General features: G+C 37.5%; 62 protein-coding genes, 3 tRNA genes and 2 pseudogenes. 33 read left to right on the top strand and 34 right to left on the bottom strand.

Annotated elements, in window-relative coordinates:
- The first annotated feature begins 18 nt into the window (after window positions 1–18).
- The 14 genes from nifX (at window position 19) to FJR08_RS01965 (ending at window position 5,679) form a co-directional block, all read left to right on the top strand.
- Complete coding sequence (nifX, locus tag FJR08_RS02030; protein WP_148762487.1) at window positions 19–438, top strand: nitrogen fixation protein NifX; 420 nt, start codon at window positions 19–21, stop codon at window positions 436–438.
- Entirely contained in the window at window positions 435–911 is a 477-nt protein-coding gene (locus FJR08_RS02025; protein ID WP_174782955.1) for a NifX-associated nitrogen fixation protein, read from the top strand. Before nifX ends, FJR08_RS02025 begins: the two co-directional genes overlap by 4 nt.
- A gap of 198 nt (window positions 912–1,109) precedes the next feature.
- The gene (locus FJR08_RS02020) at window positions 1,110–1,310 is read left to right on the top strand and encodes a CCE_0567 family metalloprotein (RefSeq protein ID WP_015081332.1); all 201 of its coding nucleotides are present in this window, start codon (window positions 1,110–1,112) and stop codon (window positions 1,308–1,310) included.
- Window positions 1,307–1,624 carry a nitrogenase-stabilizing/protective protein NifW gene (gene nifW, locus FJR08_RS02015; protein ID WP_015081333.1) on the top strand — a complete coding sequence of 106 codons (318 nt, stop codon included), beginning with the start codon at window positions 1,307–1,309 and terminating at the stop codon, window positions 1,622–1,624. The genes FJR08_RS02020 and nifW overlap by 4 nt, the downstream gene beginning before the upstream one ends.
- Before the next feature lie 10 nt (window positions 1,625–1,634).
- The gene (locus tag FJR08_RS02010) at window positions 1,635–2,417 is read left to right on the top strand and encodes a ThiF family adenylyltransferase (RefSeq protein ID WP_168631979.1); all 783 of its coding nucleotides are present in this window, start codon (window positions 1,635–1,637) and stop codon (window positions 2,415–2,417) included.
- A 62-nt stretch (window positions 2,418–2,479) separates the two neighbouring features.
- The gene (locus FJR08_RS02005; RefSeq protein ID WP_015081335.1) at window positions 2,480–2,848 is read left to right on the top strand and encodes an iron-sulfur cluster assembly accessory protein; all 369 of its coding nucleotides are present in this window, start codon (window positions 2,480–2,482) and stop codon (window positions 2,846–2,848) included.
- 105 nt (window positions 2,849–2,953) lie between these two features.
- Entirely contained in the window at window positions 2,954–3,253 is a 300-nt protein-coding gene (locus FJR08_RS02000; RefSeq protein ID WP_015081336.1) for a 2Fe-2S iron-sulfur cluster-binding protein, read from the top strand.
- Window positions 3,254–3,363: 110 nt separating this feature from the next.
- The gene (locus FJR08_RS01995; protein WP_168631978.1) at window positions 3,364–3,615 is read left to right on the top strand and encodes a FeoA family protein; all 252 of its coding nucleotides are present in this window, start codon (window positions 3,364–3,366) and stop codon (window positions 3,613–3,615) included.
- 347 nt (window positions 3,616–3,962) lie between these two features.
- A complete protein-coding gene (locus FJR08_RS01990; protein ID WP_148762479.1) occupies window positions 3,963–4,211 on the top strand; it encodes a DUF433 domain-containing protein in 249 nt (82 codons plus the stop codon).
- On the top strand, window positions 4,212–4,565 hold the full coding sequence (locus FJR08_RS01985) for a DUF5615 family PIN-like protein (protein ID WP_168631977.1): 354 nt from the start codon (window positions 4,212–4,214) through the stop codon (window positions 4,563–4,565).
- 110 nt (window positions 4,566–4,675) lie between these two features.
- Window positions 4,676–4,930: a DUF433 domain-containing protein gene (locus tag FJR08_RS01980; RefSeq protein WP_168631976.1), complete on the top strand. Its 255-nt coding sequence runs from the start codon at window positions 4,676–4,678 to the stop codon at window positions 4,928–4,930.
- Window positions 4,927–5,235, top strand: a complete 309-nt coding sequence (locus FJR08_RS01975) for a DUF5615 family PIN-like protein (protein WP_254435663.1) — start codon at window positions 4,927–4,929, stop codon at window positions 5,233–5,235. The genes FJR08_RS01980 and FJR08_RS01975 overlap by 4 nt, the downstream gene beginning before the upstream one ends.
- A 40-nt stretch (window positions 5,236–5,275) precedes the next feature.
- On the top strand, window positions 5,276–5,491 hold the full coding sequence (locus FJR08_RS01970; protein ID WP_168631974.1) for a 2-oxoisovalerate dehydrogenase: 216 nt from the start codon (window positions 5,276–5,278) through the stop codon (window positions 5,489–5,491).
- Window positions 5,488–5,679, top strand: coding sequence for a type II toxin-antitoxin system HicA family toxin (locus tag FJR08_RS01965; RefSeq protein WP_168631973.1), 192 nt, complete (start codon window positions 5,488–5,490; stop codon window positions 5,677–5,679). Before FJR08_RS01970 ends, FJR08_RS01965 begins: the two co-directional genes overlap by 4 nt.
- A gap of 253 nt (window positions 5,680–5,932) precedes the next feature.
- Here FJR08_RS01965 and FJR08_RS01960 read toward each other — a convergent pair whose 3' ends face one another.
- The 5 genes from FJR08_RS01960 to FJR08_RS01940 all read right to left on the bottom strand — a co-directional run bounded on the left by FJR08_RS01960 (window position 5,933) and on the right by FJR08_RS01940 (window position 8,051).
- Window positions 5,933–6,268, bottom strand: coding sequence for a DUF5615 family PIN-like protein (locus FJR08_RS01960; protein ID WP_148762470.1), 336 nt, complete (start codon window positions 6,266–6,268; stop codon window positions 5,933–5,935).
- Window positions 6,252–6,575, bottom strand: a complete 324-nt coding sequence (locus FJR08_RS01955; RefSeq protein ID WP_148766892.1) for a DUF433 domain-containing protein — start codon at window positions 6,573–6,575, stop codon at window positions 6,252–6,254. The genes FJR08_RS01960 and FJR08_RS01955 overlap by 17 nt, the downstream gene beginning before the upstream one ends.
- 58 nt (window positions 6,576–6,633) lie before the next feature.
- On the bottom strand, window positions 6,634–6,858 hold the full coding sequence (locus tag FJR08_RS01950) for a hypothetical protein (protein WP_168631972.1): 225 nt from the start codon (window positions 6,856–6,858) through the stop codon (window positions 6,634–6,636).
- Window positions 6,859–7,040: 182 nt separating this feature from the next.
- Complete coding sequence (locus FJR08_RS01945; protein WP_217357467.1) at window positions 7,041–7,400, bottom strand: hypothetical protein; 360 nt, start codon at window positions 7,398–7,400, stop codon at window positions 7,041–7,043.
- A 117-nt stretch (window positions 7,401–7,517) separates the two neighbouring features.
- Entirely contained in the window at window positions 7,518–8,051 is a 534-nt protein-coding gene (locus FJR08_RS01940) for a hypothetical protein (protein ID WP_168631970.1), read from the bottom strand.
- Between the two features lie 10 nt (window positions 8,052–8,061).
- Between FJR08_RS01940 and FJR08_RS01935 the strand changes: the two genes are divergently transcribed.
- The 3 genes from FJR08_RS01935 to FJR08_RS01925 all read left to right on the top strand — a co-directional run bounded on the left by FJR08_RS01935 (window position 8,062) and on the right by FJR08_RS01925 (window position 11,724).
- Window positions 8,062–8,727, top strand: a complete 666-nt coding sequence (locus FJR08_RS01935; RefSeq protein ID WP_254435662.1) for a hypothetical protein — start codon at window positions 8,062–8,064, stop codon at window positions 8,725–8,727.
- A gap of 217 nt (window positions 8,728–8,944) precedes the next feature.
- Entirely contained in the window at window positions 8,945–11,134 is a 2,190-nt protein-coding gene (locus FJR08_RS01930) for a transglycosylase SLT domain-containing protein (protein ID WP_168631969.1), read from the top strand.
- Window positions 11,135–11,139: 5 nt separating this feature from the next.
- A complete protein-coding gene (locus tag FJR08_RS01925; RefSeq protein WP_168631968.1) occupies window positions 11,140–11,724 on the top strand; it encodes a Uma2 family endonuclease in 585 nt (194 codons plus the stop codon).
- Window positions 11,725–11,896: 172 nt separating this feature from the next.
- On the opposite strand, the gene FJR08_RS01920 is transcribed toward FJR08_RS01925, so the two are convergent.
- The 4 genes from FJR08_RS01920 to FJR08_RS01905 all read right to left on the bottom strand — a co-directional run bounded on the left by FJR08_RS01920 (window position 11,897) and on the right by FJR08_RS01905 (window position 16,038).
- On the bottom strand, window positions 11,897–12,676 hold the full coding sequence (locus tag FJR08_RS01920) for an ion transporter (protein WP_168631967.1): 780 nt from the start codon (window positions 12,674–12,676) through the stop codon (window positions 11,897–11,899).
- A 67-nt stretch (window positions 12,677–12,743) separates the two neighbouring features.
- Entirely contained in the window at window positions 12,744–13,238 is a 495-nt protein-coding gene (locus FJR08_RS01915; protein WP_168631966.1) for a hypothetical protein, read from the bottom strand.
- A gap of 301 nt (window positions 13,239–13,539) precedes the next feature.
- Window positions 13,540–15,645, bottom strand: a complete 2,106-nt coding sequence (locus tag FJR08_RS01910) for a pentapeptide repeat-containing protein (RefSeq protein ID WP_168631965.1) — start codon at window positions 15,643–15,645, stop codon at window positions 13,540–13,542.
- 60 nt (window positions 15,646–15,705) lie between these two features.
- Window positions 15,706–16,038, bottom strand: a complete 333-nt coding sequence (locus FJR08_RS01905; RefSeq protein ID WP_148762454.1) for a hypothetical protein — start codon at window positions 16,036–16,038, stop codon at window positions 15,706–15,708.
- 678 nt (window positions 16,039–16,716) lie between these two features.
- Here FJR08_RS01905 and FJR08_RS01900 point away from each other — a divergent pair.
- Window positions 16,717–18,264 (top strand): protein kinase, encoded by a 1,548-nt coding sequence (locus FJR08_RS01900; RefSeq protein ID WP_168631964.1) that lies wholly within the window; start codon window positions 16,717–16,719, stop codon window positions 18,262–18,264.
- 16 nt (window positions 18,265–18,280) lie between these two features.
- Here the strand turns inward: FJR08_RS01900 and FJR08_RS01895 are convergent.
- The 4 genes from FJR08_RS01895 to yidD all read right to left on the bottom strand — a co-directional run bounded on the left by FJR08_RS01895 (window position 18,281) and on the right by yidD (window position 20,383).
- Window positions 18,281–18,365: transfer RNA gene (locus FJR08_RS01895), tRNA-Ser, on the bottom strand.
- A gap of 272 nt (window positions 18,366–18,637) precedes the next feature.
- Complete coding sequence (locus FJR08_RS01890; protein WP_168631963.1) at window positions 18,638–19,333, bottom strand: M15 family metallopeptidase; 696 nt, start codon at window positions 19,331–19,333, stop codon at window positions 18,638–18,640.
- A 26-nt stretch (window positions 19,334–19,359) separates the two neighbouring features.
- The gene (locus tag FJR08_RS01885; protein ID WP_015081352.1) at window positions 19,360–19,890 is read right to left on the bottom strand and encodes a TIGR02281 family clan AA aspartic protease; all 531 of its coding nucleotides are present in this window, start codon (window positions 19,888–19,890) and stop codon (window positions 19,360–19,362) included.
- 247 nt (window positions 19,891–20,137) lie between these two features.
- On the bottom strand, window positions 20,138–20,383 hold the full coding sequence (gene yidD / locus FJR08_RS01880) for a membrane protein insertion efficiency factor YidD (protein ID WP_168631962.1): 246 nt from the start codon (window positions 20,381–20,383) through the stop codon (window positions 20,138–20,140).
- Between the two features lie 51 nt (window positions 20,384–20,434).
- Between yidD and FJR08_RS01875 the strand changes: the two genes are divergently transcribed.
- From FJR08_RS01875 to FJR08_RS01855, 5 genes are all read left to right on the top strand, one after another.
- Window positions 20,435–21,142 carry a diacylglycerol/polyprenol kinase family protein gene (locus FJR08_RS01875; RefSeq protein WP_168631961.1) on the top strand — a complete coding sequence of 236 codons (708 nt, stop codon included), beginning with the start codon at window positions 20,435–20,437 and terminating at the stop codon, window positions 21,140–21,142.
- A 334-nt stretch (window positions 21,143–21,476) separates the two neighbouring features.
- Window positions 21,477–21,848, top strand: a complete 372-nt coding sequence (locus FJR08_RS01870; RefSeq protein WP_168631960.1) for a CTB family bacteriocin — start codon at window positions 21,477–21,479, stop codon at window positions 21,846–21,848.
- Between the two features lie 516 nt (window positions 21,849–22,364).
- Window positions 22,365–23,873: an HlyD family efflux transporter periplasmic adaptor subunit gene (locus FJR08_RS01865; RefSeq protein WP_168631959.1), complete on the top strand. Its 1,509-nt coding sequence runs from the start codon at window positions 22,365–22,367 to the stop codon at window positions 23,871–23,873.
- Window positions 23,874–23,996: 123 nt separating this feature from the next.
- Window positions 23,997–26,165: a peptidase domain-containing ABC transporter gene (locus tag FJR08_RS01860; RefSeq protein WP_148762445.1), complete on the top strand. Its 2,169-nt coding sequence runs from the start codon at window positions 23,997–23,999 to the stop codon at window positions 26,163–26,165.
- Window positions 26,166–26,411: 246 nt separating this feature from the next.
- Window positions 26,412–26,699, top strand: coding sequence for a hypothetical protein (locus tag FJR08_RS01855; RefSeq protein ID WP_015081358.1), 288 nt, complete (start codon window positions 26,412–26,414; stop codon window positions 26,697–26,699).
- Window positions 26,700–27,111: 412 nt separating this feature from the next.
- Here the strand turns inward: FJR08_RS01855 and FJR08_RS01850 are convergent, their stop codons facing one another.
- Window positions 27,112–27,279 (bottom strand): hypothetical protein, encoded by a 168-nt coding sequence (locus FJR08_RS01850; protein WP_158310552.1) that lies wholly within the window; start codon window positions 27,277–27,279, stop codon window positions 27,112–27,114.
- 386 nt (window positions 27,280–27,665) lie between these two features.
- Here FJR08_RS01850 and FJR08_RS01845 point away from each other — a divergent pair, with 386 nt between their 5' ends.
- The 5 genes from FJR08_RS01845 to FJR08_RS01825 all read left to right on the top strand — a co-directional run bounded on the left by FJR08_RS01845 (window position 27,666) and on the right by FJR08_RS01825 (window position 29,987).
- On the top strand, window positions 27,666–27,929 hold the full coding sequence (locus FJR08_RS01845; protein ID WP_015081359.1) for a hypothetical protein: 264 nt from the start codon (window positions 27,666–27,668) through the stop codon (window positions 27,927–27,929).
- A 337-nt stretch (window positions 27,930–28,266) separates the two neighbouring features.
- Window positions 28,267–28,446, top strand: coding sequence for a hypothetical protein (locus FJR08_RS01840; RefSeq protein WP_168631958.1), 180 nt, complete (start codon window positions 28,267–28,269; stop codon window positions 28,444–28,446).
- 411 nt (window positions 28,447–28,857) lie between these two features.
- Window positions 28,858–29,067: a hypothetical protein gene (locus FJR08_RS01835; protein ID WP_168631957.1), complete on the top strand. Its 210-nt coding sequence runs from the start codon at window positions 28,858–28,860 to the stop codon at window positions 29,065–29,067.
- Between the two features lie 361 nt (window positions 29,068–29,428).
- Window positions 29,429–29,587, top strand: a complete 159-nt coding sequence (locus FJR08_RS01830; protein ID WP_168631956.1) for a hypothetical protein — start codon at window positions 29,429–29,431, stop codon at window positions 29,585–29,587.
- Between the two features lie 226 nt (window positions 29,588–29,813).
- Window positions 29,814–29,987 carry a hypothetical protein gene (locus tag FJR08_RS01825; protein ID WP_168631955.1) on the top strand — a complete coding sequence of 58 codons (174 nt, stop codon included), beginning with the start codon at window positions 29,814–29,816 and terminating at the stop codon, window positions 29,985–29,987.
- Between the two features lie 141 nt (window positions 29,988–30,128).
- Here the strand turns inward: FJR08_RS01825 and FJR08_RS01820 are convergent, their stop codons facing one another.
- Window positions 30,129–31,025, bottom strand: a complete 897-nt coding sequence (locus tag FJR08_RS01820; RefSeq protein ID WP_168631954.1) for an alpha/beta fold hydrolase — start codon at window positions 31,023–31,025, stop codon at window positions 30,129–30,131.
- A gap of 20 nt (window positions 31,026–31,045) precedes the next feature.
- Between FJR08_RS01820 and FJR08_RS01815 the strand changes: the two genes are divergently transcribed.
- The 3 genes from FJR08_RS01815 to frr all read left to right on the top strand — a co-directional run bounded on the left by FJR08_RS01815 (window position 31,046) and on the right by frr (window position 32,787).
- Window positions 31,046–31,300, top strand: coding sequence for a redoxin domain-containing protein (locus FJR08_RS01815; RefSeq protein ID WP_041458129.1), 255 nt, complete (start codon window positions 31,046–31,048; stop codon window positions 31,298–31,300).
- A gap of 223 nt (window positions 31,301–31,523) precedes the next feature.
- Window positions 31,524–32,252: a UMP kinase gene (pyrH, locus tag FJR08_RS01810; RefSeq protein ID WP_015081365.1), complete on the top strand. Its 729-nt coding sequence runs from the start codon at window positions 31,524–31,526 to the stop codon at window positions 32,250–32,252.
- On the top strand, window positions 32,239–32,787 hold the full coding sequence (gene frr, locus FJR08_RS01805; protein WP_015081366.1) for a ribosome recycling factor: 549 nt from the start codon (window positions 32,239–32,241) through the stop codon (window positions 32,785–32,787). Before pyrH ends, frr begins: the two co-directional genes overlap by 14 nt.
- A gap of 260 nt (window positions 32,788–33,047) precedes the next feature.
- Here frr and FJR08_RS01800 read toward each other — a convergent pair whose 3' ends face one another.
- The 19 genes and pseudogenes from FJR08_RS01800 to FJR08_RS01715 all read right to left on the bottom strand — a co-directional run bounded on the left by FJR08_RS01800 (window position 33,048) and on the right by FJR08_RS01715 (window position 48,325).
- A complete protein-coding gene (locus FJR08_RS01800) occupies window positions 33,048–33,278 on the bottom strand; it encodes a type II toxin-antitoxin system HicB family antitoxin (protein ID WP_015081367.1) in 231 nt (76 codons plus the stop codon).
- 188 nt (window positions 33,279–33,466) lie between these two features.
- Entirely contained in the window at window positions 33,467–33,685 is a 219-nt protein-coding gene (locus FJR08_RS01795) for a hypothetical protein (protein ID WP_015081369.1), read from the bottom strand.
- A 6-nt stretch (window positions 33,686–33,691) separates the two neighbouring features.
- Window positions 33,692–34,144: a type II toxin-antitoxin system VapC family toxin gene (locus tag FJR08_RS01790; protein ID WP_015081370.1), complete on the bottom strand. Its 453-nt coding sequence runs from the start codon at window positions 34,142–34,144 to the stop codon at window positions 33,692–33,694.
- Window positions 34,144–34,416, bottom strand: coding sequence for a hypothetical protein (locus FJR08_RS01785; protein WP_015081371.1), 273 nt, complete (start codon window positions 34,414–34,416; stop codon window positions 34,144–34,146). Before FJR08_RS01785 ends, FJR08_RS01790 begins: the two co-directional genes overlap by 1 nt.
- Before the next feature lie 282 nt (window positions 34,417–34,698).
- Window positions 34,699–34,833 (bottom strand): hypothetical protein, encoded by a 135-nt coding sequence (locus FJR08_RS23925; protein WP_015081372.1) that lies wholly within the window; start codon window positions 34,831–34,833, stop codon window positions 34,699–34,701.
- A 142-nt stretch (window positions 34,834–34,975) separates the two neighbouring features.
- Window positions 34,976–35,737, bottom strand: coding sequence for a Bpu10I family restriction endonuclease (locus FJR08_RS01780; RefSeq protein ID WP_168631953.1), 762 nt, complete (start codon window positions 35,735–35,737; stop codon window positions 34,976–34,978).
- A 182-nt stretch (window positions 35,738–35,919) separates the two neighbouring features.
- A complete protein-coding gene (locus FJR08_RS01775; protein WP_015081374.1) occupies window positions 35,920–37,188 on the bottom strand; it encodes a DNA methyltransferase in 1,269 nt (422 codons plus the stop codon).
- A 166-nt stretch (window positions 37,189–37,354) separates the two neighbouring features.
- Window positions 37,355–37,705, bottom strand: a complete 351-nt coding sequence (locus FJR08_RS01770) for a DUF1257 domain-containing protein (protein ID WP_015081375.1) — start codon at window positions 37,703–37,705, stop codon at window positions 37,355–37,357.
- 142 nt (window positions 37,706–37,847) lie between these two features.
- Window positions 37,848–39,359 (bottom strand): AAA family ATPase, encoded by a 1,512-nt coding sequence (locus FJR08_RS01765; RefSeq protein WP_015081376.1) that lies wholly within the window; start codon window positions 39,357–39,359, stop codon window positions 37,848–37,850.
- A 90-nt stretch (window positions 39,360–39,449) separates the two neighbouring features.
- Window positions 39,450–39,797, bottom strand: coding sequence for a hypothetical protein (locus FJR08_RS01760; protein WP_015081377.1), 348 nt, complete (start codon window positions 39,795–39,797; stop codon window positions 39,450–39,452).
- Window positions 39,798–40,093: 296 nt separating this feature from the next.
- Window positions 40,094–40,745 (bottom strand): annotated as a pseudogene (locus FJR08_RS01755) (transposase family protein).
- A gap of 1,101 nt (window positions 40,746–41,846) precedes the next feature.
- Window positions 41,847–41,918: transfer RNA gene (locus FJR08_RS01750), tRNA-Thr, on the bottom strand.
- A gap of 83 nt (window positions 41,919–42,001) precedes the next feature.
- Window positions 42,002–42,084: transfer RNA gene (locus FJR08_RS01745), tRNA-Tyr, on the bottom strand.
- 165 nt (window positions 42,085–42,249) lie between these two features.
- Window positions 42,250–43,026 (bottom strand): DUF6816 family protein, encoded by a 777-nt coding sequence (locus tag FJR08_RS01740; RefSeq protein ID WP_015081378.1) that lies wholly within the window; start codon window positions 43,024–43,026, stop codon window positions 42,250–42,252.
- Window positions 43,027–43,102: 76 nt separating this feature from the next.
- Window positions 43,103–43,510 (bottom strand): ChuX/HutX family heme-like substrate-binding protein, encoded by a 408-nt coding sequence (locus FJR08_RS01735; RefSeq protein WP_168632054.1) that lies wholly within the window; start codon window positions 43,508–43,510, stop codon window positions 43,103–43,105.
- 219 nt (window positions 43,511–43,729) lie between these two features.
- Window positions 43,730–44,683 carry a PhoH family protein gene (locus FJR08_RS01730; RefSeq protein WP_168631952.1) on the bottom strand — a complete coding sequence of 318 codons (954 nt, stop codon included), beginning with the start codon at window positions 44,681–44,683 and terminating at the stop codon, window positions 43,730–43,732.
- Window positions 44,684–45,038: 355 nt separating this feature from the next.
- Window positions 45,039–45,425, bottom strand: a complete 387-nt coding sequence (locus tag FJR08_RS01725; RefSeq protein ID WP_015081383.1) for a KH domain-containing protein — start codon at window positions 45,423–45,425, stop codon at window positions 45,039–45,041.
- A gap of 7 nt (window positions 45,426–45,432) precedes the next feature.
- Window positions 45,433–45,693, bottom strand: coding sequence for a 30S ribosomal protein S16 (gene rpsP / locus FJR08_RS01720; protein WP_015081384.1), 261 nt, complete (start codon window positions 45,691–45,693; stop codon window positions 45,433–45,435).
- A gap of 517 nt (window positions 45,694–46,210) precedes the next feature.
- The gene (locus FJR08_RS01715; protein ID WP_168631951.1) at window positions 46,211–48,325 is read right to left on the bottom strand and encodes a PatA/PatG family cyanobactin maturation protease; all 2,115 of its coding nucleotides are present in this window, start codon (window positions 48,323–48,325) and stop codon (window positions 46,211–46,213) included.
- A 68-nt stretch (window positions 48,326–48,393) separates the two neighbouring features.
- On the opposite strand from FJR08_RS01715, the pseudogene FJR08_RS01710 reads away from it, so the two are divergent.
- Window positions 48,394–48,793, top strand: a pseudogene (locus tag FJR08_RS01710) (XisH family protein).
- On the top strand, window positions 48,781–48,949 hold a 169-nt coding region (locus tag FJR08_RS01705), incomplete at its 3' end, for an element excision factor XisI family protein (protein WP_174782953.1). The pseudogene FJR08_RS01710 and the gene FJR08_RS01705, both read left to right, overlap by 13 nt.

The raw sequence follows: 48,949 nt of genomic DNA, 5'->3' as shown, positions 1-48,949 counted from the left end.
ACAACCAACAAAGGACAAATGAAAGTGAAAATTGCTTTTACGACAACTGACCGAATTCATGTTAATGCTCACTTTGGTTGGGCTAAGGAAATTGATGTTTATGAAATTTCCGATAACGGATATGAATTCGTTGAAACTCTCAAGTTTGAAGGTGATTTGAAGGAAGATGGTAATGAAGATAAAATTACCCCCAAACTACAAGCACTGAATGATTGCACAATTGTTTATGTTGTCGCTATTGGTGGTAGTGCAGCCGCTCGTTTAATTAAAAAGAGTGTAACCCCAGTTAAGGCTAAATCTGAAGAGGAAAAAATTGAAGATATTCTCAACAAATTAGTCAAAACTCTCAAGGGTAATCCTCCACCTTGGTTACGGAAAGCTTTAGGACAGAAAAAACTTAGTTTTGCTGAAGAACTTGAAAACGAAGCAACATTATGAGCATAAATGATGTGAATGGAACTGGTAACAATTCAGAGGTAGTTTTAACTCCTTTCCATAAATCATTAGTTCAACAAATCCGGGCGCAAGATAGTTATGGTTTTTACCGGAGTTGGACTGATGAATTAATCCTCAAACCCTATATTGTTACTAAACAAAAGAAACGGGAAATTTCCGTAGAAGGTGAAATTGATCCCGCAACTCTTTCCCGAATAAATGCTTTTTTTCGAGCGATAGCATCCAGTATTGAAAAGGAAACCGGACTCATTTCTAATGTGGTTGTGGAATTAGGACATGAGGGTTTTGGCTGGGCTTTAATATTTTCTGGACGCTTATTATTAACTGTAAAAACCTTACGTGATGCCCATCGTTTTGGTTTTGATTCCTTCGATAAATTAGACGAAGAAGGCACAAAGTTTGTGGAAAAAGGCATTGATTTAGCCAAGCGTTTCCCCGAAGTTGGCAATCTTTAATTAGTCAGTTGTCAGTAGGGGCGAAGCATTTGGAAGATAAATTATCGGTCATTGCCAAAAATATTTCTCCAAATGCTTCGCCCGTACAGTGGTCAGTGGTTAGTGGTTAGAGGAAACTTTCAAATTTGTTCTCTTCTATAGCAAATTACAACTGACAACTGACAACTGACAAAGGACAACTGACAAAGGACAAAAAATATGACAATTGAGGAAATCACCACCAAGATCAAAAAGCTAAATAGCAAAGCAGGTCAAATGAAAATGGATCTGCATGATTTAGCGGAAGGTTTGCCCACAGACTACCACAAACTAATGGATGTTGCTGCGGAAACTTACGAAATCTACTGTCAGTTAGATGGACTCAAGCAACAACTCAAAAAAATGGAGAATTCTAAATGAGTACCAATATTGATGAATTCAAGAAGTTAGTAGATGCAGAAGAATTTTTCATCTTCTTTAATCTGCCCTACGACCAAAAATTTGTAAATGTTAATCGTTTACATATTTTGAAAAAGTTTTCTCAGTTCATGAGTCAAATTGATGATACTTATCCTCAGATAAGTGACGAAGAAAGATTAGAGAAATATTGCACAGCCTTGCAACAAGCTTATCAGGTGTTTATAGAATCTACACCCCATGAACAAAAGCTGTTCAAGGTGTTTAATGATAAGCGAAAAAATGTTGTCACCCTGACAGAAATCACCTCAGATTAGGAGTTAAAAAGTGATCAACCTAACGCCTACCGAATTAGAACGCTATAGTCGCCAAATGATGCTTCCTAATTTTGGCGAAGTGGCTCAAAAACGCCTGAAGTCAGCGACTGTTTTGGTGTCGGGTGTGGGTGGATTAGGTGGTACGGCGGCGCTTTACCTAGCAGTAGCGGGTGTTGGGCGGCTAATCCTAGTCCGGGGTGGAGATTTGCGGCTGGATGATATGAATCGTCAGGTTTTGATGACTGACGACTGGGTGGGTAAACCTAGAGTATTTAAAGCCCAAGAAACACTTAAAGCCATCAATCCCGATGTCCAAGTGGATGTAGTTCACGATTACATTACCGCCGAAAATGTGGATGAGTTGGTGCAGTCGGCGGATATGGCTTTGGATTGCGCTCATAATTTCACTGAACGCAATTTGTTAAATGCAGCCTGTGTGCGCTGGCGTAAGCCCATGGTAGAGGCGGCTATGGATGGAATGGAGGCGTATCTCACCACGATTATTCCTGGTGTCACACCTTGTTTATCCTGCCTGTTTCCAGAAAAGCCTGATTGGGATCGGCGCGGTTTTTCTGTGCTGGGGGCGGTTTCTGGGACTTTGGCTTGTTTGACGGCTTTGGAAGCTGTGAAGCTGATTACTGGTTTTAGTCAACCGCTGTTGTCAGAGTTGCTGACCATTGATTTGAACCGAATGGAATTTGCTAAACGCCGTTCTCACCGCGATCGCAATTGTCCAGTCTGTGGTAATACTGCCCCTTGGAGATACTCCCAATCTCAAACTGCAAGGGTATAAAGTACCTCTTTTTTCAAATCCACATTCCAAATCAGAATATTCGCTACAGAATAGGAAACAAAATGACTGTTACTTTAACAGAAAAGGCTGAATTTCGTCTGCGGGCATTTTTAAAAGGTTCTGCAACCGAAGACGCTAAAAAGGGTGTCCGCATCTCGGTTAAAGATGGTGGTTGCAGCGGCTACGAGTATGGCATCGAAATTACCAGTAAGCCCCAACCTGATGATGTCGTATCTCAACAAGGAAATGTGTTGATTTACGTTGATGCTAAAAGTGCGCCTTTATTAGCAGGTGTGGTAGTTGATTTTGTTGAGGGAGTAATGGACAGCGGCTTCAAGTTTTCCAATCCCAATGCAACTGATACCTGCGGTTGTGGCAAGTCTTTTAAAACAGATGATGGTACTCCCACTGGTGTACCTTGCGGCCAATAGTTCAAAGTTCAAAAAATAAGCCTTTCATTTTGAATTTTGAACTCAGCCCGGGAAACTTAACTAACTCAAAAACTCACTTCATTCACGTTTGAGGAGAATTAAAAAATGGCGACCTACCAAGTAAGATTGATCAGCAAAAAAGAAGACTTCGACACCACAATTGAATGTGACGAAGACACCACAATTCTAGATGCAGCAGACGAAGCTGGGATTGAATTACCTTTCTCCTGTCACTCCGGTGCTTGTTCTAGCTGTGTAGGTAAGGTTGTTGAAGGTGAAATCAATCAAGACGATCAATCCTTCCTAGATGATGAGCAAATAGGCAAAGGATTCGCTCTATTATGTGTTACCTATCCTCGGTCTAACTCTACAATCAAGACTCACCAAGAACCTTATCTTGCTTAATACAATATCTGTCAGGGTTTAGCATTACTGAACTCTTTCAATTTCACAATGATGGAGGATGTTTATCATCTTTCATCATTTCAATTTTCACCGTTTATTTTTATAATCCAATGTTTACCCCTTTTACTATTATGGGTTGTTCTTTAGAATTGATGAAAGCAGGCGATTGTGGGATAGTTACTGTTTGTCAAAGTCAAGATGAGATAATTAGAAAAAAGCTGATATTAATGGGCATTAAAACAGGGAATACCATTACTGTAGAACAGCAATTTCCGACTTTTGTGATTAAATGTGGTGGTTTATCTATGACTATAGATCGGGAAATAGCACGGGCTATTTATGTGCGGGTGATTGAGGGGTGAAAGGATTGATTATTAACTTTTGTTTAAATTGTGATTTAAAATACGAAAATACTGTATTGTCTAAATTAGGTATTACTAATTAATTTAAATCCAAAATTATGTGTTTGAGTGATATAATTAATGAGTTAGATTGTTGAATGTCATGTTTTGAGAGGCTTTGTTAGGTTTTAAGTAGGTGGACGTGAAATAACCAAAATGTGTAACGATATGTAAATTTACCTCAATGCGTTATTGTAGTTGAGTTTTAGCCATTTCACAAAACGAAATATATTTTGATTTTCCTCCGCCCACCTACTTACTGATGTTCAAACCAACGGCAAAAACTATTACTTACCACTTGAGAATATATGATAGAACGAGAAATACTGAATCGTATTACTACAAATCCCAAAGTAATGGCTGGAAAGCCGACAATTAAGGGTACACGCTTAACCGTCGAGTATATTCTTAATCTCCTTGCACACGGTGCAACAGTCATAGAAATTTTGGAAGAATATGAAGGTTTAGTAGAAGCAGATATTCGAGCTTGTTTATTATTTGCATCTCGCTCTCTAGAAAGTACCAGTTTCATGCCTTTGATTGCGGAGATTGCCTAGATGCGATTTTTAGTAGATGAAAATACAGGTGTGACTGTCGCTCGCTGGTTACTTGAAAAAGGTCATGAAGTTTTCTCAGTTTATGAACAAGCACGGGGAATAGATGATGACACAATTATTCAAAAGGCCTTTGATGAAAATTGGATTTTGATTACTAGCGACAAAGATTTTGGCGAGAAAGTTTATCGGGATAAATACCCTCATCGAGGTGTGATTCTTCTGCGTTTGGAAAATGAACGTTCTGCCAATAAAATCTATATTTTACAACAGGTATTAGAGCAGTATAAGGAACAGTTAGCAGATAGTTTTGTAGTAGTCACTGAAACTCAGATTAGATTTGCCAGGATAAGATAATTTTTTCAATTTTTGTTGCAAAATCGAAGATTGCCACAGCCTAGCCAACCATATCTTAAACCTGAAGCAAAAGATGTTAAAATACTATAAAGTTAGAGAGATTAAATAATATGAGCTATCAAGATATTATTACCATTGAGCCAGATAAGCGGGGTGGTAAACCTTGTATTCGCCGGATGAGAATCACAGTTTATGATATTTTAGGTTGGTTAGCATCTGGTATGTCTTATGCAGAGATATTAGAGGATTTTCCCGAATTAACAGAAGACGATATTAGAGCTTGTCTAGAATTTGCTGCTGACCGTGAACATCGTTTAGTTGCTACGGTAGGTGCGGTTTTAAATTGCTTTTTGACCAAAATTTGAGTCGTAAATTAATAACTCGATTAGCAGATATTTTTTCTGATTCTAGTCATGTTCAGCTTCATGATTTAGCAGAAAAAACTGATACTGAAATTTGGGAATTTGCTAAGATCAATGATTTTTGTATCGTTACTCAAGATGTAGATTTTGCAGAGAGAAGCCGTTTGTATAGTTCTCCACCTAAAGTTATATGGTTACGCTGTGGAAATGCACCAACACAAGTAGTTGAATCTCTACTGCGTTCTGGGGTGGAAGCAATTCAAAAATTGCTTGATAATCCCAATCTGGATTGTTTAGAATTGTATTAGTAAAAATTTGGTATTAATAGTAAATGGTGGGTTACGGTGTATGAACATAGAAGAAATTATTTTTTTGGTGGAAGAAGATCAGGAAGGTGGTTATATTGCTAAAGCAGTTAATCAATCAATATTTACCCAAGCTGATAGTCTTCCAGAACTGCGAGAATTGATTAAAGATGCCGTTCATTGTCATTATCCTGATGAGCCAAATCGTCCTCAATTGATTCGTCTACATATTGTTCGTGATGAGGTAATTGCTTCATGAAGTTACCCAGAGACTTATCAGGGGATGCACTGGTTAAAGCTTTAAGTAAATTAGGATATGTTATTGATCACCAAACAGGTAGTCATATTCGATTGACAACTCAAGAAAATGGTAAACATCACATTACTATTCCTAATCATAGTCCAATTAAAATTGGGACTCTTAGAGGATGTTTTAAAAGTTTTTAATGTGGAAACAGACCCCTCTCCAAACCTCTCCCCTGGTAGGGGAGAGGCTTTAAAAACCCCATTCCCTTGTAGGGAAGGGGGGAAGGGGGGTTAGGTTTTTGGAGATTATGGGTTTCATATAATACTTTTCAAACAACCTCTTAGTGCCATTTTACGTGATATTGATAACCATTTTAATTTTACCCGCGATGAATGCCTAACTCAATTATTTGAATAGTGGTTGACTGTGTTGGAATCAAAAGCAATTTAATTTTCACAAAAATTCAAGTTGATTTTTCATATCTCCTGGTTCAAGTGTTTCCCAAATCAGAATTAAAGTATTTAAAATTTCACCAATTGAACGGCGTTTCTGATCACAATACGTAATTCCTGCATGAGTTATACCGCTACGATGAAGAATAACAAAATCATCATCATGAGTAATCAATATCCGATTTTCAGATAACGCAAAAGCAATTTGTTCTCTGTCTGATACACCCATTAATCCGGTTTCTGACGTTGTAGTAACATTGATTCCTCGACGATGTAAACCTAACGCGATCGCATTACTAACACTTTCATCTAAATGAAATTTAATTCTCTCTATCATTGCGTTTTTTCAGTTTTTGTTGCAGAATCGAAGGAGTTTGTGCTTGAATTTCTTGGATTAAAGCCTCTGATTCTGATATTTGTTGCCTAATTTCTTCCCGATGATCATGATAGTATGCTAAAGCAGCATAGACATCAGACAAGGTAATACTAGGATAATGGTAGAGAATTTCATCAGGAGACATTCCCATTTGTTCATGCCAAATCACAATATCCTGAACTCGAATCCGATGTCCAGCAATGCGAGGTTTTCCTCCACAAATACCAGGAGTGATTTCAATATGTTCTTTGATTACGTTGACGGACATAGTATTATCAAGAGAATTATTTGCTCTAATTATATCACTAAAATCTGATAATTTAAGTTTATTTTTTATATTCTTGAATTGTTTGATAGTCCCCATTTTGATAAGCTTGACGAGCTTCTGCAATTTCGGAAATAATTTGGGAATTTTGTTCTATTAAATCTTCTTCATCTTCTAAAAGTTGTTCTTCTAGAAATTCTAAAAGTTGATGTTTTTCTTGTAAATTGAGAGACGAAATTGCCGCAATTAATGATTCAAAGGGAATTTGTAAGTTAACTACTGTCATTATTGATAATCCTTTTTAGATTAGTTATATTTTTAATTATGTCATATTTTTAGCTAATATACTACCAGAGAGAGAAATTATAACTATAGGGTAGGTTAGCAACAATACAAAGAAGGTGCGTTACGCGATCGCTAACACACCCTACAAAACTATCACGCAAATCAAAACTTGATTTTAGATAATTATACCTGTCGATCATGTCTGGATGTTTGAAACTCTTCAAGATACTTTTTAGGATCTTTTTTAAATAACTTATATCTTAAATTATTGACCCTTAGAATTGCTTCAGACATTTTAGAGAGATAAATGTCATAGTCAGAGTCTTCGGAACTTCTAGCTGAGAAAGTATTGATTGCACTACTGATCTGACTTTCTATCCTATCTATTCTTGAATACAAATCATCTACATTTTCTTTTTTGATAAGTTTACATGGAAAATTCCAGGTAGTTACATCTTTAAGTAAATTGATTTCTGTTTCCAATTCATTTAGTTGAGCTTGCCAGTCTAATAACTTTTTTTGGAATGGATTTGCCATACTCATTTCTTAAAAACTCCTTCAAGGGTTTGATCTGAAATAATGGTGTGATATTTCATGAACTTTACTCTGCAAGTGTTTCACCATAATTATCAGTAGAATCTGAATTTTTAATTATTGTTTCTATCTCCCCCCCAGAAGTTTTTGACGGGTTCCAGATAAAAGACGAGAGAAGAAAGAAGAGGTCTCTCCAAGAGCAGGAGTAACTACTAGATTTGCAATCTCAATAGTTGATATAGTTATTGATTGAAGTGCATATTGCACTCCTCTAATCAAGTTCATAAATGCACCAAATAAATTATTTGATGCTAAGAATGTCGACATATCTTCTAAATAGCTGTCAATCACAGTAGGCGTGGTGTTAATCTGGTCAAGTATTTCGTTAATTGATTTAACCTCTTCCAATACTTTTGGAGTAACTTTGATTTTCTGTAAACTATTTTTTGTTGTCTCAACTGCTTTTTTAGCTGATTCTTTCTCCTGTACAATTGCTTTTACTTGTGATTCTATATCTCGAACCTTTGATTCTAAATTAAACGCATTAAAATCAAAAAAACCAACTTGGTAAACCTGACTAGATAAAGCTACAGTTTTTTGAAGCAGATTTTCTAATTTTGTCTGCACAATGTGGCATTGATCAAGAACTGGTTGAAGCATACTTAATTTTTTGTGTTACTTTTCGGTTATCCTACACCACTTACCCAAACCTGAAAAGCGGAAAAAAGCGGATCGCAAAAAAAAATTACAAACAGACGGAAAAAGTCTGAAAAATACGGATAAAGTCTGCTATCATTACTTGTGTCGCGTTACATTTTTAGCCATGCAGGTTAACGAACTACTACAACTTGTGGATGAGGCTGTCTATCTCAACACAGGCAATCATCTCAACGACTTGCAGCGTGGAGTTATTGAGGGGACACTAAAGCATCAAAAGTATGCTGATATTGCTGAAGATTGTGGTTGTAGCGCGGGTCATGCAAAGGATGTAGGTTACGAACTTTTAAAAATGTTATCTGATATTTTTGATGAACCAGTTGATAAAAGTAATCTTAAATCAGTTCTAGAACGACAGGGAAATGTGAATATTTCTTTGGGTGATAATAGTAAAATTAATAGTAATTTAATTGGCTGTATAAATCTTGGTTCTAAACAACCTAAAACTAAACCAGATAAAAGTCATGCTGGTAATTCTAAACTAAAGCAAAAAGATCAGAATAAAACTCAGATAGAAAAAATTGATAAATTACGGTATTTTGGCTTAAATGATGAGCAAATTGCAGAGGTATTAGAGTTACCTTTAGAGGTAATTAAACAAGTGGAATCAGATAATTGACCAATAGTAGTGTACATAAAATATTAACGCCATAATAACTGCTTGCCATTTCGACCCATTGCCACAAACTCGAAGAGAGATTATATTTATCCAAATAGGCGGAAAGTCCTGCATCATAGCCGTAAAAATTGGTCAGGGATGTTACCCTAATGATAAAGTTGCCAGAAGATTAATCGCCAACTTTCCCCGTGAGACACTAGGCAATCAGTGAGTATCAATGTTCAAAAAACTACAGAAAACACAAATTTATCTACTTGCGGGCGCTGGACTATGTGCCTTTTTAGCCGGGGCAATGGTGTCAGCCCCCCAAGTTGGCAAAACCGTGAGTCAATGGTTGAACTTGAGTCAGGGTAAGCCGGAAAAACTATCTGAGGCTACCAAAGTTAAGTCAGTTGTATTTTCTCTATTGTCTCAATCTGTACCAGAAAGATTAACAAAACTCACGGAAATTGCTCAAACAGGTAGTTCCCCAGATCGAGAACGCGCCCGTTATTTGCTCTCTTGTGATTACGTAGAAACTTCTCAAGGGAAAAAAGCCCTGAGTTTATTGACAGGACTGGAAAAAGATTATCCTGTATTAGCACCTTATATTTTACTTAAACAAGCCCAGGCTCATGATATTTTGGGCGAAGATAAGCAAGCTTCCGATTTGCGCCGCAGGGTGTTAAAGGAATATGGTAAAGAAGCAGCCGCAGTTAAAGCTATATATGCGATCGCTCAACCAAAATTGTCTGATCAAGCGATCGCTCAATTTCCCTCCCATCCCCTCACTTGGGAAATTATCCGCAAACGCTTAAAAGATAATCCTAATCAGCCTAAGTTACAATTAATCTTAGCTAAATACGCCGCTGACGAACCAGGAATTGTGGGTGTATTAAATCAGTTAATAAAACAGCCACAACTCAAACCCGCAGATTGGGAACTGATTGGTTCAGTCTATTGGGATAACAATGAATTTACCAAAGCTAAAAATGCTTATATTCAAGCACCAAAAACCGCTACCAACCTCTACCGCATCGCCAGAGGATTACAATTAAATAAAGAACAAGATCAAGCCATTGAAGTTTATAAACAACTGCTACAAAAGTTTCCCACAGCCAAAGAAACAGCTATAGCCCTATTAAGATTGTCCGACATAGCTACGGGTAAAGACTCTATTATCTATCTCGACCAAGTAATTAGTCAATTTCCTGATCAAGCACCTCAAGCATTAGTTAAAAAAGGGACTTTGCTGGATAGTCTCAAAGATAATCAATCAGCTAACACAACATGGAAATTATTAGTAGGTAAATATAGTAGCAGTGATGAAGCCGCTGAATTTCGCTGGAAAATTGCCCAAACTAAAGCTAAAAACAACGACTATCTAGGTGCGTGGCAATGGGCGCAACCAATTACTATTAATAACAAAACTAGTATTTTAGCCCCTAGAGCCGGATTTTGGGTAGGTAAATGGGCAACGACACTAGGCAAGCAACAGGAAGCTATTACTGCTTATAAGTCTGTAATTAGTGAATTTCCTTACTCTTATTATGCCTGGCGTTCTGCGAGTATTTTGGGTTTAAATGTGGGAGATTTTAACAATCTGCGCGTGATGAATCCGGCAATTATCCCCCCGCAACGTCCTGTTCCACCAGCGGGTTCTGAGACTTTTCATGAATTGTATTTGCTGGGGCAAGATCGTGATGCCTGGTTGCAATGGGAAACAGAATTTAAAAATAAAAATCAGCCTAGTGTCGCGGAACAATTTACCGAAGGATTGATGAAATTAACTAAAGGTGAATATCTCATTGGTATTGACAAAATTGCTAAATTAGAAGACCGAGAAACACCCGCTGAAAAAGCCGAATATGCAGCTTTAAGTCAACAAGCTATTTATTGGCAAGCCCGTTATCCCTTTCCTTATTTTAAAGAAATTGAAAAATGGTCTACTTCCCGGCAACTTAATCCCCTGTTAGTTACGGCTTTAATGCGCCAAGAATCTCGCTTTCAGGCGAAAGTTAAATCCCCCGTTGGTGCAACTGGTTTAATGCAAATTATGCCCAGTACAGGGGCATGGATAGCCCCACAAATCGGTTTAGATTTTAAAAAAATTAATCTAGAAAATCCCAGCGATAACATTATGTTGGGGACTTGGTATTTAGATTATACCCATCAACAGTACGGCAATAATTCCATGTTAGCGATCGCTAGTTATAATGCCGGACCTGGTAACGTTGCCAAATGGCTGCAAACCATCCCCAAACAAGATCCAGATGAGTTTGTGGAAGGAATTCCTTTTGATGAAACTAAAAATTATGTTCGGCAAGTTTTTGGTAATTATTGGAATTATCTGCGACTTTATAACCCAGAAGTTTCTGCCACAGTCAGTAAATACTCGGAAGCACACCCCAAATTACCACCCAATTGATATCTATGATTGCAACTCCCAGCTATAACTATCTTTCCCCCGTCGAATATCTCCAAGGGGAAGAAACCAGCCCTATTAAGCATGAATACAGAGACGGAGAAGTGTACGCAATGGCAGGGGCTAGTAATACTCATGTCATTATTACACTCAATATTGCTTCTCTGCTGAGAAATCATCTGCGTGGCCGTGGCTGTCAAGCTTACATTGCCGATACCAAGGCACATATTGAATCAATTAATACCTATTACTATCCTGATGTCATAGTCAGTTGCGACCAAAAAGATAAAGCCTTTAATAACTTTTTGCGTTATCCCTGTTTAATTATCGAAGTTTTATCTCCCACAACAGAAGCCTTTGATAGAGGTGATAAATTTGCTGACTATCGAAATTTAGAATCACTTCAGGAATATGTGTTGATAAGTCAAACGCGGGTAAATTTCGACATTTTCCGGCGTAATTCCGAGGGACAGTGGGGATTTTACAGTTATGGACAAGGGGAAAATGTGCATTTAGCAAGTGTAGATTTTCACTGTCCGATAGAAGATGTCTATGAAGATGTGAATTTTGAATCTCCTACTGGAGAAAATTGACCTAAGTAGGTGAACACAATAAAACCAAACTGTGTAAAGAAATGTAAAATCGCTGAAAACTTCTTTACTCTTGCCTCTTGCCTCTTGCCTCTTGCCTCTTGCCTCTTGCCTCTTGCCTCTTGCCTCTTGCCTCTTGCCTCTTGCCTCTTGCCTAGTGCTATGACGACAATTTTCAATTATCAATTATCAATTGTTTACCACACCTTTTACAAAATCCAGCATCTGTATCATGAAACGCTAAACCGCACCCTTGACAAACAGTTTCCACCTGATTTGCAGTTTTTACCAATCGTCTAATTAAGTCGCCAATTTGCCACGGAATCAGAGCCACTCCTGTTAAAATCATCAATACTGTCAGTAACCGACCTAATTCAGAAATGGGAATCACATCACCAAATCCCACCGTTGTCATTGTGACAACGGAGAAATAAAAGGCATCTAAAAAAGTATCAAAATTCTGAGGATTAACTGGATGTTCAACTTGATAAATGAAGCCAGAAAAAATAAAAACTATAGCAAATAAAGTAAATAATATTCTGGCAAAAATTACACTATCTTCATTACTAATACTACCAAATAAAAATTTTTTATCAATAAATCTCAGTAAACGGAGAATTCTCACCCAGCGGAATAACCGAATAAAACTAATATCTACCAATCCGATAAAAGATGGCAAAATTGAGATTAAATCAATAATTGCATAAAAACTCAGAATATATTTAATTCTATTTTTTGTACTCCATAAGCGGAGTAAATATTCCCCAGCAAAAATCATTAATATGCAATCATCTAATCCTCTTAACTGCCAGCGAGCTTCTTGAGAGAGATCATAGGTTTCCGCGACAAAAATTCCCGAAGATACTAAAACCAATAAAGCAATAGTTACACTAATTACCTTACCTACAGGAGTTTCTAGGTCTGTTAAGTAAAACTCTAATTTTTCTCGGTTCATCTCGGTTCAGCACCATCTTTTCAAGAACTCAAAAATTAAAAAATTATTACCAATGACAAATGACGAATTAAAACCTTAACCCAACTCCACCTTGTAAAGATAAAGCTGTACCACCAGTATTCCGGTAGGCATCAAAAGCAATAATAGCATTACCAAAAATCACAGTATTACTATTAGGAATAACATAATCAATGCCTGGTTGCAAAGCAAAGCTAATTTTATTACCTACAGGAGAAGCTGTATCACCACTAGTTAAGACTAAACCAGCACCTAAATAAACATCAGTTTGCCAGTTGAGAGGGAGGTCATAGGAAACAGTCGGGACTATGGCTGTGCCTTTACCAATTAACGCTTGAGCGCGGAAAGAAATGGGTGTTTCTAGTAACTTGTAACGAAAAGCCAGGACTCCACCCAATTGCGTACCATCTGTCAATCCCACAGTTGGACCAATACCAACATAGCTACCATAAGCTACTTGAGCTTGTACTGGTTGAGAGTTTACAGCTAAACTCAAAACGGTTCCCATTCCCATTACCCCAAGCCAACACTGAAAATGCTTCATTACCCTACTCCTGACACAATCTGTATTTAATATAACTTAGAGGGTGTTTGAAAAGTTTTGAATGTATAGACTGACCCCTCTCCAAACCTCTCCCCTGCAAGGGGAGAGGCTTTAAAACCCCCATTCCCTTGCAGGGAAGGGGGGTAGGGGGGTTAGGTTTTTGGAGATTACTGGTTTGATATAATACTTTTCAAACAACCCTTAGCAATACCTTCGCCTTGAAAAAAGCCTTGATTCGTAGGTTGGGTTGAAGCATGAAACCCAACGCATTTGTTGGGTTGCGCCTCATCCCCTCATACCATTATGGACAACGAGAATGTAGTCCACCTTGAGTACAAATAAATGCCAGTTGTTGAGGATCTAAATTTTTAGCTTTAGTAAAATCTACTCCTTTGATTGAGGCATTTTGAGAACCAATATCAGGTGTTTCCACAAACTGATCTGCGGGATTTTGTTTACCGGCAAAGAGGATTGTACCTTGAAAATTTGCTCCGTCCACATTTGCTTTTCGTAAATCAGCCCGACTTAAATCAGCATTTTGCAAATTGGCGTTTTCTAAGTTAGCGGAACGCAAACTAACACCAGTCAGCCGAGTAGCAGTTAAGTTAGCATCGCTGAGATTAGCATAATCTAAATAGGCTTCAGATAAATCTGCACCTTGCCAATCAGTTTTGGTTAAATTTGCATAAGCTAATTGTGTCCCAATAGCAGAAACACGCACTAAACGAGCAGCATATAAATTTGCTTCTGTTAAATTAGCATTGCTTAAATCTGCATTTATCAAGCTGGCATTTTCTAAAATCGCATTTCGTAAATCTGTACCTACTAACTGGGTACTACTGAGATTAGCAGCAAATAAGCGGGTGTAGGATAAGTTGGCTTTGTTGAGATTAGCCCGACTTAAATCACTCCGACTCATGGAAACACGGCTCAAGTTAGTATTACTTAAATTAGCTGCCTTTAACTGGACGTTGTTTAAATCTGCAATCACATCATCGTAAGTATCCCAACGTCCATCTTCACCGACGCTGCGAAAACGGCTACCTTGGAAATTAGCTTGGTTAAGATTTGCCGATTTCAAGACAATTCCTGATAAATCAATGTTGTTTAATACCAGGTTAAATAAGGACTTTCCCCCAGATGCTTGAGAACCTAATTCAGCTTTACTCAAGTCAATATTGTTAATTTTGCCACTATAGACAGCCAGAATTTTATTAATTACCTGCTGAGTCAGAATTAACTGGTTTTGTCTAATGTCCGAATTAGGACTTTTACCCATAGATGCTAGTTCTTCCGCGAGAAACTGATTCATCCGGTTTAATTCCGGGATAGCTTTAAAACCAGTATTAGTTAAAGCTTGTTGAATAGTATCCAGGGTTTTGGGGTCTGTTTCCTTGACTAATAAGTCAATTAATAATTTGATGGATTGTTTATCATCTATAGTCCCCAAGGCTAACACTGCTCTTTGTCGATCTTCATTAGTAACACCGCTGCTGGGATTTAGTGCTTTGATGAGTTCGATAAACTTTTGACTATTAGTTTGTTCGCTTCTCCGTTGGCTTTCTTGGGTTTGGATATAGATTTGTGTACCGACTAAAGTTGATAGTACAGCAATCATACTAGTCAGCCCTACCAAAAACAGACTGAGATAAGAATTATTTTTGGGGACTGGAGTGGAACTAGATTTTTGAGTTGCAGCACTATCTACATCAGCTTCGTTTATTGTTGACTGCTCCCCAGGATGACTAACCGTGCTGGTTGCATCTATTGTGTATGTTCCTGCTATTTGATCATGGAAAGAGCGGCGATGCTTTTGGACAGTCCAGCCCTTAGACTCTGCTAGGATCATTAACATCGTTAAAGATGTAAACAGAGCTAAGTTGGGGAAAATAAAGCTGTAACGCCAGAGTAGATAAGCGGCAGAAACTGGTACTGTCCAACGCCCTAATCCTTCTCTAACTATGATTGCACCTAAGCCTGGGGCTGTTCCGGCTGCGGTTACTACTCGCACTCTAAACCACCGTTTGGGAATGGTGCTGCCAGTTTTAGCTAATAAATATAATTGCCAAGCACCGAAGCTGGTGGGTAATAATAGGGCTAATGTCCATAAGATATTAGTCGGCCAAGCGACGTTGCGAATACCGTAACTGACAGGTAATGCGAGGGGTCTAGCGATCGCTTTTTCTGTGACTACGAGAACAGGGTTAAGAGGAACTCGCTGGATCTCACTCCGAGAATTTACATACACGCCCAAAGCATAAGGAACTAAACCACTGGCAATAAAGAGGGTGATTTCCACCGTCCAAGCCACAAAACGCCTGGTTGCTAATGGTGTAATTTTAGCTTTCTTCGGTTCTTTGGAGCGGCTAGACTGACTACTACTTTTGCCGATCATTGGATTTGCCATTGAATAATTACCTGTGATTTTTTTTACGCGACTATTGGCATGATTAAAATAGGCTATTGCTTATTTTGCCTTTCTATTAGCAATAAAAAATTTGTATCCAAGATACACTAACACTGCCAACATCGCTAGACTCATAACAGAAGCAACTAGAGCAAATACTGTTTGCACCATCCAAACAGTTAACAACATGACAATACCTGTGACTGCCAGCTTTTTAATTGTTGATAAACTATTAAACCAATTTCTGGATCTTTGTAAATACAAGTTCCATTGAGAAAACCCTGTCAGAGGTGTCTGTGCTTCTGGTTGCGGAGGATTAACACCAGCAGATTTAATTTCTGCTGCTAGATTTTGGAGACGACGCTGCAAATCTTCTTCTGGTTGAGAGTTCATAAATTTTTATTGATCATGATCAATGAATTTAACATCGGATTCTGTTTTAGCTAAAAAAAAGAAATATTCAGAAATTATGACTGATACTCAGGGAAGATGGTAAGTAGGTGAACACAATAAAACCAAACTGTGTAAAGAAACGTAAAATCGCTGAAAACTTCTTTACTCTTTACTCTTGCCTCTGGTTACTGAGCGAAGTCGAAGTATTGCCTATTGCCTAGTGCTATAACGACAGTTTTCAACGCCAACCTACTTAATAGGGCATTGATTTTAGAGGGAAAGTTAGGCAGATTTTTCTGATTTTGGGAAGTTAATTCCGGATATTTTACCGTTGAGTCGAGAACTTTTCTCGCCAAAACAAGCTCTTTAAAGATCAACCCACCCCCAACCTCCACCTCGAAGAGCGAGGAGGGGGTTATGATGTAGTTTATTCAAGTGCATACCGCCATATCGCACAATATTTCATCAGAATCAAAAACCGTTGTCATAATAGGTCAGGAGTGTGGATTAAATAAAGTGTAAAAGATAGGGTGTGTAAAGCTATGCGACCATGGCTACGCTAAAGCAAAGCCTAATGCACCATTTCCGATCAAATCAGAATTGCAGGTTATTAAATTTGCGTTCCTAAGAGTGCTATAACCCAGTTAATTATCTGCTCATTTAAGACTGAAAAACCCTATGTTAGCAGGCACAATTTTGCAGAATGGAAAATATACCATCCTCCAGGAAATAGGGCGGGGCGGATTTGGTGTTACCTTTAAAGCTATGCACCACTATTTAGGTCAAGAAGTGGTGATGAAAACTATCAATGAGAGGTTGCGACAACATCCCGATTTCCCTAAGTTCCAGCGCCAATTTCAAGATGAAGCTAAAAGATTAGCCGCTTGTGTTCATCCTCATATTGTCCGGGTAAGTGACTTTTTTGAGGAAGATAGTTTACCTTATATGGTGATGGAATACATTCGCGGAGACACCTTAGGTGCAGCATTTGTTTTACCAGGAATACCCCTACCGGAAGCTACAGCCATTCATTATATCCGTCAAATAGGCGCGGCATTGCAGGTGGTACATAATAATGGTTTATTGCACCGAGATATTAAACCAGATAATATTATTTTGCGTCAAGGAACGCAGGAAGTAGTGCTAATTGATTTTGGCATTGCTAGAGAATTTAATAACGGAGCAAAACAGACACATACAGGTTTAGTCAGTGAAGGTTATGCACCCATTGAACAGTATCTAACTCAAGCACAACGAACAGCAGCTACAGATGTTTATGGTTTAGCAGCGACTTTATATGCACTGTTAACTGCACAAGTTCCTATACCTGCATTACTGCGAGATCGGGAAAAAATGCCCTCTCCCCGTGAATTACAACCTCATCTGAGTGGGGCTGTGAATCAAGCAGTTAGCCGAGGAATGGCTGTAGAACCTCAGTTTCGTCCGACAACAGTAGCAGAATGGCTGCAACTACTACCGGGAAATGGGCTAAATGTGACATCATCAACTTTAGCGACTCAAGCAGTACAGACTATTAATTTATCGGATTTAAAATCCAAAAATTTCCTCAAAAAAGCTACTCCCCGTCCTATTGCTACACCACCAAAAGTCGCAAATACAGGCAAAAAAGCAGGTGTATCGAAGGGAATTGTGAGCATTAGTATTGCCTTAATTGCCGCTACGGCAGGTTTTAGTATGACGCGGATATTATCAAAACCTAATTTACAATCATCACCTAAACCAGTTATTAAACAATCTACTTCCGAATCTATTCCACCCAAACCTGTCGTGGAAATATCACCATCATCTCCAAATCAAAAAATTCAAAATTCCTCTTTTAATGAATCTGTACCACTGAGAGTCAGGAGAAAACGCAAAAATACTCCTGTTTCCCCAGAACCAACCCCTACTAATAATAGTAGTGATGAAGAAAAAGCCCCTGAGAATAACAACTCTCAGCCCACTCCAACCCCGAATACTACAATTAATAAATCAACACCGGTTGTGACTTCTTCACCATCCTTAATGGATACCCTGCGTGACGCTAAAGAATCCCAGAAAGCTTCTCCACCTCCAGAAAATACTGCACCGGAATCTAATCCCGTAGTCACCCCACCCCAGGAATCTCAACCAGAAAATTCTTCGGCTGTAGTCGTCCCGACTGTAGAAATAAACCAAAATCAAGTGCCGGAAAGTCATCAGCAAAAGGAAGAAAAGCCGCAATAATCATTATTTGCATCAACGGAGAGGGGGGGATTCGAACCCCCGTTGAGTTTCCCCAAAACGCATTTCGAGTGCGTCACCATCAACCACTCGGACACCTCTCCAACATCAACTGTGAAATAAAAACTTCACGAGTAGTTTGTCAAGATAAAAATGATGGACTGTAGTGTGAGTCTCGCTCACGCGGGCAAGACTTGTACTGAGCTTGTCGAAGTATGCCCGCACTACCAAAAACCCGTCAAAATAAATTTGACAGACTACTAGCATCACCAAGAATTATAACACAACCTATTGAAAATCTCAAAATTTGCGCCTTTGCTCCTTTGTACCTACCCTGCGGGATCTCTCTTAGAGATTGCGCGAAACATAAATTCATTTAACTTAATCGTCCATAACGGGCTGTCATCACAGTTTCAGGATGAGATTGATTATATAACCAAGCCCACATTTGATCACCAAAAGAAAAATGCCACCATTCTCTAGGATTGCGCTGAAATCCAGCTTTTAACATTACATCCCGTAATAATTGCCGGTTAGTATTATAGCCTTGATGACTATGAATATAATATTCTGGATGCGATCGCTCGGACATCTCATCAATGGGTGAACCCATATCCACAATTGCCCCAACATCATTGACTAGAGTAATATCCACCGCAGCCCCCGTACTGTGGGGAGGAGGGGTGTTCATATCTAAACTGGGTACAGCCCAAATTTCATAAACCGCCTTCCATACATCTTCCCGTTGCTGGGGTGATAATTCCTTTTCTGTCAAACCCCGTTCTCGCAACGCTTCCCCAAAGCTGTAATCTACCATAAATTGCTGGACAGCCACAGGCCGATAAGCATCGAATATCTGAATAGACCAATGGGGATGTAGTAATTGTAAATGATTTTGCGCCTGAATTAAATTTTCAACAACACTTTGACGCAAGTAATAAGGTGAATTTCCGCCATAATTAGCACCTAACTTTTGATAAGGGTGAGGAGATGCCACCGCAAACAATTCTAGAGGAATCTTAACTAAAGGTTCACCACATTCAATAATCGGGATTTGGTAATAAGGTCGCATTTTAATTGCTAATTTTTAACTCTTTTTTAACGCTGGTGCAATTCTATGTATTTATCAAAAATCTTGATATCATATTTATCAAAAAAGGCTTGACCCAGTAAACCAATTTGAGCTTTAGGCGCAACAGCAACTTTAGGATTATTCACAACCAAACCACCAACACTTACTGATGAAATTGTCCCCGTTTGCAGTTCTATTATACTACCATCGGCAATACTAGCTTTGATTTTTTCTCCAGCCTTGAGTTTGAGGACATTTGCCATTTGTTGAGTGATCAAAATACCACTTGCACCAGTATCAAAAACCATCTCAAAAATCTGATTACCATTAAATCTAACATCTATAATCGGAGTCTTCGCCGCCCGACGTTTAATTGGTATCCGCAAAACAGTTTCTATGGGTTGTTGGACTTTGCACATTTCCCCTAAACTGATCTTTTTCCCAGAGGATGTCACAATGAAACAAAGACCTGGATCATTAGCTTTAGCAACAGATGGCATCGTGACAAAGATTAAGCCCAGTATAATACCAATCCATGTACTGTTAAAAGGCTGCATTTTTTTAGTTATTTTAAATGACTATAAAGTATTATACAACTAAGTAGGTAGACATTAAAAATTATTGTTATGACAAGGGAACAGAGAACTTACAGCGATTTCCAATCATATAAGGTACATCTTAGCCCCCCTCATCGCTTGCGGGGAGGGGTTGGGTTTCGCTATCGCTCAACCCAACCTACATTTCCTTAACTTGTATATCTTCAACAAAGTATCCGTGTAATCCAGTAATCCCTTAAATCCGTGTTCACTCTTCATGTTCACAACAAGATTTAGCTTTCACATCTGGAACAGGATCATAACCTCCTGGATGAAAAGGATGACAGCGTAAAATCCGCATGATAGCCATCCAACTACCCCGAAATACCCCAAACCGTTCAATAGCTTGAATTGCATACATGGAACAAGTAGGTTGAAAGCGACAAGTCGGGGGAAACAGGGGAGAAATAAATAAACGATAACCCTTAATTAGCCAAATCAATAATATTTTCATGTCCAAAGCTCATAAAGTAGAATTAAAGTTAAAAATACCTCTATTCCCTCATTGTTTAACACATTCCTCAGCTTAGAAAACCTTTCCCCATTGTCGCTGCAAATTGCCCCCGCTGCGGCTTGGGTAGGATTAATTATCTGCATTGCTTGGGTAGTTAGTCGTTTTACTGATAGTGAACCGGAAATCATTCGTAAAATCGTGCATATTGGCACAGGTAACGTAATTTTAATTGCTTGGTGGTTAGATATTCCCTCTTTTGTGGGAATTACTGCGGCAATTTTTGCGGGTATTATCACCTTGTTATCTTATCAATTCCCTATTCTTCCTGGTATTAATAGTGTCGGTCGTCAAAGTTTGGGAACATTTTTCTATGCTGTGAGTATAGGTGTTTTAGTGGGTATTTTTTGGTATTTACACCAACCCCAATATGCTGTTTTAGGAATTATGACTATGGCTTGGGGAGATGGATTAGCTGCTTTAATTGGGAAACGGTTTGGTAAACATAAATATGTGGTTTTTGGTTCTCAAAAAAGCTGGGAAGGTTCTTTAACAGTGACTTTAATTAGTTATTTTATTTGTGTAACTCTTTTACTGGTTACTCAAGGTGATATTTGGCAAACTTGGATGGTTTCCTTAATTGTCGCCGTAATCGCCACGATTTTAGAAGCCTTTTCTTTTTTGGGCATAGATAATTTAACAGTTCCTATCGGTAGTGCTACCTGTGCTTATCTGTTGAATCAGTTACTCTCTCATTACTGAATAATTCCTGATCTAGCAAAATGATTTTTCTGAAATTAGAGATATCTAAAAACATAGATATTTAATTTTCTGTTGAGTAGAAATCCGAATAAATTCATATATTCGGACTTTTCTGTAAAAACAACAAATATACATTGTGCAGATTTTATGTGAGCTAGGATTAATCTTTTAATAATACTATTCTAGTAATTAAAAAGTATTTTGTCTCTACTTTTAGAGGTAAATTTGCAAACTTTATTTTCTACCCGTAGGTTTATGAATTCTTAGGCAACAATGCTTATAGTTGAGTTGTTAGGTGATGGAACGCCTAATTACGTAAGTGAGGCTAATAATTGTGTTAAATCAAATCAACGCATCCGATTTAATTGTTGCTTTATCTGATCAACAACAAGAAATAGTGACTGGTGGGGCTGACTTTGAACTTGCTGCTAGTAACTATGCTAACAAGGGATCGCTCTTAATGGGAACAAGCGTCTCCGGTCCTCAAGGTAGCAGTGCTACTTCCGCAGGTAAGGCTAATACCATTCTAACTGCGGGACAAGATTTCTTAGGTTTAGGTGCAGACCTTCCTGCTGGTGTAGGGGCTTTAGGTCCAGCCGTATTACCAGGCGACGGCGGTGGCCGCGGTGCTGTACCTGCAATTGCCACCCCACTACCCCTACCTCCAGTTGCAAACGCAACTGGAACCGAAGCGATTCTTGCGTAAGTATGGCGTAAGTATGGGCTAGTAAGCCTATAAGTTTCCTTCCAAGCAGGACTCAACTAGTACCGCAGAGTGGAATTGAAAATAAACAACTGAAAATCAAAAAAGCAAATTACACCAGCTTTTTAAAGATTTTTAATGGTTAGTTATTTTCGCCGCTCTGCACTGCTAGTCAACAACTTTTTTAAACAACAAAGGGGGTTAGAGGAGATGACAATAACTTGCTCAACGTAAGTGAGGACTTTGAGAAAGTTTGATTCTTCTCCCCCATTTTCTTCACGCTTAATCCGCGTCGAAGATTTGAGAAAGATAATTCCCACAACTAGGGCATAACCATCTCTACCCCCTTCACTAAATTATAACCGATGATCAAATTAATTTTCACAATGTGAATAGAGAAATTTAATTGTTTTTATTGCTGTCAATTTATTACCTAAGATAGTTACTTCTCGGCTGCATGATAGTAGTAATTTCTATCTTAGGTGAGACTATTTTAGTCCTAATCAAAGGTGTAATCCCGTGAACTCCTTACAGAGTCAAAATAACAATTCTCCCTATAATTTAAATAACTCGACTACAGAGGATTTGCATATACTAGAAGCTAATGAGTTTCTCCCCCATATCGGTAAATGGATTCATATCGGTGGGGGGGTAATGATTAGTATGTTTGTAGTGGCTGTGAGTCTTAGTTCTGTCCTCTATTACAACATCACAGTTAAAGTCCCTGCAACTATCCGACCATTGGGAGAATTACGGTTAGTTGAATCTGGCATGACGGGAACTGTGAAAAGAATTGTCGTTAAAGAAGATCAGCTAGTAAATAAGGGAGAAATAATTGCTTATATTGATGACTCCCAACTGCAATCTCAAAAAAGACAACTGCAAAATACTATCCAGCAAAGTCAATTACAACTTATTCAAATTGATGCTCAAATTAATCAGGTCAATACTCAAATAATTTCTCAAACCAACTTAAATGAGCGGACAATTATAGCTGTACAAGCTGAATTGGCTGGAACTAAGCGCAACTATAACGATCAGCAAATTAAAGCTGGTGCGGAAATGACACAAGCTAAAATAGCGATAAATTTAGCAAATGAGCAACTAGCAAGATTACAAAAAGAAAGGGTATTAATAGCTACTGTAGAAGAAGCAGAAGCAGCATTAAAACTGGCTACTTTACAGCGCGATCGCTTACAGAGTATAGTTACATCAGGAGCAATATCTCGCAATTTAGTTGAAGAAAAAGAACAAGCTGTTAAATCGGCTCAAGCCAAATTGGAACAAGCTAAATCTAGCACTAAAAATCTCCAAGAAGAAAAAGAACAAGCTGTTAAATTAGCCCAAATAAACTTACAAAAAGCCAAAATTGCCGTTAATCCCAGTAATGCAAATGTGACAATTGCTTTAGAAAGAATTAGGCAGGAAAAAGCCAGAGGTGAAAGCAATTTAGCCGCTTTAAAAAAAGAACGAGAAACATTAATTCAGCAACGGTTAGAATTACAAAAACAACAGATTCGCACTCATCAAGAATTACAACAGTTAGACAATGAGTTAAATAAAAGTGTGATTCGTTCCCCAGCTAATGGCACACTCATGCAGCTCAAACTTCGCAATCCTGGACAGGTTGTCCAACTCAGTGAAGCTCTTGCTCAAATTGCTCCTGTGGATGCTCCTTTAATCATTAAAGCCCAAGTTTCTGCTAAAGATATTGACAAAGTAAAACCTGGTCAAATAGTACAAATGCAGGTTTCAGCTTGTCCCTATCCAGACTATGGAACTCTCAAGGGAACTGTAAAAACAATTGGAGCAGATGTTCTAGCAATTCCCCAAAATAATTCCATTATTAGCACACCCCAGGTAGCTACTTATCAAATAAATATTGAACCACAAAATCTATTTTTAGCAAAAGGAAATCATGTATGTGATCTCAAATCTGGTATGGAAGGACGCGCGGACATTATTTCTCGTCAAGAAACTATCATGCAATTTATTCTCAGAAAAAGTAAATTAATCACCAATTTATAAATAAGGATTGAGGTTTGGTTAAGTAATAGCACAACCCGACAAAAACAGCACAATAGAACAAAGACTTGCATAAAGTTGGGTTTCCTATCGTCAACTCAACCTACTAAACTTTTTTGGATAATTATGTTCAATATCTTTAAAAATCATCAAAATTATCAGTGTACTTTACAGTTAAGTGAAGAAGACTGTGGGGCAGCTTGTTTAGTTTCTATTACCAAGCACTATGGACGCTTTTTAAGCATGATTAAAAGCCGAGAAGCTGTGGGGACTGGACAATTAGGAACAACATTATTAGGTTTAAAACGAGGTTCAGAAAATCTCGGTTTCAATGCTAGAGCGGTCAAAGCTTCTCCAGAAATCATAGACAGAATTACAGAAATTACATTACCTGCAATTATCCATTGGCAAGGCTATCATTGGGTAGTTTTATATGGTAAAAAAGGCAAAAAATACGTTATTGCCGATCCGGCTGTGGGACTTCGTTATCTGACCAAAGAAGAATTAACCAATGCTTGGAATGGCGTAATGCTCTTATTAGAGCCAGATTCAGACCGCTTTTTTGAACAACCCCAAGAACAATCAAAAGGTGGTATCACGCGGTTTTTTTACCGAATTTTACCATTTCGTGGTTTATTAACTCAGGTTTTAATGATTAATATTGTCCTGGGTTTACTAGCTTTAGGAACTCCTGTTTTAATTCAATTATTGACAGATGATGTTCTCGTGCGTGGAGATGTGCAATTACTCACTGTTGTAGTTTCCGCAGTCGTAGTTATGAGTTTATTTAGTGGAGGTTTACAAGTATTTCAAGCCTTAATGATTTCTCATTTTGGGCAAAGATTACAATTGGGTTTAGTCTTGGAATTTGGTCGTAAACTACTGCAATTACCCTTAAATTATTATGAATCTCGTCGCAGTGGGGAAATTACTAGCCGACTGCGAGATATTGGCGAAATTAACCAATTAGTATCCCAGATTGTGATTGTTTTACCCAGCCAATTTTTTATTGCTGTGATTTCTTTTTGCTTAATGTTATTTTATAGCTGGCAATTAACAATAGCAGTTTTATTAATTGCTGCTTTTATGACTTTATCAACCTTACCTTTTTTACCAATTCTTCAGCAAAAAACCCGCAGTCTCTTAGTTTTAGGAGCAGAAAATCAAGGTGTTTTAGTAGAAACATTTAAGGGCGCACAGGTAATTAAAACTACAAATGCTGCTCCTCATTTTTGGGATGAATTTCAAAGTCGGTTTGGTCGTCTAGCAAATCTGGCTTTTAGTACGGTTCAAATAGCAATTATCAACGGGACTATTGCTAAAATTATATCTACAATTGGTGGTGTTATCTTGTTAGGATTGGGGAGTATGTTAGTAATTAAAGGCAATTTAAGCATTGGACAAATGTTAGCTTTTAATACTTTGCAAGTCAATGTTTTAGCTTTAATCAACTCATTAGTTGGCTTTGTTGATGAATATTTTCGTTCCCAAACAGCAGTTTCTCGATTATTAGAAGTTATTGATGCGACACCGGAAGTGGTGGGAGGAAGTCAAAAGCCAACTGCACAAATTTCTAGTGTGGCAGATATTAATTGCTCTCATCTTCAATTTCATCACGCAGGTAGAATTGACTTGTTAGATGATTTTTCTCTTCAGCTTCCTGGAGGAAAAACTATTGCTTTAATTGGTAAATCTGGCTGTGGTAAAAGCACTTTAGCTAAATTATTAGCTGGTTTATATGTCCCAGATTCTGGTAATATTCGCATTGGTTTTTTTAATATCCAAGATATTGCTTTAGATTGTTACCGACAACAAGTAGTTTATGTTCCCCAAGAACCTCATTTTTGGAGTCGGACAATTTTGGAAAACTTCCGTTTGGGTACACCTAATATTTCTTTTGAAGACATAGTTGAAGCTTGTGATATTGCTGATGCAGATGGTTTTATCAGTCAATTACCGAATAAATATCAAACCGTATTAGGGGAGTTTGGTGCAAATCTTTCTGGGGGACAAAGACAAAGATTAGCGATCGCTCGCGGAATTCTCACAAATCCACCTATACTCATTTTAGATGAAGCTACCGCCGGACTAGACCCCATGAGTGAAGCTCATGTTCTAGATCGTCTTTTGGAACATCGTACAGGTAAAACCACAATTTTAATTACCCATCGTCCTAGCGTCATTCATCGGGCTAATTGGATTGTTCTCATCGAAAAAGGTCAAGTACAAATTCAAGGAACTCCGCAGACATTCCTCTCAAAACCCGGAGAGCATTTACAATTTTTAACTGTATAAATCAATATTGTCAAAGTTTTTATTTTCCTATTCCTTAGAGGATGTTTGAAAAGTGGTATTCCGTAATTTTCATCACATTGCTACCCCCCTTAGTCCCCCTTGTAAAGGGGGGAAACAATAAAAATCCAGTTCCCTCCCCTTGTAAAGGGGAGGGTTAGGGTGGGGTAAAAAATATTTGATACATCAACCATAACTTTTCAAACACCCTCTTAGCCAAACTTAATTACTGATGTAAGGAGTAATAATATGCTGAAAAATACTCAATTATTTAGATATCTTTCCGATACAGAACAAGAATCTGTAGTTGGTGGGCAAATATTTCCCATGTTAGGTTTATTCAGTGAAGGTAAATTATTCTTCCAAAAAACCGATTTAGAAACTGAAGGAAAAAGTGATTTAAAACTTGCTTCAGGTGACTCTACCTCACAAACTAGCAAATATAAATTATCCCAAATTACTATGGCACTTTCTTTTACTTTTGGGTTAATAACTATTAGTTCTGGTGCTGATAAGTTAAGTAATTTATTTTCATAAAATAGCCAGATTTAAATTTAAATATTTTCTTGTAGGGACAGCTTTATTTTCTGCTCTACATTTTTTTATCTGAGTTAATAAATAACTTTTTTAAAATAAAATAAAGTATATAATTGTCTATTTTGAATTAAATAAATAAATAAATAAATAAAATAAACAAACATAAATTAAAAGAGAGGAATTTATCTAAATATATATAACCTAAGAGCAATTCAAACTCTCAAAACCTGATAACTACAGGATCATTTATTTACGATAATAAATAGTTATAAAATAAGCATGAGTGATCATTAATTTTTAAATTGGTATTTTTGTTTATTTTTAATGATTAAAAAAGTCCAACTCCGCAGTGGGAATTAGACTATAAGTTGATTAACAAGGAACTGAAAACTCGATGAAAATCTATGGTTCATTAAGGTAGGCCAGTAACTCTTACATTGATAGTAGCTGGATAAGTTCTACCACCATAGCGAAACCTACCATTAGTCGTTATTGTTCCTACTTTACCTCCAGATATAAGTTGTTGTTCCTCTGTAGATAAATCAAAAAGTAAATCAGATTGAATCGTATTAACTGACATCACTCTACCTCATTTTTAACACTGATTTAATTAGCATTAGCTGGTTTACCAGCTAACAATTCAAATATAACTATCATGTATGAGAAAATCATGCTTCTAAAGTTAGAGAATATATCTATTTTGCATTGTCATTATAAATATATAATATTAACACTTAATACAGGAATAATATTCACAAAAAACGCGTTTTTTTATGGAATTGACTATAATTTATTTCAGCCTAAAGTATGAGATAGTAATTCATACTTTTAGTTCTTTGATTTCTAACTTCAGGAGAAGTTAATTCTCTCACAATAGATTTATAAATAGAAGATAGGATTGCACACAGATAATACTTTCGTTTATTTAAGTGTGTAAAGTCTAACTATTTATTGAGGCTAACAATCATGTCAAATCAAGTCATTCAATCTGATTTAATTGTTGATTTATCTACAGAAGAACAGGAGATTTTAGCAGGAGGAAACTCTCAGCTATGCCCTGAAAAAGGCGGCAGTAGTCGAAATAAAGGCGGTAAAGATGGTGGGTTTTCCCCATCGGAAAAAAACGAAGATGACAAACCAAATAACGAAAATGATGGGGATGGATCGAAGTATAACTTTTTAATCAACCGTCCTATCTTTTATCGCCCCACTTATAATGTCAAACTCTAATTATTTATCTCTTGTTGCTGATTCCAGAATCCAGAAATAATTTTGACTTCTTAACCAGCGTAGAGTTCAAAAAACCGTCAAAATTATAGTCTAATTTTGCACCTGTTAAGGTATATCAATACCATAGGTGCATTTTATTTATGAATAAACATTATTTATAACAACGAGATTCTATCCTTATATGTATTTAAAAATTAATAGTCCAAAAGAAATAAAAATATCTTCTTTAAGATTCGCTTTATTTATAGCTAAGGGAGAATTAAAATTCTAGAAAACATAGTTATAAATAAAGCAATAGGTTTGCAAAACCTATGTTAAATAAATGAGGCTAACAATTATGTCTACTCAAATGACCACATCTAATTTACTTGTCGAATTATCCACCGAAGAACAGGAATTTTTATCTGGAGGAAGGAAAAGATGTTACAAGAAATGCTATTGGGTTTGTCCGAAATCTGACGATAAAGATGGAGATGGAGGTCGTGGTGATAATGAAAATATGAGTGAGGAAGAATGATACAGCTAATCTCATCAACTCGGCAATTATTAAGTAGAGTTTAATAAATATATAGCTCCCTCAAAAATTGATTATTTTTGAGGGAGTTTCTTGTAACAGAGAAATATTAAATATTTATTTATAAATACTATGATAATTTTGATGTATTTATACTTTCAATCATTAAAAATTAATATACAGCGGTTTCCGCTCTTATGAGGTACAAAGTTGAATCATGAAACTCTTGTAGTGCGGGCATCTTGCCCGCTAGATATGTACCTCATAACACCGGGAAGTGCTGTATAAATCAAAAGATAGAAATTATGATTATTAATTTCCAACTAGGGAATCATTAAAAATATTCAGATAAAGCTTATAAAAGGATTAGGACTGAATCATATCGATCCTATTAACTCACGGAGGCTAATAATCATGTTTAATCAGAATACCAAATTTGAATTATTTGTAGAACTATCCGCAGAAGAACAACAACTTTTATCTGGGGGATGTTACCAATCACCTCCTCCTTCTTGTAAACCTAAAAAACAAAAATGTGGTTGTGACTCCCAAAAATATGATCAATATCCAGCTTCTGAAAGGGATGAGAGCTATCCTGAATCGAACTCTATGCTAGGTTGTTAATACTCTTTTTTAGTAGGTAAAGTCTATAAACTGAGCTATTCTTAATAGTCTTAGTTTTCCAAGTTTGTAGTTATAGGGTGAGGAGAAATTTTTAGATAACTTGCTTGATATCAAGTATCAACAGTATCTAATGCCAAAATTCGGGCTTAACTTCCTCCTCTCACCTTTTTTTACATGGCACTTTAAAATTGCCATAGCCTATCTATAGTTAGAAAATAAACTTATTTATGTGAATCAAAAGATATAAATTATAAACTGATATTTATAACTATAGAATCATTAAATTAGTGATAAATATCTTTATAAAAGAAGCATGGTTGTCCGAAGCCTAATAAAAAATTAATTGAGGTTAACAATTACTATGTCAAAGCCAAATATTCTATCTCAAAAGATTCCATCTGATTTAGTTGTAGAACTATCCATAGAAGAACAGCAACTTCTATCTGGTAGTGGTGGTCATAGACCTCGTAACTGGAGTCGGGGCTGGGTCTGGGGACGGAGACCCCGCCGTCACTGGTAATAAGTTAGCCTAATTTATTTAGATTTTAATACTCATATAGCTCATTCAAAAATAATCAGTTTTTGAGTGAGTTTTTTTAACAGACAAAAATTAAATATATATACGTCAAACAATGGAAATTCTAATTATTAGTTTATAACTATAGAATGATTACATTGATTGAAAATACCTTTATAAAATAAGCATGGGTGGATAGCACTCAATCAAACAATTGAGGTAAACAGTCATGCCAGGTCAAATTATCTCATCTAAGTTGTTGACAGAATTATCAGCAGAGGAACAGGAAGTTTTAGCTGGCGGATATCGCTGGTGTCGTCGTCCTTACAAACCCTACTACGGCTATGGCCGCCCCTATTATGGTTCTGGTGACGGCAGGGGCAGCCCCTACTATCGCTGCTAAACGAATGAAATCCCATTGTAAGATCAGCTAGTACAGTACAGCGTAAGTAAGATAACCATTAAAAATCCCTAAAAAGCTTATACAATCTGCTTTTTAATTTTTAATTGTTAATTTTTAATTCCGCCCTGCGGTACTAGTTGCTTATTCTTGAAGGTTGGGGATAGATTGATATTGATCAATAATCCAATCCTGTAAAATAGGATTAACTAAATCAGGAGCTTCATCTTGAGGACAATGTCCCACACCTTCTAAAGGAATAAACTTTTGAACTTGGGGAAAATTGGCTAACTCCCTGCCTAAATTAATAGGTTCCCAAGGGTCAGCCGTTCCCCATAAAATAATTACCGGACAAGATAATCTAGGTAATAAGTCTTCCGGTAAAGGACCACTAGAATAAGCAGTGAACGCCAAAAATACAGCAGCAGCCCCAGGATCTTTTGCTGGTATCATCAAAATGTCAACTAACTCATCTGTCACCGTTTCCCCGTTAGCATAAGCCTGTAAAAGAATCTTTTTAACTGTTTGTGGTTGAGCTAGGCGATTGAAAAAGAAATCACCTATTGGTTTAATCGCCAAGAAATTTTGGAGAATTGGCGTACCAAATCGCTTTAGCCAAGGTAAATTTACGCGTTTACGATCATGTAATAACCGCAAAGAACAGTTAAGCAAAGCAGTTCCCAAAGCCATATCCGGGTTAATTACCGCCGCTTGCATAGCCACAATACAACCAATAGAATTACCTACTAAAAATGCAGGTTCACCCACCACTTCCCGACAAAAATCTGCTACTTGTTGTCCCCAAGTTTCTAGGGTATAACTAATTTTTTCCCCTGGTATGGGTTTAGCTGAACCACCAAAGCCAATTAAATCAATCGCATAAACTCGGCAATTTGCCGCTAAGGCTGGAATGTTTTTGCGCCAATGTAACCATGACGCACCAAAACCATGAATCAAGATCACAGCAGGTCCAGTAGTACCTTGAGTTTGGTAACAAATAGAGAAATCTTGCCAAGTCCAGGTTTTTGGAGAAGTTTTCATGGTAAATGCAATATTAATAAATGAAAGTTTTTGCCGAGCGTCATCACTTAAATTTCCCCTATATGTGGGACTCAACTCAAGATGTTACCCGCAGTTTTGGTGTAATTAGTCCACCTACAGCCTTTTCGATAGATAGCAATGAGATTATTCGCTATCAAGGGCAAATAGATGAACACACCCAAACAGCATCAGCGCAGGGAGTGGATTATTTAGGAAATGCGATTATACTCAAAACGGTTGGGACATGGACTTTTGTAAAATCAGGAAAAACCTAGATTGGTAAGGCTTTAGCATTGCTAAACCCCTACCCGCTTAAATCAAATAATTAAGCCGTGTTGAGTATACTTGTTTATTGCAAGATTAGCAAATACAGCCAGCCCAAACCGAACAAATTGGAACTTTATATAAATAACAGGCAACCTAAATAGAGACAGATAGTCACTGTCCTGCTATCTTAAATTGGAGGCAATTGCAACTTTTTTGATAAAGCAGAACTTCATGGGAACGAATTACCGACGGGTTTTACTTAAACTGAGCGGTGAAGCCTTAATGGGCAACTTGGGCTACGGCATTGATCCAGAAGTGGTCGAGGGAATAGCCAAGGAAATAGGAGAGGTGATAGCCACTGGTGTCCAGGTGGCCATCGTTGTTGGTGGTGGCAATATTTTTCGGGGCATTAAAGCAGCATCAGCAGGTATGGATCGGGCAACCGCTGACTATATCGGCATGATTGCCACAGTCATGAACGCCATGACCCTGCAAGATTCCCTAGAACGGATGGGAATTCAGACAAGGGTACAAACCGCCATTGCTATGCAAGAACTAGCAGAACCATACATTCGCCGTCGTGCCATCCGTCACCTTGAAAAAGGACGGGTGGTAATTTTTGGGGCTGGTTCTGGTAATCCCTTTTTTACCACAGATACGACTGCGGCCTTACGAGCAGCAGAAATTGAAGCAGATGTGATTTTTAAAGCTACCAAAGTAGACGGCATTTACGATGCTGACCCCAAACTCCATCCTGAGGCCAAGCGTTTTATTACTCTTACTTACGCCCACGTTTTGGCTAAAGATTTGCGAGTCATGGATAGTACCGCAATTGCTCTATGTAAAGAAAATAATCTCCCTATTTTAGTATTTGACCTAACGGTGCGAGGTAACATCCACCGGGCAGTCATGGGAGAATCCATTGGTACTCTTGTGGGAGGTTCTTGTGAAATTAGCTGAAGCTGAGAGCATGATGCAAAAAACCGTTGAGTCCACTCAACGGGCTTTTAATACAATTCGTACTGGTCGCGCCAATGCGAGTTTATTGGATAAGGTACAAGTGGAGTATTACGGTACACCAACTTCCCTAAAAGCACTGACAAACATTAGCACACCAGATTCTTCAACCATCCTGATTCAGCCCTACGATAAGGGCAGCTTGAATATCATTGAAAAAGCTATCTCTCTGTCGGATGTGGGTTTAACTCCCAGTAACGACGGTAGTGTGATTCGGTTGAATATTCCCCCACTAACTAGCGATCGCCGTAAAGAATTTGTCAAACTTGCGGCTAAGTACGCAGAAGAAGGTCGTGTAGCAATTCGCAATATCCGTCGTGATGCTAACGATTCCATTCGCAAACAGGAAAAAAGTGCCGAAATCTCCGAAGATGAATCACGAGATCAACAAGACAAACTCCAAAAACTGACCAACAAGCATACAGAAAAAATCGACCACTTGCTTGTAGAAAAGGAAAAAGAGATCACCACCGTCTAATAAAGGCAAGAGGTAAAAGGCAAAAGGCAAGAGGATTGTAATTTTTATTTCTCTTTGCCCCCGCTTTCCCTCTTCCTCTATTCTAGAAGTTAGAAGTCACCGAGTCAGGAGTTCGATAAATGTTTCAATTGTATGATTGGAATGACCAATAGTGAATGTTTTCATAATTTGTTATTATGGGGAATAACACTGAATTACAATTATTTACAGGCATTTTAACGGTTATAATGTCAAAATGCAAATATACTTTTTACACTGAACTAGGCAACTTGCAACGGTTTTGTAGGAAGCATTCTGGGTTCTGGTAATACTTGATTTTCTTGAGTAAGCATCTCAACAAAAGCCTCAATTACTTCCTGACCATTTCTAGCAGCTTCTTCGTAAGTTTTACCATGTGTATGAAACTGTTGCCAGGGAAATTCAGGTAAGTGAACTAAAAAAAGTTGATCCTCTTGTGACCATTGAATTACCATGCTGTAGTGATAAATCATTCTTCACCTTCCTTATTTTCTAGTTCTTCCAGCTTTTTCAGCACCCGCTGAATGTTTTTTTCTAAATATAACGGAGCATCATCTCCATCTTTTTCCGGTATATTTAAAATCATAGTCAACTTCCTTTTTTACTCTTAATTTTGGTGAGAATATTACCCAAATTAGAGTAATATTCTTTGTTTAATATTCTACAAATCTATGGCAACTATTCCTCTATTATTCATGTTCTTATCTTTTTGAAAAGATTCTAAAAAAGTATCATAATAGTTAGCACAAGCTGATGCAGGAAAAATTTCACCTCCATAGATTTTCTTTTGTGACAATCTTTTATTCCTACCAGCATCTAATAAGTTTATATCTAAATTAGATATAATGATCATGCTGTTGTCCTGAAGACGTGCATTCATAATTATTTATTGATTATCTCTCCAATTCTCCAAAGAAAAACCAATTACAGTTTGGATTCTGATAAAATCAGTATCAGCCGAAACTAACGTTAATTGATTACGAATTGCTATTGCTGTTATCCAAAGATCATTTTCATCAAAACCTAATTGAGTGATTTTAGTCGTTTGCCGTTTAGTTTTTTGCTTTGGTCCAAATTTGTTAATTAATCCTGCTTTTATTTGTCCATAAATTTTAGCAGTTACATCATCTACATAATAAATTCTAATATCTGCGATAAATTGCTCAATACGAGTTAAATTTTCTTCCTTATAACTAGAATTTTCTGCCATATAAGTTAGCTCACCTACTGTTATGATAGTAGTAGCTATATCGGTTTCTCCAACTTCCTGTATATAATCCAGAACCGTCTGATTTTTCAGAAAAATTAAACTACAATGATTAGTGTCTAAAAGATACATCACTCAAAAGGATTAATACGATTATTAATTTTCACTTTACCTCTAGTTTCAGAGACTAACTTCAGACATTCTTCCAAGTCGTCTCCTACCCACGTACCAGCATGACGTAAAATTGAACGTCCTGAAGCTGGCTTATAGTTAGTGTTTTCTGATAAACTTGTTTCTTGTTTATATTTAATAAATTCCACAAATTCATCAATAAATTTCAAATTTTCTGGTGAGATAGTTAATAAATTTTGTTCGATTTTTTGTCTTAATTCAAGAGAGTTCATAATTTTGACCTCCTAATTACAATTAATATTTTTTACTTTTATAAATACTGATTGTGATCCTATAGAATTTATAGCATAAATTCGGGTTTCTGAAAACTTTATTGCAAAAATTATTTGTCTGAATCAGGATATCCAGGATTTGAGGATTTACAGGATGTATTTCAGATTTACTACTTGACCAATTGTTTAATCTCCTGCTTTCTCTCCTGACGTTTATTCTCAATTTGAGTTAATATCTCATGTTTAGACTGGTCAAAATTCCTCAATTATTGCTGATTATTTTCAATTATCATTTAATTCCTCATTATAGAAATTTATAGCTTCATCAATAAAACAGGTGTAGAATTGTTGAGGATAATATGGTTCTATAAATGTTTCAATTGCATGATTGGAATGACCAATAGTGAATGTTTTCATAATTTGTTATTATTGGGAATAACATAAAATTAAATAACTATAATTAACTCGGTTGAGCATAATATACACACATTAATAAGCAACTTGGGTTATTATTAGGTGTTTTTCGCTACTTGGGTCGAAAATAAAAAAAATCCTTCCTTCAAAAATAACCTACTTCTAAAACATTACTCTCATCTAAACCTTCATTTTTTAACAATTTACGAATATTCTTGATAAGGTGCTTAAAAACTTCGACTCTAAATGGATTATTTTTCAAGTATTCCATGTAATAATCTCGATAATCGAGACGGCCTTGATAAGTAGCAAAATTTCCTCTAATATTAGAATTAAGCCTTTTGGCTTTTCTTAAAAGAATCACCTCATCAATATCCGTGGGAGCAGTGCTGATAGGGGACATATCTAACCATTCACATAAAAGAAAATATTTTGCTCCTGGAACTGCGGTTTTTACATCATGTGCAGTTGCACATCCTTCTTGAAACATTGTTTTATCAAGATTAGTCTTACACTCTACAGCAATATAGGACAGATTAGTAATTATACTTTTTTCTTGTGTAAAATCAGGAAAATGAGATGCTTTTAAATATAGTTTTCTAGTAATTGCAAAATCTTGGTTTTTACTTCTGACGCTTAAACCACCTCCTAAAGCTGGAAAAGTTAAACTGGACTCAAAATAAACAGATGAAAATGTCTTAATTGGTCCAATATCTACTGCTAAGTTTTCTATCTCTGGTACGATAACGGGGTTAATTAGATAAGGGAGAAATTCCTCAATTATAGTATTATCTAATTTTAATTGTCCTTTATTTCTATATAAAAAATCATTAGGGCTATCAAAAATAAAATCAACATCTATATAGTTTTTATAATCAATGAGCAACTTTACTAAAACATTTAACATTTCATCGGCTGTAAGTAACGATTTTACAGTTTTTGTTAAATTATTAAGCCATTGGTAATAAATATCAATTGTTTGAGCAACTCTAGGTTTATCATTAACTGGAAGTTTAGAATTATTAAGTAATGCGTTTAGTTTTTCTATATGAGGGTTAGGATACTTTTTTATGAGAATTTAAGTGCAATTTAATGGAAATTATCAATTTTTAATATAGGTGATTTATGAACCAATTTAGCACGTATTTTGGCATCAATTATTTCTTCATAAATATCTCCTTCTGCATTTGGTAAAACTGCTGTTAAAACCTCTGTTGCTACTTCAATCGCAAAATTATCATCTGCTATTTCATAATTGTTGATGGGTAATAAATGTAAAATATCTTCAAAAATTATTTCTCCAAATTTATTTTGAAATTTTCTTTCTTGCAGTAAATCAAGTTCAAACCCAGCACCACCAATAGCCAAAGCCGCAACTAATTTACTATTTTCAAATCTCACACCACGTACACTAGATTCTCTCCCAATAACAATAATTACTCTACCATGTTTACTAATTAACCTACGAATTTCTTTAAGAACATCCAACATATCTAGAGCATATTGAACAACAGTTAAAAACCTATTTTGACGATGTTTTCTATTTGCACCTATTTCTGATTTAGCTATTTTCAATAAATCCCATCCTAACATCTCCATTACTATACGATTATTTTGATGGTAGTTAAATACATTAATATAAGGAGGAGATGTGATCACAATATCTACACTATTATCTGTCAAAGGAATATAGCGTGCATCCTGATGAATTACCTGGCATAGCTGTGGAGAATAAGGAAGAGATTTGATAATATTTATATGTTTTTTTAATGACTTTTTAAAATCAAGTAAATTTCTTGGTTGTCTTTGCTGGCTATAGTTAATAATGGCATTAATCAGTAAATTGTATAATAGTTCTTCACTACCAGCTTGTTGTAATATTTGAAAAATAAATTTTTCTTCTAGTTCATGCTGCTGTAAATGTTTTTGTTCTTCAGCAAAACAGTAAAAAAATAAATCTCCTGTAAAAGGTAATAAGTTTTCATCAACAATTTTTTCTGCTAACTTAATCAACCTTTCCCGTTCAAGAGTTTTGAGATTTACAAAATGAGCAGTTTTAGCCATTTCTATAGCAGCAGGATTTATATCAGTGCCATAACAAGATAAACCTTGACGTGCTGCTTCAAATAAAGTTGTTCCACTACCTGCAAATGGATCTAAAACTACACTATCAGGATAACTGTAAACCTTTAAAAATAACTCTACTAACTCTGGTGAAAACTGACCTCTCCAGGGTAAAATACTTGTTCTAGTTTTATTTTTTAAGTCCAGTTTTTCTTGGGAAATATATTTTTTATCATAGGAAATCATATTAATTCTATTAAAAATATCAACTATTGAACTTATGGCTGTTGACAATTTTTTATCCTCCAATCTTTTGCAAAAATGTTTTTGATGCAGTATATAGTATACTACACCCTGACCGAACTCTTTACCCTCTGGCGCGAAACTCCATAAAAAAAGCGGGCTAACCGCTTATTAGAAGGTTAACCCGTTTCACTTTGGGAACGCGCTAGAGAAATTGTTACTGCAATACCAACTTAACGTTAGCGTTTTGCAGACCGCGCTGTTTTACTTCAGCCAAAGTCTTGTTAACGGCATATTTTTGATTGATAGAGTTGATCAACTCGGTCTGGTTGTGCTTCTTAGCAACACCCCATAAGTCAGCAATGAGGTCAAAAGAACCGTCACTGTTACGAGACCAACCTAGATCGTACTCGCCTTCCAATACAGCAACGATGTCGGAACGGAGACGCTGACCATTATAACCACGAACATCAGCTTCAGTCTTGACGCTGATACCTAAGTCGCGCAAAGAAGACTTGAGAATTTCGGCATCGGTGATCTTGGTACGCAGAGTGCTAAAGTGAGACATTTGGGTTTCCTCCAATAAGAAGATTGATGAGAAAAACGACAACGGTTCTTTTTCAGCGAAGCCGCATTAATTGGGAACGGCTTTTTTCTATCTGTTAGCCTTGTGACTAACCTTTCCCCCCTGACATTTCAGAGGAAAGCTTTTAAAACTCCATGCGCTGATATTCAGCAACAGAGGAGGCTGCGGGTCTAGCACGCTGTCTGGCCCAGTCTCTTAAAGCTGTGACCTGTTCTTGCATCGTTCGTGACAGCGGCAAAGTAGACTTCAATGCAGCAATAATATCTAATTGGGTGAACTCCCGATCTTGGGCGAAGGCTTCATACATAGCCGCCACTATCGCTTGTTCAATTTCTGCCCCGGAGAAGCCATCGGACATTTTTGCTAGTTGTTCTAGGTCAAATCTAGCAATTTCCTCCCGACGTTTGGTCAGGTGAATACCGAAGATATCCTGACGTTCTTCCGGTGTGGGCAGATCCACAAAGAATATTTCATCAAAGCGACCTTTCCTTAAAAACTCTCCAGGTAGGCGTTCTACGCGGTTAGCCGTCGCCATTACGAAAACTGGAGATTTCTTTTCCTGCATCCAGGTGAGGAAAGAGCCGAAAATTCTGTTTGATGTCCCCCCATCAGAATCGCCTGAACCACCGCTACCCGCAAAGGATTTATCCAATTCGTCAATAAACAGAATCGTGGGGGAAATTGATTCTGCTGTTTTCAGGGCGTTCCGCAGGTTGGCTTCACTTCGACCCACCATTGAGCCGTCGTAGACCCGCCCCATATCTAATCTCAGAATTGGTAAACCCCATAAACGGGAGGTAGTTTTGGCAATGAGTGACTTACCACAACCAGGAACACCGAGAATTAACATTCCTTTTGGTTGGGGCAACCCATACTCTCTCGCTCTTTCTGTAAAGGCGTTGGAGCGTTGGGTGAGCCAGGTTTTTAATTCTTCCAAGCCACCCACAGCATCAATGGTTTCATCTTCTTCGATGTACTCCAAGATACCGTTGCGGCGGATGAGTTGCTTTTTCTCGGATAAAACGATATCAACTTCATTTTCCGTCAATTGCCCAGTTGTTACCTGTGCTTTGCGGTAGACTTTCTCAGCTTCATCTTTAGTTAGACCTAAAGCGGCTCTGAGTAGCTTTTCTCGCGCCTCGGTTGTCAGCCGTCGTCCACGATTTTGCTCTTGATGGGCGGTTAAAACTTTATTTAACTCAGCCATGTCAGGCAATTGAAAATCTAAAACAACAACTTCTTTTTCTAGTTCGATAGGAACTTGTTGCACAGGGGACATTAAGATAATGTTCTTTTGCGTTCCTTTGAAACTAGCGATCGCGTCCCGGAGCGATCTGGTTGTTGCCGGCGCATCAATAAAGGGATGTAAATCTTTAAGAATAAATATACTGGGTTCTTTTTGCCGAATAATCCAATCAATGGCTGCTTCGGGAGAGACAGTATTGTGTTGAGTGGTATTTCGGGGTTGACCGTACTCGACGATACCGTGAGTTACTGTCCAAATATATACTCGTCTTTGGGGTTTTAAATCTTGGGAGACTTTAAAAATTGACTGCTCTGCCCGCTCTTCCTCGGAGGTCACAAGGTAGATTAAAGGGTATTGAGCTTGAATTAAAATATTGAGCTCTTCTTTCATACTATCGACCTACTTGAGACCTTATAGAGACAGTACCGATCAGCGATCGCATGGCGTTAAGCCAGACTATTAATCATCATTAATTCCTATCTAACAAGGAACTAATTCTTCCTCACCCTTGGGATGGGTTTCTTCTTTTTCTCTACCATCAATGGATAGATGGTCTTGTCCAATGATTCCTGGTTGGTTGCCCAAGTTCACGAGTTCACCATCACGCAGTACGAGTGAAGTTTCACAGGTGGGACAGGAATAAATCCGGTGAGTTCGCCCATGAGCAGACGCTTCTATTTCTTCTACTAATTCTGAGTTGGTCAGGTAGAAACTGAGCGCCCGTTCTGCGAGGTCTGACATGGGTTCTGAGTCAACAGCAGAACGAATTTTAAGTCTTCTGTGCAGTTCCGGTGATAAATATAACGTAACCTTTTGCTTAGTTTGCATACAACTTTCTAGTGGTCTTACCCGGGTATGTATACCACCTTATCGGCTCTTTTCTCAGTTGTCAAGATGGTAAAGCGTTTTAACCGCAATTTTGTTACATTTCGTAATATAGCTAGGTTGACTACGTTTTTCTGTCTGATAGCGTAGCGTGGCGCAAGCCATATCAGGATGTCCAGGATTTAGGGATTTTCAGGATTTTTGTGGGGATTTGGATTTTGTCTGGATATATTTCACAAAGCGGTATGTACTCTTTGTGATAATCTGGTGAAAATATTAGACCTCTTGCAAAATTACTTTTATGTTATAGTTGAGGGTTGGCATTTTGGAACTGCTAAATTTAACTCATAGTTATAAATTGCTGCTAGTAAATTACAACGCAGACCATAACGACGACGGCGATTACGATATCTATCACCAAAAATCTTCAAAATTTTCAGGCGGCGATTGACGTGTTCAATGCCAATTCTTGCCTTTGCTAAAACACGATTATAGTCTTTTTCTCAAGTGGAAAGTTCCCTCTTTTTAGGCTTTTTCTTGGGAGTGTAACTGTTGCTATGATAGTGGTTAATTCCTTGATAACCACTATCGTGTAAACCTTGTATTTCTGGATGAAAATGAACCCCACTAGCTTTGAATAAGGCAAAATCATGACAGCGCCCCTTACCAAAAAAAGTACAAATAATTTCTCCTGTTTCTTGATTAATAATCAATTGGCTTTTAAGGGTGTGACGTTTTTTCTTTCCTGAAAAAAATTCCTGTTGTTTTCTTTTTGGACGTTCAATAGGTGTTTCAGTTACATCCATTACCACTACTTCAGGTTGGCTCAAACCACCTGATAGTTTGAAATTCTTTGAGAGTTTTAACCATTTTCTTAAAAGTCTTTCTTCTCACTCCAAAGCGACGCTTAAATGCTCTTGGTTTTAGTTGTTGGATGGATTTATAGTTCATTTTTTCATCACCTCAGATTCTGATAATGACAGAATTTGATTTTATCTTTTTTTGGTGATGTTTTTTCTGTCAGACGTTCCGCGATTACAACTATCGCTACAAATACCCCAGGTATCAATCTTTTTAGTTATCTCACCCCATTAAGATTAAAAAAATCAACCATCATAACACAAAATCAATTCTGCAAGAGGTCTAATGAATAGTAATCTCAAAACTGGATTTTTGTTATTCGTCTTAATTCGACAAATATTTTTCAGACGATAACTAGTTTCAATGCCAAATCTTTTTCGATAATCTTGATAGATATAATTTAAATTTGTTTTGACCTTATGAGCAACATAAACAAAGTATTGAACTCCATGCTTTTTATGCTTTCCCTTTCTATATTTACAGACAATCCATAAATCAAATGTGACGAAATCATCTTTGTCTCTTGTAATGGTATACAGCACTTCCCGGTGTTATGAGGTACATATCTAGCGGGCAAGACTTGTACTGAGCTTGTCGATAGCGCAGCGTGGCGTTAGCCATAGTATGCCCGCACTACAAGAGTTTCATGATTCAACTTTGTACCTCATAAGAGCGGAAACCGCTGTAACTTGTCACCAATGTCGCAGGTTAGTGTTTATTGTGGAGCTAATTTATACAACTCTTATGTTTGTACTATCTTTATAGTAATGCTTATACTGTTCATATTAGATAGCTACCAAACTCCATTAGCAATGAGTTCTATCACGCACGCCGCTACTGTTGCTGTACAACGCAATTTAAAACAACTGTTTCCTAATTTGATTAAACGTAATTCAAAAACACCTATCTGTAAATACCTCTAAAACAGCCAATATCACCTTTGCATGACTGTCTGTACCTGAAACTCAAAAGAGAGGCATTACAGGTCAATATAGCGTGAGTAGTTAGCTGATGGCATGATGAAACTACAGAATAAGGTATTTATATAAGGCTATCTTATAGATAAATGTTACTTAATAAGTATTCCTGTTATGCAACTACTATGCAAGTTCCCATCTGTAATGAGATACTGGTAGAGTACAGCCAACTTATGCAAGCTACCAGAAGTATTGAATTCCCGTCATTTTAAAAAGCCCGTGACGAGGATTGAACTCGTGACCTCACCCTTACCAAGGGTGTGCTCTACCACTGAGCCACACGGGCGAAATAGAAACTAAAAATAAGATTTAAAATGCTGTACATTTGTTTATAGCACAGCATTTATAATTCTTAATTTCTGTAGGATATGGGCCGAGCTGGATTTGAACCAGCGTAGGCGTAAACCAACGGATTTACAGTCCGTCTCCATTAACCACTCGGACATCGACCCGTTTGTGTCCCACGCTTAACTATAATAGCAGTAGTCTCTGGGTTTGGCAAGGGGTTGGAGAAAATATTTTTGGATAAAGTCTGAATCCTTTACTCCAAAGTAGTTTCCGAGATTTACGCGATTAGTTCTCCATTTTTTTGTAGAGAGTACAAGCGGGTTAGAAGTTCAGCTTGGGGGAAAAAATTCTAGCCGATACCGATATAAAGCCACTGGTCGAGAACCTGCGGTAAAATAATCAGGATCTTGGGGGGAAAGGTAGACAGCAGTTACTTGATCTGCGGTAATGGCTGGAGATGGTGTAGAAAGCTTTTGATAGGCTGTGGTTGATTCTACAGTATTCAAATATGGACGATAACTGCCTTTAAATAATTGTTGGAAAACTTCTGTGGTGATGAATTGATTATCTGCTGTTGTTTCTGTGGCGCGATCGCTGATAATAGAAATTAATTGCCGTTCACCCCGCAAAAATGTAATTTGACGATTGGGAGATTGAGGATCTACTTTGGATGATAAAACAGCCTCATTCCCTAAATAAGCTCTGGATAGGTTTAAACTATTAAATTCTCTATCTGCAACTAATATTGATGCTTGCTTTTGGAAGTTAGCAAAAATTTTTAACCCCGAATTAGTTGGTTTAACTTTTATGAATTTAACTAAAAAACTAATTGGTTGATTTAATTGACTACGATTACCTTCAAAGCCTGGTGTCACTATATCCGGTGCTAAAGGTGCGGCTAAATCTACTAATGTGCTGGTAACTTTCCAAGTCCCAGACATCCATTCTGGGTAAACTAAATCTCCTTTGGCTGGTTTGACTGATGTTAATTTTTCCCATTGGGGGAATTTGGCTAAATGTTCTGCTAATTCTCCAGCCTGGGCTTGATTATTTCCTAAGAACAAAAAAAGCATTAAGCAAAAGCTAATAATTATTTTTATCACCATATTCAACAATTAATAACATTTATTTAGTTTAGATCCCCGACTTCTCAAAGAAGTCGGGGATCTAGGGATTTCAAAATTATAAGGTTTCTAGGGCTAAAGGTTGCCAAATTTCCCCATACTTTTCTTTTAAAATTTGCCAAGCTTCTACTTGTCCTGGTTCGTATTCTCCTGGTTTACCCCATTGCAGAAAGAGGCTTAATGCAGGTTTTTCTTCTGCATCTAAAAACCGAATTGCATAGGTTGTAAAATTCCCTCTTTTAGCTTCACCTGTTTCAAATTTCACTTGTTGAATCATATCCATATTCAAATGAAATTCAAAGCCTTCGGTGTGCATATTCGCATATTTACCTTTTGGTAATTCGGCGTAATATAGCTTTTCTATTTTTCCTCTAGCTTCTAAAACAGCGGCGCTACTGGTGACAATTAGGCGCAAAGTTCCCAAGGTTTCACAAGCTTCTAAAAATTCTTTCAATGTTGTTGTCATCATTTATGTTGAATATGAATTAGTTGACGTGATGGAAAATGAATAAATAACTTCTGGCTATAAAAGTTTATAACATGATTGGACTCAAATTGCTATCATGAATAAATATGATATGGTGAATTGTTATCTTGGTCATGAGATTTTGATATTCATCAATATTCTGATTTAATTGAATTAAAAAATACAATACAACGACTATAAATGACCAATTTAAATTTACTACGTTTCGTATTTCTCATAAGCAGCAACAATTCGTTGCACTAAAGGATGACGCACCACATCTTTTTGGGAAAATTCGCAAATCGCAATTCCTTCCACGTTTCTGAGAATTTGCAAAGCTACATCTAAACCTGATTTTTGATAATGTGGTAAATCAGTTTGGGTAACATCACCTGTAATCACCATGCGGGAGTTAAAACCCAATCGGGTTAAAACCATTTTCATTTGCGCCGGTGTGGTATTCTGGGCTTCGTCAACGATGATAAAGGCGTTATTTAATGTCCGTCCTCGCATATAAGCTAATGGTGCGACTTCGATGATTTCCCGTTCGATTAAGTTGGGGACTTTTTCGGGGTCTATGAATTCATTAATGGCATCATAAAGAGGACGTAAATAGGGATTGACTTTTTGCTGTAAGTCTCCTGGTAAAAAGCCGAGTTTTTCCCCTGCTTCCACTGCGGGACGGGTTAAAATCAGCCGTTCAAATTGATTACTGAGTAGGGCTTGAACGGCGATAACTACCGCGAGATAGGTTTTTCCTGTTCCCGCAGGACCAATACAAAAGGTTAAATCCCGTCTGCGAAGTGCGTCTATATATTGGCGCTGGTGAAAGGTTTTAGCGCGAATTTCAAAACCTCGGCGAGTTTTGGCGAGGATATCGCGCTGTAGGTCTTGTAATTGGTCTTCTGTATTTGTATCCAGGGCTTGACGGGCTGTGAGAATATCAGCACTAGAGATATTATTACCTTTACTCCACAAATTTTCTAGCGATCGCACTAATCGCTTTACTAATTCTACCTGTTTAGGTGTTCCCGAAATTAATAATTCTTGTCCCCGCAGAACTAAGTTAGCTCCTGTTTGTTGGCATAATAACTTGATATTTGCCTCACCATATCCAGCTAGAGCGATCGCACTGGACATATTCGGCAGTTCAATTATGGAATCATCTGCCATATTATTGCTGAATTGGGTAAAAAGTAGTTGTTAACAAAATTAATATTTTCCGATTAAATGTAAATTGAAAATTCTATAATTTTCTGTTAATTAGTATTTGTATGATTGGGAAATGGGCTGACAACATTTGTTAATTCTTGGCTGGTAAATCCGCCATAAAAACGGAATTATTCGCCAAGATTTGACAATGCTGTTGTCCCTGTCTCCATCTTTCCCAGAATTCAATCTGTCACCAACCATTTAAACTAACTAGGAGAGTGCGGCAAAAATCACTAATTATTAAAAACCACTAAAAAGCTTTTGTAATTTGCTTTTTCAATTTTTAATTTTTAATTTTTAATTCCGCCCTGCGGTACTAGCGTAAACGTGGTTTAACAACAGGTTTGGGAATATTGTTCTCTCGTTCTTTCGACTTGGGTGGTAGTATCCGCTCTTCCTGTTCTTCATCAAAAGACACACTTTCCCGACTTTGGGAACTGTTGCCATAAATATCCAGGTATACTGATTGCCCAGCTAGTTCGGCTGCGGCGGCAATTACAGTGCGAATTGCCTGGATATTTCGTCCCCCTCGACCAAACACTTTTTCTTTATCTGTGCTATTAAAAGCAATGCGAACCCAAGCCCGCTTGAGGGTTTGAGACATTTCACAATCAACGCTTAAAGATTCTGGAGATTCTAAAAACGGCTGCACAAGAAACTCTACCAGCCCAACATAATTGGGACTGGTTGCTAGGGATTTCATCTCAAGACTATGATGCGGCTGTTGCACTGACCTGTTCAAAAACGTTAGCTTTTACGAGGATACTACGAACTGTATCGGTAGGTTGAGCGCCTTGTTGTAGACGCTTAATGATACCAGGAATGTTTAATTTTACTTCATCAGTTCTGGGGTTATAAAATCCTAGTTCTTCTAGGGGGCGACCGTCACGACGGGCCAGGTTGTTAATAGCAACAATCCGGTAACTTGCTTCGCGCTTTTTGCCAAATCTTTTTAAACGCAATTTGATCATGTTGAGAACTGTTTCTCCTGTTCCTAGTGAGTGAGTTTGTAACTGATTGATAAGGAAGTGATGGGGATATTATACCCGCCTTCACAACTTCCAACACTGAAATGCTAATTTTAGCACTTTTTAGCCGTGAATGGCTATTAGTTTAGTTGTCAGTTGTCAGTTGTCAGTAAGAAAGATATTCTTTTTGCCCCCTACTCCCGTGGTTTCGGGATAAAACAGTTGTAGTACCTTAACCTTTCCTCCATTACCTGCACTAATTCATTATAAACAATTTTGATAAATTATTGATCAGAGCATATACTACTAGTTTGTTAAGATAAAAATGATGGACTGTAGTGTGAGCGTCTCGCTCACGGGGGCAAGACTTGTACTGAGCTTGTCGAAGTATGCCCGCACTACCAAAAACCCGTCAAAATAAATTTGACAGCTCACGGGGGCAAGACTTGTACTGAGCTTGTCGAAGTATGCCCGCACTACCAAAAACCCGTCAAAATAAATTTGACAGACTACTACGTGCTTACTTCCGCACAGACCAAGAGCGAACTTGACCCAAAGTTACAGGAATTCTGTCACTAACATCAATGGTAAACAAAAACACCTTTTTAGCTCTGCGGCCATTTTCCGGGTCAAAAAACTTTAATTTCACATCCCAACAATCGCTATTAATGCGACAAAAAGGACTTTTTTCCACTTCAATACTATCAAGCTGCATCCCTGTAGAAATAGCTTGAGAAAAACTAGAAGCGGCTTGAAAAGCATTAGTTACAGAAAAATTCAGCGCTCGATCTTTTGCCAATTGTCCTAAATTTTGCAAATCATAGTATACTCGATTTAAGAAACTACTCAAAGCCTTTCTCATAGCTATTTCTTGGGCTGGTGCTGTGGCTTCCGTAATTACAGTTTGCAAAGCCGCATCTACCAAACTATTGACTTTCCAGCCATACATTCCCCTAGTATTCGTAAGACTAATTACAGGCACAACTTGACCAGAAAATAACTCCACAGTTCTATCTGTTAACCTTGCAGGTATACTTACCCGTTCCACAAAATCATCACTGTTTTCTGGTTGAATTTGTCCCTGTAACATCAAAATCAGGATTTCATAGATATCTGCGGCAAAACCGCTTACAGGCTCTAAAGCATAAATAGGAGTTAATTCTTGGTTGAGAGTCCAAATTAAAGGTTTAGCTTCCGTAGGATTTACTGACAAGTAATCAACCATTTGTCGGCTATCATAGGGATTAGCAGGGATAATTGCCCCGTCCATATTCACTGCTGGCATTAATTGTTTAAACGAGTCCCTTCTGGCTTCATTACCAAAATCATAACCAATAGTTCCTAAAGCATAAACCAATTTAGAAGCGGCGCTAGGGGTAACACCTTGAGTTATTTCACTTCTTTGTTCTCGTTCCCAGTCTCCGGCTGGGAATACCGTCTCCAAGGCTCTGCCTGATGATATAGTGAGAGGCAGAGCCTCTAATGTAGCATTCCCAGGTAGAACCTGGGAACGAGAGATTCCTACTCCCCTCTCCTCGTAGGAGAGGGGTTGGGGGTGAGGTTCTTGCACTCCCTTATAGGAGAGGGGTTGGAGGTGAGGTTCTAACTTTTCTCCCGTCAATAATTGAAACGCACCGGGAATATTCAACTTACCTAATAAACAGCGTTCAGGTTCTTCCACTTCTTCGGGGTTACAGGGAATAGCACTATTTAAAATCGCTTCCCGCACTGCTTCAGCGTTGGGTTGTTCACCCCGTTGCAATTGCAGACTCATTAATAAGGCAGAAATACCTGTGACAATGGGTGCAGCGCAACTAGTCCCTTTTTGTCTGATAGGTTCTTCTGTTCCCGGTTGGGCTCCTAAAATGTTTTCACCGTTGGCCATTACCCCTTTATTTTGATATTCTCCGCCATAATTACTAAATTTAAACGGTTGGCCATCATCTCGCATTGCACCCACTGTAATCACACCTGGAAGAATAGAGGGAATACACCAACATTCCCCTTTATCATTACCACCAGGGGCAACAATTAACATATTATTATCTTGGCATTGTTTCACAGCACGGGCAAATAAATCTGGTGCTACTCCGGTTTGGGTGGGGTGACAAGCAGCAATATGAATCAGATTTGCTCCCCATTTCAAAGCCGTATTAATAGCATGAGTAAGGTTCACAGGGGAAATAAAATCATCATTAGCGAAGGAAATGGGAATATTTAATGCTGTACATAAAGGGGCAATACCAGGAGCAGGTGTGCCGTGTTGTCCTAAGATAGTGCTAGAAATGTGAGTAGCATGACCGGATAATTCAATGCGTTGTCTAATAGCTGGAGGGAAAGGTGCAAAAAATGCCTCTCGTTCTTTTTTCGCTTCTTCTTTATCGTGGTCGGGGTCGTCTTTTTTGTCTTTTTGTTGTTGGTTAAAATCTAAATATAAATTGAGATAATAATAGTATTCTTCGTTAAGTTCAATATCTTCTGCCCAATAGGGTTTAAATTGACTAAATTTTGCCCCTTGAAAACAACTGCGTTCTAAGTCTGCTGCACCATCAAGGATAGCAATTTTAATGCGGGGGTCGCCTTTTGTGCGTGTCCAAATTTGAGAAATTCCGGGGATGTCGGTAAGGTTAGGCATGGTTTTGATTGTGTTGTTGTAATTGATGTTATAATTGTGGGTGAAAAGTCTAATTTTTTATAAAGTTAATGCCAGCTAAAGATGTTTTTCATGATGCTGTTAGGATAGGGTTAGAAAAAGAAGGTTGGGTGATTACAGATGATCCTTTAAGGATAGAAGTCGGTGATGTGGAAATGTATATTGATCTCGGTGCGGAGCAAGTTTTAGCTGCTGGAGAAAAAATAGCGGTGGAAATTAAGAGTTTTATTGGTACATCTAATATTTCATCAAGCCATTGGACAATTTTTTAATTATCATTTGGCATTAGAATAACAACAACCAGAACGAGTTTTATATTTAGCTATTCCTTCAGGAATTTATTACTCTTTCTTTCAATTGCAGTTTATTAAAACAGTTGTTCAGCGTTCCCAACTTAAAATCATGATTTATGATCCAGTTCAGGAGGTAATTGTAGCATGGAAAAACTAGAACAATATCGCAATTATGTCAAACAAGTGATCACAGAATATGCTCAATTAGGTTCAGCTAAAGATGAAATTGAACAACAATTGATTTTTGATAGTTTTGGTGATCATTATCAATTGATGTATGTGGGTTGGAAAAACAGAAGACGGCAGCATGGTC

This window comes from Dolichospermum sp. UHCC 0260, assembly GCF_009711985.1.
GTDB classification, from domain to species: domain Bacteria; phylum Cyanobacteriota; class Cyanobacteriia; order Cyanobacteriales; family Nostocaceae; genus Dolichospermum; species Dolichospermum lemmermannii.
The sequence above is the reverse complement of the archived record's forward strand: the minus strand, read 5'-3'. Positions and strand labels throughout refer to the sequence as shown.

Coding starts and splice junctions, on each gene's coding strand:
- FJR08_RS01830 (WP_168631956.1), top strand. CDS start 29,429: ATGTCAAAGCCAAATATTCTATCTCAAAAGATTCCATCTGATTTAGTT.
- FJR08_RS01885 (WP_015081352.1), bottom strand. CDS start 19,890: ATGCAGCCTTTTAACAGTACATGGATTGGTATTATACTGGGCTTAATC.
- FJR08_RS01765 (WP_015081376.1), bottom strand. CDS start 39,359: ATGAAAGAAGAGCTCAATATTTTAATTCAAGCTCAATACCCTTTAATC.
- FJR08_RS01990 (WP_148762479.1), top strand. CDS start 3,963: ATGATAGAACGAGAAATACTGAATCGTATTACTACAAATCCCAAAGTA.
- FJR08_RS02025 (WP_174782955.1), top strand. CDS start 435: ATGAGCATAAATGATGTGAATGGAACTGGTAACAATTCAGAGGTAGTT.
- FJR08_RS01760 (WP_015081377.1), bottom strand. CDS start 39,797: ATGCAAACTAAGCAAAAGGTTACGTTATATTTATCACCGGAACTGCAC.
- FJR08_RS01715 (WP_168631951.1), bottom strand. CDS start 48,325: ATGCCTAACCTTACCGACATCCCCGGAATTTCTCAAATTTGGACACGC.
- FJR08_RS01980 (WP_168631976.1), top strand. CDS start 4,676: ATGAGCTATCAAGATATTATTACCATTGAGCCAGATAAGCGGGGTGGT.
- FJR08_RS01815 (WP_041458129.1), top strand. CDS start 31,046: ATGAAAGTTTTTGCCGAGCGTCATCACTTAAATTTCCCCTATATGTGG.
- FJR08_RS01835 (WP_168631957.1), top strand. CDS start 28,858: ATGTTTAATCAGAATACCAAATTTGAATTATTTGTAGAACTATCCGCA.
- FJR08_RS01840 (WP_168631958.1), top strand. CDS start 28,267: ATGTCTACTCAAATGACCACATCTAATTTACTTGTCGAATTATCCACC.
- FJR08_RS02020 (WP_015081332.1), top strand. CDS start 1,110: ATGACAATTGAGGAAATCACCACCAAGATCAAAAAGCTAAATAGCAAA.
- FJR08_RS01955 (WP_148766892.1), bottom strand. CDS start 6,575: ATGTCCGTCAACGTAATCAAAGAACATATTGAAATCACTCCTGGTATT.
- FJR08_RS23925 (WP_015081372.1), bottom strand. CDS start 34,833: ATGAAAACATTCACTATTGGTCATTCCAATCATGCAATTGAAACATTT.
- FJR08_RS01850 (WP_158310552.1), bottom strand. CDS start 27,279: ATGTCAGTTAATACGATTCAATCTGATTTACTTTTTGATTTATCTACA.
- FJR08_RS01780 (WP_168631953.1), bottom strand. CDS start 35,737: ATGTTAAATGTTTTAGTAAAGTTGCTCATTGATTATAAAAACTATATA.
- FJR08_RS01920 (WP_168631967.1), bottom strand. CDS start 12,676: ATGAACCGAGAAAAATTAGAGTTTTACTTAACAGACCTAGAAACTCCT.
- FJR08_RS01960 (WP_148762470.1), bottom strand. CDS start 6,268: ATGATAGAGAGAATTAAATTTCATTTAGATGAAAGTGTTAGTAATGCG.
- FJR08_RS01995 (WP_168631978.1), top strand. CDS start 3,364: ATGTTTACCCCTTTTACTATTATGGGTTGTTCTTTAGAATTGATGAAA.
- rpsP (WP_015081384.1), bottom strand. CDS start 45,693: ATGATCAAATTGCGTTTAAAAAGATTTGGCAAAAAGCGCGAAGCAAGT.
- nifX (WP_148762487.1), top strand. CDS start 19: ATGAAAGTGAAAATTGCTTTTACGACAACTGACCGAATTCATGTTAAT.
- FJR08_RS01800 (WP_015081367.1), bottom strand. CDS start 33,278: ATGATTTATCACTACAGCATGGTAATTCAATGGTCACAAGAGGATCAA.
- FJR08_RS01915 (WP_168631966.1), bottom strand. CDS start 13,238: ATGAAGCATTTTCAGTGTTGGCTTGGGGTAATGGGAATGGGAACCGTT.
- FJR08_RS01890 (WP_168631963.1), bottom strand. CDS start 19,333: ATGCGACCTTATTACCAAATCCCGATTATTGAATGTGGTGAACCTTTA.
- FJR08_RS01965 (WP_168631973.1), top strand. CDS start 5,488: ATGAAGTTACCCAGAGACTTATCAGGGGATGCACTGGTTAAAGCTTTA.
- FJR08_RS01730 (WP_168631952.1), bottom strand. CDS start 44,683: ATGGCAGATGATTCCATAATTGAACTGCCGAATATGTCCAGTGCGATC.
- FJR08_RS01900 (WP_168631964.1), top strand. CDS start 16,717: ATGTTAGCAGGCACAATTTTGCAGAATGGAAAATATACCATCCTCCAG.
- yidD (WP_168631962.1), bottom strand. CDS start 20,383: ATGAAAATATTATTGATTTGGCTAATTAAGGGTTATCGTTTATTTATT.
- FJR08_RS01770 (WP_015081375.1), bottom strand. CDS start 37,705: ATGTCTCACTTTAGCACTCTGCGTACCAAGATCACCGATGCCGAAATT.
- FJR08_RS01905 (WP_148762454.1), bottom strand. CDS start 16,038: ATGAACTCTCAACCAGAAGAAGATTTGCAGCGTCGTCTCCAAAATCTA.
- FJR08_RS01940 (WP_168631970.1), bottom strand. CDS start 8,051: ATGCTTCAACCAGTTCTTGATCAATGCCACATTGTGCAGACAAAATTA.
- FJR08_RS01740 (WP_015081378.1), bottom strand. CDS start 43,026: ATGGTGATAAAAATAATTATTAGCTTTTGCTTAATGCTTTTTTTGTTC.
- FJR08_RS01820 (WP_168631954.1), bottom strand. CDS start 31,025: ATGAAAACTTCTCCAAAAACCTGGACTTGGCAAGATTTCTCTATTTGT.
- FJR08_RS01930 (WP_168631969.1), top strand. CDS start 8,945: ATGTTCAAAAAACTACAGAAAACACAAATTTATCTACTTGCGGGCGCT.
- nifW (WP_015081333.1), top strand. CDS start 1,307: ATGAGTACCAATATTGATGAATTCAAGAAGTTAGTAGATGCAGAAGAA.
- FJR08_RS01790 (WP_015081370.1), bottom strand. CDS start 34,144: ATGTATCTTTTAGACACTAATCATTGTAGTTTAATTTTTCTGAAAAAT.
- FJR08_RS01945 (WP_217357467.1), bottom strand. CDS start 7,400: ATGAGTATGGCAAATCCATTCCAAAAAAAGTTATTAGACTGGCAAGCT.
- FJR08_RS01845 (WP_015081359.1), top strand. CDS start 27,666: ATGTCAAATCAAGTCATTCAATCTGATTTAATTGTTGATTTATCTACA.
- FJR08_RS01785 (WP_015081371.1), bottom strand. CDS start 34,416: ATGAACTCTCTTGAATTAAGACAAAAAATCGAACAAAATTTATTAACT.
- pyrH (WP_015081365.1), top strand. CDS start 31,524: ATGGGAACGAATTACCGACGGGTTTTACTTAAACTGAGCGGTGAAGCC.
- FJR08_RS01735 (WP_168632054.1), bottom strand. CDS start 43,510: ATGACAACAACATTGAAAGAATTTTTAGAAGCTTGTGAAACCTTGGGA.
- FJR08_RS01970 (WP_168631974.1), top strand. CDS start 5,276: ATGAACATAGAAGAAATTATTTTTTTGGTGGAAGAAGATCAGGAAGGT.
- FJR08_RS01825 (WP_168631955.1), top strand. CDS start 29,814: ATGCCAGGTCAAATTATCTCATCTAAGTTGTTGACAGAATTATCAGCA.
- FJR08_RS01725 (WP_015081383.1), bottom strand. CDS start 45,425: ATGAAATCCCTAGCAACCAGTCCCAATTATGTTGGGCTGGTAGAGTTT.
- FJR08_RS01795 (WP_015081369.1), bottom strand. CDS start 33,685: ATGAATGCACGTCTTCAGGACAACAGCATGATCATTATATCTAATTTA.
- FJR08_RS01910 (WP_168631965.1), bottom strand. CDS start 15,645: ATGGCAAATCCAATGATCGGCAAAAGTAGTAGTCAGTCTAGCCGCTCC.
- FJR08_RS01925 (WP_168631968.1), top strand. CDS start 11,140: ATGATTGCAACTCCCAGCTATAACTATCTTTCCCCCGTCGAATATCTC.
- FJR08_RS01985 (WP_168631977.1), top strand. CDS start 4,212: ATGCGATTTTTAGTAGATGAAAATACAGGTGTGACTGTCGCTCGCTGG.
- FJR08_RS01950 (WP_168631972.1), bottom strand. CDS start 6,858: ATGACAGTAGTTAACTTACAAATTCCCTTTGAATCATTAATTGCGGCA.
- FJR08_RS01860 (WP_148762445.1), top strand. CDS start 23,997: ATGTTCAATATCTTTAAAAATCATCAAAATTATCAGTGTACTTTACAG.
- FJR08_RS01855 (WP_015081358.1), top strand. CDS start 26,412: ATGCTGAAAAATACTCAATTATTTAGATATCTTTCCGATACAGAACAA.
- FJR08_RS02000 (WP_015081336.1), top strand. CDS start 2,954: ATGGCGACCTACCAAGTAAGATTGATCAGCAAAAAAGAAGACTTCGAC.
- FJR08_RS02005 (WP_015081335.1), top strand. CDS start 2,480: ATGACTGTTACTTTAACAGAAAAGGCTGAATTTCGTCTGCGGGCATTT.